This is a genomic window from Kitasatospora sp. RG8 (assembly GCF_017813315.1).
Taxonomy (GTDB): domain Bacteria; phylum Actinomycetota; class Actinomycetes; order Streptomycetales; family Streptomycetaceae; genus Kitasatospora.
Window position 1 is genome coordinate 57,672 of the sequence record NZ_JAGIYX010000023.1, and the last position, 56,329, is coordinate 114,000.

Below are 56,329 nucleotides of genomic sequence, written 5' to 3' on the forward strand. Positions count from 1 at the left end.
CGGCGAACGGCTGCGGGTTGGTGGTGTGGTCCACGGTGCTTCTCCTGTCGGTGGGTTGGCGCGGGGTCAGTGGATGGTGGCGAGGAAGTGGACGACGCCGGCCAGGGCGTCGTTGACGGGCTTGGCGAGGCCGGCGCCGGCGACGGTGAAGCCGGACAGCCACACGAGGAGGGCGGAGCCGGCGGAGACGCGCTGGGCGCGGACGAGGACGACGGTGATGACGGCGAACAGCAGCGCGGAGGAGATGTTGACGATCACGGCGGTGGGTCCTTCCGGGCGCCCCGGGGTGAGTGCCGGGGCGCGATCGTGTGGAGTGCCAGAGGGTTCAAGATCAGGTGCCAGCGGGGGTGACAGAGGGGTGACAGTCGCCGACTGTCACCCCTTGCGCGCATGCGTTACCTGGGGAAATCGGCCTCGGGTGACAGTCACCGACTGGCGCCTGTCACCTGACAGTTCGGGTTCAGGCGGCGGCGTGGTGGAGCGGGATGATCTCGTAGCGGCCGGCGGTGTCGGTCTCGCGCAGACGGCCGGTGAGGACCATTTCGGCGACCTGCTTGGAGACCCACTGGCGGGAGCGGTTGAACCGGTCGCAGTGCTCCATGAAGTCGACCGGGCCGATCTCCCGGCGGCCGGTGCTCTCGAACTCGGCCAGGATCTGCGCCATCGCTCCCCGGGCCTCGTTCTGGCTGAGCCTGGTGCGCGGCGGGACATCGGGCGGGGCGATCTCGACCACCCTGGTGACCGGCGGCAGTTCGGCGTCGGGGTCGATCCATCCGTCCTCGTCACCGTCGTCGGCGGTGAGGTCGTAGTCCACGGCGGTGTTCTCCTCGTAGATCCCGCCGTCCGCGCGGTCGGCGTGGTCCGGGTTGGCGGGCAGGGTGGGGAGGGGGTGGCGGGTGCGCTGGGTGAAGGCGGGGCCGACCGCGTTCGCGGCGGCCTTGGCGGTGACCGGGTCGCAGGCGGCCCGGATGCCGGCGAACTCGACGACCGCCCACTCGATGGCGTCGACGGGGGTGAGGTAGGCGCGGCCGGGGGTGGCCCAGAACGTCTCGGGGATGCCGTTGGCGACCAGGTAGCAGTAGCCGGGCTTCTTGTCCTTCCATGCCTGCGGGGAGGCCCCGGCGTCCATGGCCTCGTCCGGCAGCGCGAACTGCGCGTCCCGGTCGTCGCGTAGCCCGAACACCCAGGAGGAGCCGAGCGAGGCGCGGGTGTCGGTGCTCATCTGCGTGCTGGATGCGCGCTGGAGGGAGACGGCCAGGGAGATTCCGGCGGAGCGGGCTTCCTGGGCGATGCCGGTGAACACGTCGTCGTCGGTCTCGCGGATCGTCTTGGCGGCTTCCTCGAACCAGGCGATGAGGTAGGGCATGCCGGGGGCGCCGTCGGCCTGCGTCTTCGCGCAGGCGGGTTCCCACTGCTTGTAGCCGTACTTCGCCAGCCAGGACGTCCGGGCGGGGATGACCGCGCGCAGGGCGGTAATCATGGCTTTGGTGTTGTCCACGGTGAGGGCGGCCCAGTCGAGGGCGGGCAGCAGTGGGCCGAGGGTCTGCTCTGCCTTGGCCGGGTCGGATGCCCAGATGATGACGTCGCGGCGGGTGATGGCTTCGGTCAGGGCGGTGATGGTGCCTTCGGACTTGCCCGCGCCGGTCATCCCCATGCCGAGTAGATGCATGGCGTTGCGTCCGGCCTCGGGGTCGCCGGGGAAGAACATCGCCAGGCAGGCGCCGTCCTCGTAGATCCCGACGTGGACGGGGTCGGCGATGGAGCCGCCGGGGTGCGAGGGGCCCGGGTAGGGGGCGCCGGCCTTGAGCAGGTCGTGGGGGACGACGGTGAGCGTGGCCCGGGACGCGTCGTCGGCGTCCGGGACCATCCGGACCGCGTTCTTCGCCACCTTCAGCGCGCCGGCGAGCCGGGGCAGGGCCTTGGAGACGTCGTCCGCGGTCAGTTCCCCGCCCGGGAGCTGGAGGTCGAAGCTGGCCTTGTTCGGCTGGACGGTCGCCGAGGTGACGAGGGTCTTGGCCAGGCCGACCTTTTCCAGCAGGCCCTTGTCGGCGCTCGCGCCGGCGCCGTCGGGGTTGACCCGCAGCAGTTGGCGGATGTTCCACGTGGCCGCGAGCGCGGGTGCCCCTATCAGGTAGAGGCTGGGTAGCGGCCCGGCGATCGGCCCGGCGAGGGCCGCGGCGGTGAACCACGACGTCCCCGCGGCGACGGTGATGGCGGAGTGCAGGCGTCGCTGCTGGCTGGTGGGCTTGCCCGCCCACCAGGTGGCGGTGGTGAGGCCGAGCGAGGCGAGGGTGAGGCCGACCGCGCCGGCCGCGGAGTCGTTCCACATCAGGTTCGCCGGGAGCGAGAGGATGCCGGTGCCGGCGGCGACGATCCACGGCGGCAGGTAGGGCTTCATGCGGTGGAGCAGGTACTCGCCGACCCCGCCGGAGTGCTGGTTGGGGTCGAGCAGGAGCTGTGCGCTCTGGCCGTCGAGCTGCACGGCCGCGGTCTGGTGGCGGGGCACGGGCTGCCTCCCTGGGGAGCCGGGGTGTGGGAGATCGAGGAGGGCCCCGGCCCGGGTGAGCGTGAAGAAGCCACCCGGCTGCGGGAGCTGGGTGGCTTCTTCACGCCCTCGCCCTGGCCGGGGAGGGGGCTGTTAGCCGCCGAAGTCGAAGCGGCGGCGGGGCTGGCGGGGCTTGGCGACGCGGGAGATCTCCGGGTCGTACTCGCGCTGGAACGCGGCGTAGGTGCGGGCGACCTCGGCGGCGCAGTCCTTCGCGTCGTCGGCGGCCTTCTTCAGGTGCCGGGCCACCCGGCGGGCGCGGGCCTGCGCGCCGAACGGGCGCCCGTCGGCGTCGGGGACCTCCTTGAGCACGGCCTGGAGGATCTCGTGGGCCATGGCGAGGTCGAACGAGAGCTGGGAGAACACGGCCCGGCCGCGCTCGCAGAACTCCCGCACGTCGGCGTTGGTGAAGAACTCCGGGTCGCCCAGCGGCGAGTAGCCCCGGCCCGCGCCAGGTCCGGCGCTGGTGCCGCCGGTGGGCTGGCCGATCCCGCCCGGCCCCCGTCCCGGGCCGGCCCCGCGGCCGCCGCGGGGGGCATCGGCCCCGGCCCCGCCGGCGGCGCCGCGGTTGTAGGTGAAGTGGTAGCTGTTGCCGCCGGCCGCGCCGCCGCCGGTGGGGCGGGACGTGCGGGGGCCGGAGGGTCCGGCTCCCGCGCCGGGGCCGCCGCCGGGGGTGGAGCGGCGGGGCGGCGGGAACGGGCTGCCCGGACCGGGCGTCTTCGGAGGGGTGCTCATCTGGGCTTCTCCTTCGGGGAGTTCAGTCCTGCACGATCGGAGCGGTGAGCGGGGTGGTCGCCAGCGCCCGGCGGTGGCGCGACCAGAGGATCTGGGCGGTGGCGGTGCCGGCCAGCCACAGCAGCGTCAGGACGACGCCGGCGGGGCCGAACCAGACGGCGGCCGCCGACCAGCCGAGGCCGGCCGAGACGGCGGCGGTGTGGCGGCTGAGGGAGCGGGCGCGGCGGCGCACGGCCGAGCGCGGGTGTCGGCGCTTCACCAGCACCCACCCGGCCGGCAGCAGCACGGCCGGGACGGCGAACGAGAGCGCGGCGGCGGGCGCGGTGGCGGACAGCAGCCCCGTCGCGCCGAACAGGCCGATCCCGGCCCAGACCGGCGCCCAGGTGATGCGGCGGCGCCACAGCGCCCGCCCGGTGGCCAGCGCGAGCCGGCCGCTCAGGGACTGCTGCCGGGGCACGACCAGGACCACCGGGGCGGTGCCCCGGCCGAGGTCAACCACATGGGCGGCGGGTGCTCCCCGGCGCCCACGGCCACGCTGTGCCGGTATCTGAACCTTGGTGGTGCGGATGCGAGCCATGTCGAGCCTCCGAGTCAGATGTCGTCGCAGCGGATCTCGTAGCAGTCGGTGCAGATCGGGATGATCCACTCCTCGTTGTTGACGTCCTGCGCGAACGGGTCCGCGCAGGTCTCGACGTCCGGCTTGCTCTCGCCGCAGAAGTAGCAGAAGTCCATGAAAGGTCCTTCCTGGTCAGGCCGCGTCGGCCTGCGGGTGGTAGCCGGAAGCGAGCAACTCGGCCGCGTCGGAACGGCGCTGGGAGGCGGTAGCGAGGGACACGTCGAGCGTCGCGGCGATGGCCTGGAGGGTGACGGCCTCGGGGGCGCCGTCGCCGTCGGCGAGGATCATGCGGGCGACCCGGCGGGTGGCGCGGGCGGCCGGGGTCAGCTTCGCTGCGTCCTCCGCTTCAACCGCGCGCAGCTCCGTTTCAGCGGCACGGGCCCGTGCTTCAAGCGCGCGGAGCAGGGAGGCCCCGGAGGCTTCCTCGTCCTCGATCCGGGCGCGCTCGGCGGTGGCCGCAGCGCGATCGGCTTCGGCGGCGCGGCGGCGCGTTTCAGCGGCGCCTTCCTCGGTTTCAGCCGCGCGCTTGGCCGTTTCGGCGGCGCGTAGACGGGCGGCCTGGGTGGCCTCTTCGTCCTCGGCCCGGGAGCGCTCGGCGGTGGCGGCGAGGCGCTCCGTTTCGGCGGTGCGGAGCCGCGTTTCAGCGGCAGCGCGTTCCATTTCAGCGGCGGCCTGGTCGGTTTCGGCGGCGTGCTGGCGGGCGTCGGCGGCCTGCTGCTCGGCGGCTGCGGCCTTCAGGTCGTCCTCGGCCTGGTCGAGCCGTTCGGCGACCTCGGCATCCCGGCCGGCGGCCAGGGTTCGGGCGTGGGCGTGGGCCTTGGCGGTCGCGGTCTCGGCGCCGACGTCGTACCCGGCGGCCTCCACCCGGCCCGCCGTGCGGAGCGCGGAGATCCGGGCGTCGGCGGCGCGGGCCTCGGCGCGGGCCGTGACCTCGGCCTCGAACGTCGCCTTGCGCTCGGCCCGCAGCCGGGTCCGTTCCTCGGCCTCAAGGGGCAGGGCGAGGGCCTCGTCCACGCTCAGCCCGAAGCGCTCCATGGTGAGCGGAAGCCGCTGGTCAGCGGGGGCCTTGTGCCAGTCGCCGCCGTGCTCGCGCTCCAGCATCAGCCGGTAGACGAGCCGCTCGCGCTCCAGCTCGACCGCCCTCGGGTAGGAGGGGATGCCGTTCAGGCGCATTCGTCGGTACATCCGCCAGGACGGCAGCGGGGCGAGCAGCCAGCGGTGCAGCGGCACCCCGTCCGACTGGTGGCCGGCCTCGATCCGGGTGATCCGGATGACCAGGCGCCGCCCGGCCTCGACCGCCGCGACGAACATCACCGGGATGACCGCGTGCATCGCCGTCCCGGTCGCGTCCTTGAGCAGCGGCCCGGCCGAGGCGGCGTTGAAGTAGATCGTGGCGGCGGTGAAACCGTGGGCCAGCAGCCGGAGCACCGGCCACGGGGTGCCCCGGCGGATCAGGTGCAGGTCCATGGCGAGCAGAGCCACGATGCCGGCGTCGACACCGACCGGGAACGCGTAGCTGAAGTCCCCGAAGCTGTGCCTGAAACCGAGGTCCCGCAGCGCGGCGTAGGAGCCGGAGAAGCCGATCCCGGCGAGCACCGCACCGCCGACCGCGGCCAGGATTGTCAGCCCCAGCATCAGCCTCTCCGGGGCCCCGGCCCGCGGGGTTGAAGCAGGCGGCCGCGCGGTCGAAGCGGCAGCGGCCGGGGTCGAAACGGCCGCCGGTTCGGCCATGGTGGTCACGCGGCCACCCGCTCGACGCTCGCGGTCCGGCGGATGACCGCCGGGCGCCGCAGCGGCACCGGCGCCGTGCTCAGCAGCCGCTCGGCGTAGGTGGCCAGCACCGGGTCCTCCCGGCGCAGGTCCGCCAGGACGTCGGCCGCGGCGTCCACTCGGGCGGCGTGCTCGGCCGCGCTCTCACCGGGCACACCGGTGAACAGCCGGGTGAACTCCGAGTCCACGCCGAGCGCCAGCTCGGCGAACTCGTCCTCGTCCAGGGCCGTCTGGCCTGCAACAATCGACCTCACGGGTCTACCTCTTCCTTGTTGACGGGTGGGCCCCGCGGGGACGGCTCCTCTTCCGGCCAAGGAATTGGGGGAGCCGTCCACCGCGCAGGGCGCCAGGTGGGTTGAACTACGGGTTAGTGCTCCGGGGCCAGCTCGCCGTTGCCGTAGCGACGGGAGCCGTCGGCACACCGGATGATGTGGCGCGGGCCGTTGCGGAACGGGCTCCACTGCTCGACCAGGCGGCGCTCGTCGTCGCCGACCAGGTCCATCGCGCTCGCGGGGCTCGCTGCCAGCAGTGCGTCGACCAGCGCCTCGACACGGCCGTTGCGGGTCCGGTCGAGAACGCGGTCGCCCTTGTTCTCGACGGCCCCCCGGGTGAACTCCCGTGCCGTGGCGGCCAGGTCCTCCCGCGTCGGTGCGGAGCACTTGGCTTTGGGGGCGCGCCTGTCGGCCGGCGGCTCCGCGGCGGTGTCGAGGGTGGCACCTTGGCACGGGTTGCAGAGATTGCTGGTGTTGGCCCGGTTCAGCCTCGTTCCGCAGCGGGAGCAGGTGACGGGTTCCGCCTGGGCGTGGGACGTCGTCTCGGCCTCGGCCAGGGCGCCGGCGCCGGCCGTCAGGACCGTCCGCCAGTCCTGCTCGCTGATCTCACCGGTCCACTGCGGCGCCCGCGTTCCGGTCAGTCGGCCAATCCGGCACGCGACCGCCCGGCGACTGCGCTCGGCCCCCCGGGCCTCCGCCACCCACTTGCCCGACGGCACCCGACGGGAACCACCGGTCAGCGACGCCACACGACGGGCGTAGGAACGGCCAGTCACGAGCGGGGCGGCGGCAGTGTAGTGAGTGGCGAGCATGGCGGAGCCTCCTGAACTGTCAGGTGGAGCGCAGGCGGGATCGGCACGTTGACGTGCGGGAATAGCGCGACTTGAGAGCTTTGTTCGCTCTGTCGCACAGCTCAACTGTGAGGCAGAGAAGACAGAGTTGGCAAGTCCATCGGCCGGACGACATGCGGAAGCATTGGTTCCGGCCGGAGGGTGCGGCACTATGAGGCAGAGACGCAGAGGGATGTGGGGAGTTAATGGTCGAGTGGACTGGAGAGAAGTCCGCCTATCGGCAGGTGGCGGACGACCTTTGCGTGCGCATCGCTGCCGGCGAGTTCGCCTCAAACGGGCGGATCCCGTCGCTGGCGGCGCTCCAGACGCAGTACGAAGTGACTCCGACAGTCGCCCGGGCGGCTGTGGCGCGCCTGAAGGAGGCCGGCCTGGTCGTGAGCCACCAGGGCAAGGCGACATCCTTGGCCTCGGACGCGGTGGCCAAGGCCGCGGCGCGGGCCGGGGAGGCCGGGCAGTTGCGGCAGGAGCTGGCGGAGGTTCGGGATGAACTCCGCGCGCTGGCTGCACGAGTGGCGGAGCTTGAGGCCAGGTGATGGCCAGGCGGGGGGATCAGGGGATCGCGAGTCTGCCGCGGTCCCCTCTCTGCATATCGGGGTGGTTGGCTCCCCATTGCTACCTCCTCGGCGGTGCGGACTGATCTCAGTTCACACCTGCCGCCAAGGAATCGGTATCACGGACCTTTACCGGGATTCAGTCGCGGATCTTTACACGAGTAGTATCACGACTTCTATCGCGATTTTCAGGTGACTCAACGGGCCGCTACACTCGCGGCACGAGCAGTTTCCTAGGAGGGGAATATGGCTCGGCAGCGCCCAGATTGGAATCCGGCAGTTCTGAAAGAGGTCAGGGAGTCCCACGGCCTGACCCTTGAGGAAGTCGGCGAGAAGCTTCGGGAAATCGGCGAGCGGCACAAGTTCAGCCTTGCGGCCAACTTTCAGACGGTCTGGGCGCACGAGAAGGGAACGTCGTTCCCGCGCCCTGACTATCGCCGGGCCTACTGCATTCTCTACCGCCTGAATGAGGCGGAGCTGGGTTTTCGCCGGGCTCTCCCCGGAGAGGTCGCTACGGTGCCCAACCAGCGTTCAGCAGAGACCGCCCCCGACCTGGCTGAGACCATTCGTGAAGCCCTAGGCAGCCTGCGCGAAGGGGCGGCCGGAGTCGATGCCGAGACGTTCCGCAGCCGCATCGTGGAAGAGTGGAAGCGTCGGGCGGGCGGTGATGATGCGGGGCCGACCGTGCTTCTGGTCGGCGGATATGCCGGATCCGGAAAGTCCGAGTACGCCAAATTCATTGGACGCCTCACTGGATGGCCGATCCTCGACAAGGATTCACTGACGCGGCCGCTGGTCGACCAACTTCTGTTGGCCCTCGGCGGTGAGGTGAATGATCGGAGTTCCGACCTCTACCGCGAGAAGGTGAGGCCGCTCGAATACCGCTGCCTCATGGAGGCAGCTTGGGACAACCTCAACTGCGGGACGTCCGTGATTCTCGACGCGCCGTTCCTGGCAGAGTTCTCGCAGGCGGACTGGATGCAGCGGTTCTACAACCGGTGCAAGGCGAAGCGGGTCGCCGTGGCAGCTATCTGGGTCGAATGCGACCCCGAGTCGATGCGGGAGTACATCGAGTTCCGTGGCGCGGCTCGGGACATGTGGAAGATGGAGGCGTGGGAGGACTATCTGGCCACGGTTGATCTGAAGCTCAGGCCGGCCGGTCCCCACTTCGTCGTGGACAACCGCCTCGGCGCGGCCGTCGCCGCTGCCGACCAGGCCCGCGACGCGCTGAGCGGGGGCGGGCTGTGACGGCCCGCGGCCTCATCCTCTACGGGCCGCCCGCAGCCGGGAAGGACACGGTGACGCGGGCGCTCCAGGAGCTCGGTGACTACCGGCTGTTCTCCCGGCTCAAGGTCGGAGCTGGTAAGTCCGAGGGGTACCGGATGGGCACCTCTCAGCAGCTTGCCGACTTGGAGGCGGCAGGTGACGTCATCTACCAGAACAGCCGGTACGGCAACACGTATGTGATCGATCGTCCCGGAATGGACGTCGCGTTCGAGGCCGGGACGCCGATCGTGCACCTGGGCCAGATCGACGGCATTGCTGCCCTGGTTGCCGGCTATCCGGCGGACTGGGCTGTGGTGCTCCTCTGGTGTGGGCGGGAGGTGACCGCGGCCCGCTCGGCCGGCCGGGAGGACATCGACACCGAGGCCCGGGTGCGAGCCTGGGATGCCACTCATGCGGACGTCGAGTCACACCCGGACCAGGCGTGGGATCTGTCGGTGGACACCAGCACCGTTGAACCCGCCGCGGCGGCCCGGCTCATCGACGCGCTTCTATCGGCGGGTGGCCAGCGCCGTTAGAAAACCCCGGTCCTACGGGCGGGTGAGACGGTCAAGAGCCTCGCCGGGCGTCAGCCCGGCGAGGTCCTTGCTGTCATCCCACCGCGCCAGGGTCTGAGCTGCCGCTCGCAGCAGCTCATCCGGCAGGCCGGCGGCGGAAAGCATGTCGGCAGCCTCTTCCATCTCCGGACCCCAGCGCCACGCTCGCGCCGCGGTCTTGGCGATGTATCCCGTCTCCACCAGGTAGCTGCCTTGCCGCTTGCCAGCCACGTCGAGCAGTGCGTCGTCCACGCCGTGGGCCCGCGCCGCACCGAAAGCCACGGCGGCCAGCACACGGGACGCCTTCTGGTAGGAGCTGTACGCCAACTTCAAGGCCGATGCCTGGCCAACCTCGGTGCCCAGCACGGGCGTCTCCACCGGGCTGCCAGCGAACAGGTCTTCCAACAGCGAGACCGCGTCCGCGGGCCCAGACAGATAGAGCCGGGTCCGCTTGCCACCGACCGGCGGTGATCCGATCACGGCACCGTCGACCACCGCGCGGGCGTATCCGTCCAGCAGGGCGGCGATGCGCTGCGTCCGCTCTGGGCTGATCGCGTTGGCCTCCACGTAGACGCCCGCGTACCGGCGCTCGGCGACGGCAACGGCCAGGTTCTCGGCGGCGGCTGGCGGGCAGAGGCTGAGCACGATATGGGCCTGCTCCAGCAGCTCGTCCAGCCCAGCGACGGGTTCCAACCCGGCCTGCTCGGCCCGTGCTGCGGTGGCCGCACTGCGGTCTGCTGGACAGCAGAGCACCCGCGCTGCGTTCGCTCGGGCGCAAGCTGCCACCGCGGCGCCCATGCTTCCGGGGTGGAGGATGCCGACGGTCGGCCTGATGGTCATCGTGCACTCTCCGGGAGGCCGAGCAGGAAGTCCGCCGAATCGACGGCGGTCTGTGCGACGTGGTCCGGGGTCAGGCCAGGGTTGGTCCAGGCATTGCCCGCGGAGATCCAGATGGTCCGAAGACCAGCCGTGCTGGCCCCGGCAATGTCCGTCACGGGGTCGTCCCCGACCATCCAGGCGTCTCCCGGCAACTCGTGCCCGCAGAGCGCGGCGGCCATTCGGAACGCCTCGGGATCCGGCTTGCGGGCGCCGACCTCCTCAGAGATGCAGACCGCGTCCACGTGATCGAGGAGTCCAGCGGAGGCGAGCTTGGCCCGCTGAATATCGGCCGCCCCGTTCGTCAACACACCCACTGCCCAGCCAGCAGTCCGCAGCAGGTCGAGCCGTGTCAGTGTCTCAGTGGTGCAGGTAACCCTGGCTGCCAGCCCAGTGACGTAGGCATCCCATAGCGCCGCTGGCAACTCCGCGAGGCCGAGGTTGCGCTGCAGAGACTCGAACGTCTCCGGCACCGCCCGTTCCCGAAGCAAGCCAGTCATATGGAGAACGGTCTCGGCTGGCAGTTGTCGCGCTGTGCAGAACTCAGCAACCCAGTCCGCCACGGCGCCATGCCGATCGATCAGGGTGTTGTCGAGGTCCAAGAGGACGAGCCTGCTCATGACGGCGACCCTACCGGCGAGCGGGCTGGCCAATCTCTCATGACTCAGTTCAAGCCTCAGTCCGGCCCGCCCGTTGTGGTCCACCAGGTCAGCTGCTTGGGCCAGGGGCTTCCGACTCCCGGTAGCCGTCAAACGGTTCTATACGGGTTCAAGGGCGCACGCGGCGCGCCAGCGCGCGGCCCTGCCGCTCGCCGCCGCTCCTGTCTTGCGCCCTGCGGCGGCGGCCGGCCGCGCCGGGCGGGAGGACATGGGTACAGGTCACTACTGGCCGTGGCTGGTAACGGGCGGCTTCACGGTTTTACCCACCTGCCAGGCCCGGGACCCGCGTCGAGCAAGACTGGGGGGCCACTCGGCCAAATTGCGGTCAGGCCCAAAAGCCCTGACCGAGTCGCAACAGCTTACGGCCCCCCGATCATGCTCGACCCCAGACCAGACGGGACACCGGCCAAAGCCGCTCCACCGCCCGCGTGATTGCCCTGAACCCCGTGCGCGTCGGCAGCCCTGCGAGTACAGTGATCACGCCCGTTTAGCCGATCAATTGCAGAGGGGTCATCATGGCCGAGGCGAGCTCTATCAAGGTCGAGGATTCCGACTTGATTGAATTGATCGACGAGGAGGGGCAGATCAGCGAGTATGATATCGTCTCAGCCCCGAACGATTTCAACACCCTTACGATCAACAGCTTTATTGACGAGGGCGCCATTCAGACGCCGGGATTTCAGCGCAATTATGTATGGGACGTCAAGAGGGCTTCCAAGCTGATCGAGTCTCTCATTTTGGGCCTTCCGGTACCCCAGGTCTTCCTTTACGAGGAGAGCCGGAACAAGTTCTTGATCATTGACGGTCAGCAGCGCCTGCTGACCGTGTACTTCTTTATGAAGGAGCGATTCCCCCGGAAGGAGAAGCGGGGAGAGCTTCGGAAAATCATTAACACCAAGGGTGGGCTCACGGAAGAGATCCTCGCGGATGATGATTTCTTCGTTCCCTTCAAGCTGCAGCTGGCAAAGCTTCCGAGTGGGGCGGCAAACAAGTTCGCCCGACTTACTTACAGTACGCTTGGAGAGTACAAGAACAAGTTCAACCTTCAGCCGATCCGGAACGTTATCGTGAAGCAGGTGGCTCCGCGCGATGACGACTCCGCTGTTTTTGAGATGTTCAATCGACTGAACACCGGCGGCGTCAATCTCAATACCCAGGAAATTCGCGCCTGCCTGTATCATTCCGATTTCTTCGAGGGGCTCTTCTTCCTGAATGAGCGGAAGGATTGGCGGGAAATCCTTGGCTCCGCGGATCCGGACTACCGGATGCGCGATATTGAAATAATCCTCAGGGCTCTATCCCTTCGAAGCGCCGGTGACAACTATGCCGGTTCCATGACTAGTTTCATCAATTCGTTCTGCAAGCGAGCCCAGTCTTTCTCCGCCGATGATGTTGCGGCTCACGCAGCTGAGTGGGACTGGTTCCTTGGGGTGGCCGCAAGCTGGGATGATTCGACCTTCTGGCCGGGCGGTGCGAAGTTTAGTGCACTCCTCTTCGAGGCGACCTACTGTGCCGCTATCAGGCTCCGCGCTGAAGGGCAAAGCTTCGAGGGTGTAGACAGCGCGAGGATTGCCGAATTCGGCCGAAGCGCGGACTTCTCCAAGTGGTCTCAGGAGGGCTCGACCAAGACGGTCAACGTGAAGGGTCGCCTCAACGAGACCTATGAGTTCATCAAGGGCCTCATCGTGGAGAGCGGCAGGTGAGCGGGCAGCCTAAGCCGGTTGAGCTGCTATATCGCGACCAGCGGCAGATCCTGGACGCCCTCCAGCTTTCAGAGCCGTCATTTCATGCCTCGTTGCAAGCCATGCTCCCGAAGGTTCTCATGCTGGCCGCCGCGAGTGAATTCGAGCACTACGTCTGCGGGTACATCAGGGACTATGTGGCGGAGGTTTCAACTGGAAATCGAGTCGGATTTCTGGTTGAGCGCAAGGCCATCAGCCGCCAGTATCACACGTTCTTCGACTGGCCCAAGCGCAAGGCTGGACCCTTCTGGGCGCTTTTTGGCCCAGAGTTCAAGAAGGCTGTAGAGCTGGAGATATCGGAGAAGGATGGGCTTGGGGACGGACTTGCCGCCTTCCTTGAAGTTGGCGCCATCCGAAACGAGCTTATTCACAATAATTATGCCGATGTCACCATCAATACAACCCTGGACGAGGTGCATTCCCTCTATGAGAGAGGGTGGTCATTTGTCGGCCATTTGCCTCAGTTGCTGCGAATATCGATACCTGACGAAGATGACCTCGATTAGAGGATTTATCGCCCCGGCTGCAATGTCGTGCTGCTGGCCTCGTGGCCATGGCGGGCCGCTATAAGTGAAACGCTGAGCAGCGCAACCCCGCATCGGCCTCCAGGGTAAGTGCCTGGTGCTTTGACCGGGAAGGTTCGCCGGGTTGCCGGTTCCAGCGGTTGGATGTGCGGTGACGTTCATTCCGACCGCTGGGGGTGTGGTGGCAGAGCCTGTCCGTGTGCGCAGACTGACAGACCAGGAGGGGCAGAAGCTGCAGCAGATCGTGCGCCGGGGCAGCACCAGTTCGGTGCGGTACCGGCGCGCGATGATGCTGCTGGCCTCGGCTGGCGGGAACCGGGTCCCGGTGATCGCCCAGCTGGTGCAGGCCGACGAGGACACCGTCCGCGACGTGATCCACCGGTTCAACGAGATCGGCCTGGCCTGCCTGGACCCTCGGTGGGCGGGAGGCCGTCCCCGCCTGCTTAGTCCTGACGACGCGGACTTCGCCGTCCAGACGGCCACCACAAGACCGACCAAGCTCGGGCAGCCCTTCACCCGCCGGTCCATCCGCAAACTCGCCGCCTACCTGCGGAAAGTCCACGGCCGCGTCATCCGGATCGGCCGCGAGGCGTTACGGTCCCTGCTCTCCCGCCACGGCATCACCTTCCAGCGCACCAAGACCTGGAAGGAATCGGCCGACCCAGAGCGCGATGCCAAGCTCGGCCGCATCAAGCACGTCTTGGACCGCTTCCCTGACCGCGTCTTCGCCTTCGACGAGTCCGGGCCCCTCGGCATCCGCCCCACCGCAGGCTCTGGCTGGGCCCGCGCCGGTCACCCCGAGCGGCAGCCCGCGACCTACCACCGCACCCACGGCGTCCGGTACTTCCACGGCTGCTACTCCATCGGCGACGACACCCTCTGGGGCATCAACCGCCGCAAGAAGGGCGCCATGAACACGCTGGCGGCCCTCAGGTCCATCCGCGCGGCCCGCCCGGACGGCGCCCCGATCTACGTCATCCTAGAGAGCTGACCGCGTTCAAAGCGGGCGCCTCGACGTGGACCAGCGGGACGAGGGGGCTCAGGTGATCGCGCGCCATCAGGCCTGAGCGGTCTCGACAACCTTGAACGCCATCGCGAGCGCCGCTGCCGGCTCCGCGGGTGACCTTGGTGCGAAGTTGGCTACCGCCAGCTCCACCGCCACTACGAAGGCAAGGCTCACGACTTCGGCGCCTTCGCAAGCGATGCAACAGCTCCCATTCTCGCTTGGTCCTCGTTAAGTGAGATGTCCTCTTGATCAGTGGACGCCATTTGAAAGATGTACGAGTGATGGGGTTCGCGCCAGGGCGCGCTGCGGACCGCGTATCGCATGCATACGCTGAGACCAGGGGCTCCGTGAGCTGGTAGGGAATCTTGCGATGACCGACACGCCGCTAAGGCCGATTGGGTCGCTCCCCGTGGGTTACTGTATGTGCCCGTCTAGGGAAGACCTGCGAGCGCCAGAACTGAAACTTCTCGATCATGTGGCAGCTGAGGAACCCTTGGACCTCGCTCATTCAGCTGACGTGGATCGATCAGCTATGCATACCTGGGGCACTGACCGGACAATTCGGGCCACGATACTGCGCGGCCTGATTGCGGCGGGGCATTGGCCCGCTGGGCCGAAAGGAGTGAGACTCCGAGGCGTCCGCATAAGCGGACGACTCGATCTCGAATCTGCCACCTTGTTATGCCCGCTAGTATGCGAAGACTGCTATTTTGACTGCCCCGAACCTATCGCGCTCGACTATGCTACGGCCACTTCCCTCAGCTTGCTCCGATGTGAACTAGCAGGCATTAAGGCGGACATGCTTGTCGTCGCCCACGAACTCGATTTAACTGACACCTTCTTCACATCTGGCGCCGTACGGCTGCTTGGTGCAGACATCGCTGGCCAGCTGTCCCTGCGCGGGGCAAAGCTCAACGGCGCCAACCGCGACGGCGAAGCTCTGGTCGCTGACGGGATGAAGGTCGGCAATCACGCTTTCCTGGATGAGGGATTCGAGGCTGGTGGCGTGGTGCGGCTGAACGGTGCAAACATCGGCGGCCAGCTGTACCTGAGCGGGGCAAAGCTTAACGGCACCGACAGTAGTGGCAATGCTCTGTTTGCGAATGGGGTGAAGGTCGGCGAAGATGCGTTTCTGGGCGATGGCTTCGAAGCAAGGGGAGCAGTGCGGCTGTTTGGTGCAGACATCGCTGGCCAGCTGTACCTGAGCGGGGCAATGCTTAACGGCACCGACGGTAGTGGCAACGCTCTGGTCGCCGACTTTGTGAAGGTCGGCACAGTTGTCCTGGAATATCCCTTCGAGGCGAGTGGGACGGTGCGGCTGCTAGGTGCGCAGATTGCCGGTCAGCTAACCCTGAAAGGGGCGAAGCTCAATGGAACTGACGAAATGGGAAATGCCTTTGCCGCCGATCAGATGAAGGCAGGCGATACCGTTTTCCTGGATGAGGGCTTCGAGGCAGTCGGCGTGGTGCGGCTGATAGGTGCGAACATTGGTGGCGGCTTGCACCTGACCGGGGCAAGGCTCAACGGCACCGTTGATTCCTTGGTAGCCGACAGTGTGAAGATCGGCGGGCACGCGTTTCTAGATGAAGGATTTACGGCGGAAGGAAAGATAGATCTCCATGACGCGCAAATTAAGGGATCTCTGAGCTTCGCCGACGCCCAGCTTTCCGGCACACCAGCCCTATTGGCAACAGGAATGTCGGTCTTGGGTGAGTTGCATTGGCGGCCAAGGCAGCCGGTAGACGGGCTGGTCAATCTGGAGCGGGCGTTGGTGCGCCGGCTGGTCGATGACTGGAGCCGGCCAGCCGCCTATTGGCCGCCGAAAGGGAATATCCGGTTGGTGGGATTGACATATGACGGCTTTGGTGGTGACGCCCCAGCAACCTGGAAGCAGCGCCTTGATTGGATTCGTTGCAGCCACATCGCACCGTCCGGTGGGAGCCCAGCGCGCTTCTCTTCTCAACCGTATGAACAGTTGGCGCGGGTTTACTCACAGGCTGGGCAGGACACAGAGGCGCGCGAAGTCGCCATTGCTCGACGTGAGGACCTGCGCAAGTACGGCCACTTGAGTCGCCCCCGCTGGTTCGGCAACTGGCTACTCGGGAAGACCATTGCCCACGGCTACAAGCCACTGAGAGCCGTCGTGATGCTGCTTGCGGTTTATCTCATAACGCTGACGGCGTTGCTGTTTGCTCAGCATCATGGCGCTATCGCGCCAGCCAAGGACACCCAGAAACTCAACCCGTCCCCCGCGGCACTGGGATACGATTGCAAGGCGTACCCGTGTTTCTACCCGGCTGGTTATGCCGTCGATGTTGTCGTTCCTCTTATCAACGTCCACCAGGCAGAGAACTGGCGGCCTAACGGATGGGGTTGGGCCGCTGGCATCTGGGGCGCTACCGGAGCGGGCTGGGCCTTGTCCACCCTTGCTGTCGTCGGCTACACAGGGCTGGTGCGTAAAGTGGAGAAATGAGATGTGTTGATCGGGACTGCCAATCGGCAGGTGGCTTACTTTCCTTACGGCTGGTTTCTGCCCAAGATAACAACGGACGGCGGTGTCGACATCCGCATCGTGACGGTGTGCTACACCAACCGGGACACCAAGCACGCAGACATCGGCAAAGGGATTAGGGACAGCCTCGCACTGCAGGGAGTCCACTGCACTCTCACGGTGGCCAGGTCGGCGGACGAGGTGGTCGCCGCGCTGGCGGTCCCGACCGACGTTCTCGTGATGCTGGGCCACAGCGGGTGGCACGACAACCGGTGGGACCACGCTGCTGGGTGTCGAACGCCGTCGCCTGGCCGGCGTCATCAAAGCCGGGACGGTGATCTTCGCGACCTGCTCGCTACTCGAGGAACCCGGCTTGGCCGAGCTGGTGGTGCGCCCGACACCGGTGGTCGCGTGCAAGACACGGGCCGAGTTCGACCGCACCACGGTCATCGTTCCCGCCTTGCTGGCGGAACTCTCCCGTGGCGGCTGCTCCAACTCCTGGACGGACACCACCCTCCCGCACGCGCTGGAGATCGCACGCCAGAGCGTCCGGAAGGTCGCTCCCCGGGCCTGGTGGCACCTGTGGGAGTCCCGCCAGCTACAGCCTCGGGCCGGCTGCGGCCTCCAGACCACCTGACGGTGCGGGCATGGACGCCCGGCGGCGTCCAACCACCGGGAGCCGCTCCGCAATCCAGCCCGCTAACGGCGCCACTGCTGTGCGACCCCGCCTGGCTCACCGGCCACCGGCCGGGGCCCCGGCCGACCCAGGTAGGTGAGCAGTTTGCGGATGGACCAGTGGGTGAAGGGCTGCCCGAGCTTGGCCGGGCGGGTGGTGGCCGTCTGGACGACGAAGTCCTCGTCGTCAGTGCTGAGCAGGCGGGGACGGCCTCCCGCCCATCGAGGGTCCAGGCAGGCCAGGCCGATCTCGTTGAACCGGTGGATCAGGTCCCGGACGGTGTCCTCGTCGGCCTGGACGAGCTGGGCGACCACTGGCACCCGGTTGCCGTCGGCCGAGGCCAGCAGCATCATCGCCCGTCGGTAGCGCACCGTGTTGGTGCTGCCCCGGCGCACGATCCGTTGTAACTGCTGGCCCTCCTGATCGGTCAGTCTCCTGACCTTGACCGGCTCCGCCACCGTGCCCCCACTCCGTTGGATGTCCGCCACATCCAACTGGTTCCGGCCCCGCCACCGCCAACCCGGTGATCGTTCCCGGTCACAGCACCAGCTGCGCTGCGACGGTCCCGGACGAAAGTCTTCCCTTGAGTCGCTCAGGTGGCTATGGCTGGAGGCTGACATCGATGGCTGACATCAACGGGCTGGGACTCTGACGCACGGAGCAGGACCCGAAGTGCCTGATCGGTGGCCGTGGGTTGGCGTGGCCTGGTCGGCTAAGGCGGTTCTGCGGCAGCGGATGCGCCTGGGGGTCAAGGGGTCGCAGGTTCAAATCCTGTCGTCCCGACTGGAGTTCAACTCCAAAGTCGCAGGTCAGAAGCCCTGATTCACTTCGGTGAGTCAGGGCTTCTGCTGTTGCTTCTGGACGGCGTGTCACATTTTGTCACACGCCAGCCTCACTTGCTCGGGTGGCAAGGGACATCTCCGCGGCCAGAGCTGGGCCGCAGGATCAGGCACACTGGCAGCCGTTCGGCTCGGCAAGATCAACAAAGGCCTTCTCGCGAGGAGGTCCATCGGTGGGCGTTGTGGGGCATAGCCCTAGCAGGCTCGTTCACGACCTGCTGTAACTCGTAAGAGCGGGCATCAAAAGCGCGAAGCGCGCCGTTGTGGTTATCGGTAGCCTGCTACGAGGTAGACCTCGACCACGGAGTGCCGGATCTCTAGGTATGCCTGCGACAGACGCTGGGCCAGTGTCGACCTGGTAGCCCATGGTGATCGCACCATCAGGGTGGAGAGCAAGGCTTACGTGCTCATGGTCGGCGTCCTTCTGCAGGAAGACAACGCCCTCTTCTTCGACCGTGGGCGGCATGCCACCAAACGGCTCGATGCGGGCTCCGTTGGTCGTGATGCGGGAGACGCCGGCCTCGGGGAAGGTGTCCAGGCTGAGGAAGGTCTTGTCGCGCTCCACCTGGAAGTGCTGACCCTTGCCAAAGGCGGGATCGGTCACCGCAGTGGCATCGGCATGGAGGGCTTTAGCGATGGCTGCCCCATCAAAGGTTTCTTGTCGCTCGTGTTCTGGCATATGAGAGCGGATTATACGAGCTGGGGCCGGCAGAAGATGTAAGGCAGGTTACAAAGCGTCAGTGCTGGTGGAGCGTGTCGATGACTATATGCCCCTGCACATACCCCCAGACCGTTGCCACCCAAAGAGCCGCCAAGGAAACCATCAGAAGAGCTGTCTTCGCCCGTTTGACGCGCATACCAAGCGTCGAGGTCTCCCGTGCCAGAAGCAACGAGGCTGCAATGGTAACTGGAAGTAGAATGGCGACAACATCGGCGCCATTTAACCGAGCGTTAGGGTTGTAGTCGCCCCAGGCGAAGTTTATGATTAGCGCGAACGCGGCCAGGGTCGCTAAGGTCACTCCCCAGGTCACCGCGGAGCGTGTAAGCGCCTGCCTGAGGCGGATCTCAATCCAAATTCGTTCTGCACGGGGTTTTGTGTCGTAGCGAGAGTAGTACTCGTAGTTCTTGCGTTCATCGTCAGGCGAGCCTTTAATCATCGAGGTCGATAGATGCTGCCATATATCATTTCTGGCATAGCACCTTCGAGCAACTAGTTGCACGTGCGGGTCGGGAATGCGGACCTGGAGATGGTTTGATTTAGCATCAGCAAACGAGATTCCATAGTGCGCCCTGGGAAAGAATTGCTGCCTCAACCAAACATAGGGGTTTCGGGAATTACTGCGCGGTGACTCGAAACGAATGGCTCGCTTTTCGTGGGCTATGATCTGGAATGGCTTATCCAAGGGAATGGTGTACCGTGCCATGGATTCCCAGCGCCGCCCATATGACGCATACGTTGAAACCAGCTTGTGCGCCGGAGAGTCGAAAGATATTGCCGCGCCCTGGGCGGCTTGGAGGAAGTCCTTGAGCTTGCGGAGAAGCTGCGTGATCTTATCGTCGGGCAGCTCACTTTCACGGCAAAACTTTGGAATCGCGAGAAGGGGATTCTCTGCGGCGCTAACGCGGGTCGGAAGGACGTGGCGCGGTATTATCTCTTCGGCTATTATGTCTGCAATGCTCCTCCAGTCTCTATAGTCGGACACCGCAACGCCGTAGCTAGGTCCGCGCCTGCGCCCAATGTATTCACGAACAGGGTACTCCAGGCGCAGGATCCTCTTGATGTAGAGGATTGGCCTTCTGAATGGTCGATAGTACTCTCTTCGGAACTGCTCCCATGTCCCCGAGGAGAAACTAAAGATACAGGATAGGAATGCGAGAAGTTCATCGCGTAGCTCTCCGTCTATCAGGTGATAGAGGTTGGCCTGGCGGGCCAAGTGGGCTATGTAGGCGGCTTGGAAATCGCCGTTCTTGTCGCGGGGAATTCGACTGACTGGACTATCTCCAATTGTAATCTGAAAGTCAAATAGGGAGTCCTTGGGGAAGCTGACCAGCGGGAGGAGCAGGTCTGCTGAATTGCCCTCTGGTGGAATCCTTAGGCTTGCAAGATATTCTTCGATCTCAGCTGCAATCGGATGCTGCTTTCCGTCTTCCTCCTTTGATCGCAATTACTGACTCGAAAATTCGAACATCAACCACCCGCTCTCGCTCGGACCAGAGTGCGTCTGTGATTTCGATCTGTTCTACCGAGCGTTCGCGCCACAATTGGAGATTTTCGAGCAGTGTGAAAGCTAGCTTGGTCCTTGGGTCATTGTGATCAACGGAGAAGGCTGGCGATGGTAATGGGCGTTCCCTTACGGCGGATTCCAGCGGTTCAGCTTCCCTGCTCCAGTGGGCCGCAATCCATCGAGTAACCTTATTGTTGATCATTGCCAATCCTTGAAATTGCCAGTTGACACCGCGTTTGATGCGGGTATATAAACTAATGGTGAAAGAAGGGGGGTTGTTTGAAAGATGGAAAAGGGGTGGTCTCAAATCCGACGGTGCGGCTGCGCCGGTGGAGGCGAAGGTGTTCGTGATTCTAATAGTGGATCAAAGCAACCTTCGCCGAGAGTCTGCGACTGGCTCTAATTCGGCGTCTGCGACTTCAGGGGATGGCATCCCCTCGGGTAGCTCCCTGAGTCCGAAAGAGATAAGAAGGAATCGAAGGCGTGCCCGAAGGTCACCAGGGAGCCTAGCTGGATACTAATGATCTCCCCAGTATCGATAATCGTCACGTCACTTAACTCCTCCATCCTGGCGCTGATCGAAACGCGTTCCCTACTCGACCCTGCATTGGTTGCATCCCGATCGCATCCCAAGCCCTACCCTTGCTCACAATAGATAGGCTCAGCTTGGGGCGCGGGTTCTGCCTAAGGCTCGACCTCTTGCCTGGCCTGCGCTTCACTGCGTGCTCGCAATCCGAATCACGTCCAAGATCCGACACGTGACCTTGGTGCCAGCTGGGATGCTCTTCGTACCGTGGGCGTCCTCATCGTTGTTGTTCTGGCTCTGGCCAGGGGCAAGCTTTTGGGCGCCGCCGTAGCTCATATCGAGGCGCTCACCTTGCGCATTCACAAACTCCACGCTGACGCTGTAGTCGGACACCTCGCTTGAGTGGTTGGTGATCTTCAGATCTGCCACCCCGACGAACTTCCCGCTGTGGTAGTTGAGGCGGTATGGGTCATCGGTGAGGGCGCACCCAACAAGCTGCACATCATCAGCCGGCGGGTTGAACGCGGTAGAACTCGGCGCGGGCGTCGTCGCGGTCTGGCTGAGCAGCGAGGGCGTGGCCGTCACGGTCACCGTCGCTGTGGGAAGTGGTGAGGCCTGGGCGGACTGACCAGTGTTGGCCGAGCCAACCTCCCCACCCGAGCCGCAGGCAACTAAGTGGTCGGCGTCGCAATTCCTTCGGGGGTTGGTCAGGTTGTGAGGGCTGTGGAGGATTCTTCTGGGTGATCGGCGGCATGTCGGTCGAGCCTGGCCAGTAAATCGTTCAGGTCGGAGGTGGTGAACTTCCACTGGAACGGCTGTGCCGTGGCGTTGTAGCGGTCTTCGAATGCTCGGAGCCGGTCCGAGACCTGCTTCAGGTCGGTGAAGTCGCTGGGTGAGACGACCTTGCGTTGGACGACGGAGAAGAAGATCTCCACCTGGTTCAACCAGGAGGCGTGGACGGGGGTGTGGACGAGCACGGCGGTCGGGTGGGCCGATGCCAGCCGGTCGGCGGCTTTTCGGCCGCGGTGGGAGGAGCCGTTGTCCACGACCCAGAACACGCGCTTCGCGCTAGCGTACGGCTCCTGGCTCATGACCTGGTTGACCAGGGCCATGAAGGGGGAGATGCCAGTGGTTGGCTCGCAGCGGCCGAAGACCTTCGCGTGGTGGACGTCGTAGGCGGCGAGATAGGCCAGGGCCCCGCCGCGGCCGTAGGTGTGGTTCACCCGCATCGTCCTGGCCTGCCCGGGGGCCAGGGTGGGGTGACAGCGGCAGCGGGCCTGGACTGAGGTTTTCTCGTCGGCACTGATCACGTACTCGTCCGCACTGAGCGCCTCGCCCTGCCAGGTGCGGGCGTACAGGTCAAGGAGGCGCTCGGCCTTGGGGCGGAAGGCGGGGTCGGTGATGAAGATCCAGGACTGGTACTGCCAGGGCTTGAGCGCGTCCTGCTTGAGAAAGCGCCGCACGGTGGAGGCGGAGATTGTGCCGACGATGGCCCGGGCGACCGCCTTGCGCGCCAGTTCCGGGGCCGACCAGCGTGCGAGCGGTGTGCCGCTCTCGGCGGGCAACTGGCAGGCGAGGGCCTTGACCTGGGCAGCCTGCAGCGGCGTGAAGGAGGCGGGACGGCCGGACCGCTTGAGGTCGCCGAGGGCGGGCAGCCGAGATGCGGCGAAGCGGCCGCGCCACGTACGGACGGTGTCCAGGTGCAGCCCGGTCTCACGGGCGATGCGGGCGTTGGACCGGCCCCGGGCCGCGTGCAGCACGACGTGGGCGCGCTGCCGGATCCGGTGCTCGGTCCTGTGGCCGTAGGCCATTTTCTTCAACCGCTCCCGCTCGGAGGCGGTCAGGGTTATCGGGCAGGCCGAGGGAACGGGCAAGGCAGGCAGGCCGATCGCGAGAAGTGGATGACGGTAGGTCGACGGCACGCGCCCTTCCTGCGCGGTGCCGCCCTGTACCGCGTCTTTGGTCAGTTGGTGGCCGTCAGTGCCTCGCGTGCGGTGGTGAGGATCTTCTCGGAGAGCGGGGAGCCCTTGGTGGCGCGGGACAGGATGAGTGCGCCGAGCATGGTGCAGAGCCGGGTGATGCCGTCCTGGTCCTCGGTGGCGAGCCAGTCGGCGAAGTCGCCGACTCCCTGGGTGTAGACGCGGCGGGCCTCGCCGTCTGCGCCGTCGCGGGCCATGTCGCCGGCGAGTGCGGCGGCGGGGCAGCCGTCCGCGGCGCTGTCGCGGTGCTCGGTGGAGAGGTAGGTGTCGATCAGCGCCCGCTGGGCGGCGTCGCGCTGTCCGGCGTACTGGTCGAGGCCGTCCTTGTGGTGGCGGGCGAGTTCGGCGAAGGCGTGGGCGGTGGCTTCGTCGACGAGTGCCTCCTTGGAGGTGAACTGCTTGTAGAAGCCGCCGTGGGTCAGGCCGGAGGCCTTCATGAGGTCGGCGACGCTGACGTGGGTGCCCTGTTCCCGAAAGAGCCGGGAGGCGGTCTCCACGACCCGTCGGCGGTTGTCCCGTGCCTGTGCCTGCGATACGCGGCCCATCGGTCACCCTCTCAGTTGGATGTCGAGTCGAATCTATTCTAGACTCCATTTTAGATGTTGGATGAAATCTATAGTGGGCGGTCAGCTGCCGCCCACTACGTCGGGAGTGCTCATGGAACTGAAGAACGCGGTCGCGGTGGTCACTGGCGCCAACCGGGGGCTCGGGCGGCATCTTGCCGCCCAGCTCGTGGAGCGCGGGGCCAAGGTGTACGCGGCGGCCCGCCGCCCCGAGACGGTGGACCTTCCGGGCGTCGTCCCGCTGCGGCTGGACGTTACCGACGCGGAGTCGATCCGGGCGGCGGCCCGCATCGCCGCCGACGCGACGCTGCTGGTCAACAACGCGGGCATCTCGACCGGAACGCCGCTGATCGCGGGCAGCCCGGACGCGGTGCGCTTGGAAATGGAGGTGAACTTCTTCGGCCCTCTCGCCGTGACGCGGGCTTTCGCCCCGGTCATCGAGTCCAACGGCGGCGGCGGCGTGCTCAACGTGCTGTCGGTCCTGTCCTGGCTGCACCCGGCCGGCCTCGGCGCATACGCTGCGGCGAAGGCGGCGGCATGGGCGCTGACCGGCGCGGTCCGAGAGGAACTGGCGCCCCGCGGCATCACGGTGACGGCGCTGCACGTCGGGTACATGGACACCGACATGGCCGCCGGCGTTCCCGCCGACCAGAAGGCAAACCCCGCCGAGGTCGCCACCCAGGCCCTGTCCGCCGTGGAGGCGGGCCTGCCCGAGGTCCTCGCCGACGAGACCACCCGGTACGTCAAGCAGAGCCTGGCCACGTCGCCGAACGCGGCGTGAGAAGCACTCCGCCGCATCGGCGTGGGGCGCCGTGAACCAGCAGTGACTAGCAGAAAGTGGCTCGTACCGGGGCAGGCCCGGAAGCGAGCGGAGATCGCGTTCGGGTACGGACGGGACACGGAGACGGAGAGATGAAGACCTACCTGATCGAGAAGTACGGCGACCAGTCGGCGGTGCACGCCGCCGAGCTGCCCGATCCGCAGCCGGGTCCCGAGGATGTCCTGGTCGAGATCCACGCGGCGAGCGTCAACCCGCTGGACTTCAAGATCCGCGACGGCGCCTTCAAGAGGATCCTGCCGTACCGCCTTCCGCTCGTCCTGGGCAACGACCTCGCCGGAGTGGTGGTCCGGGTCGGCTCGTCGGTCACCCGCTTCGCGGTGGGCGACGAGGTCTACGCCCGGCCCGACAAGGATCGCATCGGCACCTTCGCCGAACTCATCGCCGTCCACCAGGACGACCTGGCCCCCAAACCCGCCGTCCTCACCATGGCGCAGGCCGCCTCCCTCCCGCTGGTCGCCCTCACCTCCTGGCAGGCGCTGGTAGAGAAGGCGCAGGTCCGGGCGGGCCAGAAAGTCCTGATCCACGCGGGCTCCGGCGGAGTGGGCACCATCGCCCTCCAGCTGGCCAGGCACCTGGGCCCACATGTGGCCACCACCGCGAGCGCGGCCAACGCCGGCCTGGTCAAGGAACTCGGCGCGGACGTGGTCATCGACTACCGCGCCCAGGACTTCGAGCAGCTCCTGGACGGCTACGACGTCGTCCTGGACACCCTCGGCGGCGAGACCCTGGAGAAGTCGCTGCGGGTCCTTAAGCCTGGCGGGAAGGTCATCAGCATCGCCGGGCCGCCCGACGCGGACTTCGCCCGCGAGCTCGGCGCAAACCCGCTCCTGCGGCAGGCGATGAACGCGCTGAGCTTCAGGACCCGGCGCCGTGCCAAGCGCCACGGCGTCACCTACTCGTTCCTGTTCATGAAGGCCGACGGCGGCCAGCTGCGCGAACTCACCCGGCTCGTCGACGCCGGGCAGATCCACCCCGTCGTCGACCGGGTCTTCCCCTTCGACCGGACCCGCGACGCCATGGAGTACGCCGAGAAGGGCCGCGCGAAGGCCGGCAAAGTCGTCATCGCGATGGAGTGAGGTCTGCCGGCCGGTCCCCGCCTCCACCTGACCGGCCGGCCTCGGCAGACGAGTGGATCCCCCCTCCCCGCCACCACAGGAATCGACCAGAGGTGCACCGCGCGCCCCTCCCACTCATCCGGCCGTCGGCCCCGCGCCCGCAGTCGGAAGACCGGGAAGCCGTCCTGCGCACACCCGCGAGGACGAAGCGGCCGGAGCGAGGCCGCGGTAGATCCGAGACCGAAGGGCACACCCATGAACGACACACATGAAGGTAGCGGCGGCACGGTGATGTCCTACCGGGACGCACCGACCCGCACCGTCACCGCCGACCAAGTGACCTTCGCCTACCGCGACCTCGGCCCCCGGTCCGGCATCCCGGTGATCTTCCTCACCCATCTTGCCGCGGTACTCGACAACTGGGATCCCCGTGTCGTCGACGGCATCGCCGCCAGGCACCGGGTGATCACGTTCGACAACAGGGGCGTCGGCGCGTCCACCGGTTCGACACCCAAGACCATCGAGAAAATGGCCGACGACGCCGTCACCTTCATCCGGGCACTCGAGCTCGACCAGGTGGACATCCTCGGCTTCTCGATGGGCGGGATGGTCGCCCAGGTGATCGCACAGAACGAACCGCAACTCGTTCGCAGGCTGATCCTCGCGGGCACAGGACCCGCCGGTGGCAAGGGTATTAAGAACGTGACCCGGATCTCCCACCTCGACACCCTCCGAGCACTGCTCACCCTCCAAGATCCGAAGCAGTACCTCTTCTTCACCCGTACCGCGAACGGACGCCGGGCCGGCAAGGAGTTCCTGGCCCGGCTGAAGGAGCGAACGCAACACCGGGACAAGGCGATCTCCCCCATCTCCTATCTCTCCCAGCTCAAGGCCATCCACCGATGGGGCCTGCAGGCGCCGGCCGACATGTCCCGCATCCACCAGCCGGTCCTGGTGGCCAACGGCGAGAGCGACCGGATGGTGCCGAGCGAGAACACCCTCGACCTCGCCGCACGACTGCCCCGGGGCGAACTCGTCCCCCTCTACCCGGACGCCGGACACGGCGGGATCTTCCAGTTCCACGACGCGTTCGTGGTGAGCGCCCTCGCATTCCTCGAGGCACGCCCCGACGCCTGACCGCCGATGCCACACCCCCGCAGTCCCACGCTGAGCGCACCCGCGACGAGGCGAGCCAGCCTCCGATCAGACACCCTCCCGCCCACCTGCAGTGCCACCACCCCCGAGAACTCCCTCGGTACCACATGTCGGCCACCCACCACGAGAACGCCGATGCCCAGTCTCGAAGTCAACCCCCGAAGGACTTACGACGCAGACCACTAAGCCAGCAAGAAGCAGTGCAGCAAGTGCGCTGACACCAAGAACCTCACGTGGCGTAGCCATGTATCCGACCTCCCGACCAACGCGTCCTCTCCTCGACCCTGCATCGTTCGTGGGCCGAGTGCATCCTGAACCAGACCTCGCCGTAGAGGGTCGCTAGGCTCAGCGCTGGGGTGCGGGAGCTCCTCATGGATTCGACCCCTTGCCGGCTCCCGCGTCCCTTGGTTGTACGCGTCCCTGTGGGGCTGTGTAGGTCCAGTAGGCGGGCGCTTCGCGGCTTATTGGTCATGGCCTCATCAGGGAGTGAGCGACGCTCTGCGGCCTCCTGGTGCCCTTTGAGGCGGCCTGTCGGGCAGCTCGCCCTGTCACACATTAGTCACAGACCCAGTCGGGTCGACCGGAGGCAAGCGCGCTGACCTGGACGTTTGCAGGACCACATGGACTGGATGGACGTAGAAATCCTTGATGCGGCCGCTGGGGGTCAAGGGGTCGCAGGTTCAAATCCTGTCGTCCCGACTGTGAAGTCGCAGGTCAGAGGCCGTTTCCACCGGATGGTGGGAGCGGCCTTTTCTGTTGGTGATCGTTGGGTGGTCGTAAGCCGGGGCATGGCACGGTTCCGTTCCCTGACGTTCTTTCATGCCGCTTTCGGATACTGGTCTCTGTGGGGCGGCCAGCGCTGTTCGGGCGGGCTGGTGGTCGGTTTGCCGCCAAGTGCGCTGCCGGTTGGGGATTTTCGTCCCGCGGTATCGGCGGGGTGGGGCAGGCTGGTGTCATGAGCTACGCGGTCACCGTGGACACCTGCCGGCGCGAAGGCACCCCTGAACTCGACCCGCTGCAGCGGGCGGGCGTCATCCATCTCCTGCGCGAGGGACTCGACGCGGTCGAAGCCATCGAGGGGAAGGAGGGCGGGATCGTCGAGATCACCGATCACTTCATCGGCGTCCACCCCGAAGGCGCGCTGTTGAAGGTCTTCGTTGACGCGCCCTCCCTGGAGGATGCCGAGGCCGCCATCGAAGCCGTGATCGGCGAGATCCTGGAACACACCGAGACGCTCGCCGGCGGGTCCATCCAGAGGTGCGAGGTCGAGCTGCACCTCGACTCTGCCAAGGAGAGCCTGGAAGCGGCCGACGGTCCCGACGCGCCCGCATCCGATCCGGCCGTCCGTGCTGCCACGCACCACAAGACCTCGCCAGACGCAGCTCGCAGCCCGCACTGAGTGACGAGGACCGAGAGAGGATGCGGGCGACCATGCGCGCGCTCGCGCCTCAACTCGCCGGCGTTGGCCTCGCGACCTTCGGGCACCTGACCGCGGAGGACATGGAGGACATGGAGGACGAGGAGGACGAGGAGGAGTCCGACGAAGAGTTCCATGTGGCGCGTGAGGACGCCGAGCTCGCAGCCGGCGCGATCTTCTACTCCATCGACATCCTGCTGGATGAGCTCTTCGAGGACATCGACAGCCTCGGCGACAACCCCAATGTCGCCCAGTGCGAGGGGGGCCTGCTCCAACTCGAAGGGCTGCCACTCCAGTTCGCTCACCTCTATACGCCGCTCTTCGCGCGCAAGCTGCTGGTCACCGCCGTGGACCTGACCGGCCGTCTGTGCCGAGGGGGATTCTCGCAACTCAGCAGCGTCGCGGAGGAACTGCTGCTTCGGCTTCTCCTGGAGACCACCGAGGCGACCCTCGATATCCACGGTCTGCTGGCTGGCGGAGTTCAGGAGACGCTGGGCTCCTTCCGCGAGAACGTGTACGAGGACCCGGACCACGAATGGCTCTACGAGCCTGCCCTCGATGGGATCGGCCAGGACCCCGCTGCCGCGCTCCTCGGTGCCGCTCCGATGAGCGCGGACGACTGGTTCGCACCCTTCAACGGCAGCCGTCCGGTCCACCCTTCCGCTGCTGGATCCGCCACTGAGGAGGAGTAGGCGCTGGTGGACCGCATGGCTGCCCGAACTCCGGCACCCGGCTGGTCATCGATCACTGACTGAGCGGCCGTCGTCGGCCATGCGCATGCCTGCGGTGGCCAGTGCGAGGATCGCTGCCGCACCGGAAACCCCTGCCAGGAAGGCGAACATCACCGGGGTGCCACCGATACGCGGAGCGAGGGCAGCGGTAGCCCAGGTTCCCGCTCCAGTCCTGCGCGCGGCATTGGAAGGGCCGTGGAAGCCTGGATTCCGAGCCCGACGGCCGGTTCGATCCGAAGGTCGGACGGTTCCCTCGGCCAGGGAGGCCCCGATGGCCAGTACCCACAACCAGCCCCCGGCCGGCAGCGCCGTCCCGGGCTCCTCACGGCATCCGCTACGGTCCGGCTGGATTGTCTTCGCCGCAGTCCTGATGATCTTCAGCGGAGTCATGGCGATCATCGAGGGGGGCGCCGCCATTGCCAAGGACGACTTGCTCGTCCGGACGACGAACTACATTTTCCTGCTCAGCGTGACCGGCTGGGGCTGGATTCATCTCATCCTCGGCATCGTCATCCTTCTCGCCGGCATCGCGCTGTTCAGCGGCGCGGTCTGGGCGCGCGGGCCTCGGCGTCGTGCTCGCCGGGCTGAGCCTGATCGCTATCGACGTCTTCGTCATCTGGGCCCAGTGCTCGGGAGCGCTCCGGGACGGCAGCGGCGCCTGAGAGCTGAGGGCCCGCCGTTGGGGCGGGCCGGGCGCGGGTGCCTCCTCCGTACCGTGAGCAGTGCCACGCGGAGATTGAGTTCGCCGACACCGGCATCACCGACCTGGTGGGGGAGGCGTACCTGACCCCCGCCGCGAGCGGCTTCATCGGGCCCTCCCGGGCTGCCGTCACCATCCGCACGGCCGGTAGCAACGCCATGGCGGGTCTGCGCTCCGCCGCTGACTCCGCCGGCTTCCGTGCCGGACCCGTCGAGCCGTTCGTGCGGAGCTGGAGGGCTGGATCGGCGTGGCAAATCCTCCTGATCGCAGGGCTGATCTTCGTCTTTTGGTCCCACTCAGACGGCATGGTCGTCTTCTGGTTCGCCGCCGTCATCCTCGCCGCCTTCGCCGTCCGCGAATTCCTCGCGCTCATTGCCCCACACCCTCCGCATGCCGCCAGCCCGGCGGGCCCCGGATCCCCGACCAGCCCGAGCGGTCCAGGCGCAACCCCGGCGTCCTGACGCCCGTGGACCGGGCCGGATTGATGGTGGGCATCGCGGCCTCGTCGAGGCCGGTCATCACGACCACACGGTCGTACATCTCTTTCTCGTCCAGCGGGCCGAGTAGACGCACCGCCCGGGTGATCTGCCCCGCTCACAGCTCCTCGACCACGAACGGACGGCGCCGGTAGCCGGCGGCGAGGCGCACCAGGTGCGGCTCACAGCACGCGTGCAGCAGCCGCTCGCCGTCGAAGCGCGGATCGGTGTCCACCGGGGAGGAGTCCGGCACCCGCAGCACCACCAGTTCCCGCGCTGGGGCCAGCAGCCCGCACTCGTCGCACAGCTCCGGCGCGTCGTCGCCGGAATCGATTCTCGCGGTGCCGTCGGCGCGGGCCATGTCTCCGGTGTACGCCCCCCGCCGCGACCCGCGCGAGCCGAAGCCGTCGAGAGGCAGTGCGGCCGCCCCGTCCCACCCGGCGGGCAGTGCCGGGCAGGCCCGGTTCCGCGGCGGTCACAGTGAAGCCCAGCCACCCGGGGGAGGGAGGCGGGTTGGGACCGGGACCGGATCAGCGTGGACACCGGTCTGCGACCTCGACCGTACGACAGGCCCACTCGACTGGACCGCAGCCACACGCCATCGGCGCGCCGGGGCCGCCGGCGTCGGCAGCAGGGCCTGGCGCGGCCGCAGGTCATCGAACGACGGGAGCAGCGCTGTGTAGCGCTCGCCCGCCGCCTTGACGACGGTGTCGACGTCATCCGGGTGGCCCGGAAATCCGCCGATCCGGGCGGTTGGTGGCCCAGCCTTCGAGCCGGGCCCGGTCGGCTCCGGGCCGGGACTCCCGGGCAGGAGATCCGAGCCGGGTACCCGAGAAACGCCTCCCTGCGGCGGCCGGAGTACCGTGGGTGGGGTCGGGGCGGTCGCGCCGCGCGCGCTGCTCGCAGGCATTCTGCCGAAGGACTCGACCGGGGGCCCGGTGCCTCCAGGAGGGGTGCCGCCCGTGGCCGTTCGTGTTCCGGCCGCCCACTGCGCCGTCGTGTCTCACGGCACGAGGTGTCATGTACGCGGCCGATGACTCCCAGCAGAGCCCGGTTGGAGCCGTCGGGAGGGTGACGGTGCCGATCCCGGCGGACGGGCCGGGCGAGGTGTTGGTCGGCCTGCGCGGCGGGTCGGAGGTGTTCGCGGCCTGGTCCGCCGGGCCGATCGCGGTCAACACCCGGGTGGTCGTGATCGACACGATCTCCGCCCGGTCGGTGCTCGTCGAGCCGTTGCCGCCCTGAGTCCGGCGGCCCCGCGGCCCTCGTCGAGCTGTTGCAGGTCAGGTGGTTCGTCATGTTGTTCTGGCACGTGCCCGCGCCCAACGAGGCCATGCTCATCTCCGGTTCCAAGCGGCAGTCGCAGGACACCCAGTTCCGGATCGTCACGGGCCACGGGAGCTTCGTCGTTCCCGTCAAGCAGAAGGCCCGCATGCTGTCCCTGGCCCTGCAGGAGGCGGAGATCGCCGAGGACTGCGTCACCCAGCAGGGCATCCGGCTCACCGTCCGCGCGGTCTGTGTCTTCAAGGTCGGCGACGACGCCGTGTCGATCGCCAACGCGGCCCGGCGCTTCCTGTCCGAGCAGAACCAGATGCAGGAACTGGTCGGACGGATATTCGCAGGCCACCTGCGCTCCATCATCGGTGGGCTGACCGTGGAACAGATCATCAGGGAACGTAGCCGGGTCGCCCAGGAAGTCATGGCGGGCAGTCACGGCGAGATGGAGAAGCTCGGCATCGTGGTGGACGCCCTGCAGATCCAGGAGATCGAGGACGCCACCGGCTACATCAACAACCTCGCCGCGCCGCACGCGGCGGCGGTGGCCAGTCAGGCCCGGATCGCCCAGGCCAAGGCTGACCAGGAGGCGAGCGAACGGGAGCAGCAGGCCGCCGCGCTCAAGGCCGAGTACGAGCGGGACACCGCGATCAAGCGGGCCGGCTTCCTCGCGGAGACCGAGCAGTCCAGGGCGCGCGCCGCCCAGGCCGGGCCGCTCGCCGAGGCACGGGCCACCCAGGAGGTCACCGAGGAACAGACCGCCCTCGCGCAGCGCAATGCGGCGCTCACGGCGCAGCGGCTGGAGGCGGAGGTGCGGCGCCCCGCCGACGCCGAGGCCTACCGGAAGCGGACGCTGGCCGAGGCGGACCGCGACCGGGTGAAGTTCGAGGCCGACGCCGGCGCCTACACCGAACGGACCCTGGCCCAGGCCCAGGCGGACGCCAACGCCGCCCGCGCGGCGTCACTGCGGGACGGCAACCAGGAGCTGATCGCGGCCAACAGGATCGTGGAGGCCCTCCCCGCACTCGCCGACGCGGCGGCCCGGGGCATGGCGGGCGCCGATCTGACCGTCCTGAACGGCACCGACGGGGTAAACCAGATCGCGGCCGGCATCGCCAGCCAGGGGCTGGCCATCCTACGGTCCCTCCAGCACTCCGCGGCGCCCACAGCGACTTCGACGGCTTCGACGACCGGCGCATCGGTCGCAGACCCGAACGTCAACGGCCGCCCCACGCCCCGCCTCCCCGACCGGAGCTGACCCGGACACTCCGCCGAGAGAGTCGTCGAGGACAGCTCGCAGTGAGCCGGCAAGGCTGGGCACGGTCAGCGCGGCCGCCCCGATGCCCGCCCCGATGACGGTCTGTTCGCCGACGCGGTGAGGAGGTCCACGATGAGGCGCCCGAGCATGCGTGTGGATATAGGCCGGGCGACGCCGGGCGTCCGGCTTTCGCGCGGCGGGCAGAACGGGGGCGCCACCGAGCGGTGGCGCCCCCGTTCGCCTGCGGTCGGGACACAGACCGAAGCAGTGACGGTGGGTCCGGGCGGGAAGACGGCTGCGTCGTCCATGATGATGCCGGCCTGGTGGACCTGCGGGACGATCACCCCGGCCTGCGCGGGGGCGGACAGGAGGAGCGCGGCGCCGAGTTGCTGCTGCGCGCGGCCGCTCTGGCGTACTACGCCCACGACCGCGACCGGATAAGGCAGTTGGCCGAAGCGGCACTGCGGCAGGGCTTCGACCCGCGGGCCGCACTGCTGCTCGGCACCGCCCTCGGCGAGCTCGGCCGCGCCGACGAGGCGGTGGCCGTACTGGCCCCGGCCATGGATGAGGTGGCCGACACGGACCTGGAAGCCACCGCGATGGTCCTCGCATGGAACTGCTTCTACGGCTCGCAGGGGCTTGCCGCGGCTCAGGAATGGCTGGCCCGGGCAGCGGCCAAGGGAGGACCCGGCTCCGCTGTTCGCTGGGCGCGCACGATAGTTACGCGTGCCGATGCTGGCCTGGCAGGATCGGCTCGTGATGAAAACCTCGGTGACTATGCGCGGCTTCCCCGGCCCCATGCGCCTGGGGCAGCGGCCATAGCGACCACGGGCTTGTCGTCGGCCGCACGCTGGGCGCTACACGGCGGCGACCTGACGTGCCGACCGGCTGCGCCGCGGTGCGGAGCAGGTGGGAGCGGCCGGGAGGTCGGGGCAGTGCCCGGATCGTGTGGGCCGGCGGTGACGATCAGGTCGTCGCCGAGGGCGGTGACGGTGAAGCCCGCATCGCCGAGGACCTCCGACAGGGCCAGCATGAGCGCGGTCCGGATGCCGCGGAACTCGGTGCGCCCGGCGGCGTGGTCGGGATGCGGGCAGGCGTGGAGGGTGGGTCCGATCAGGTCCTCACCCGGTCGCCATCCCAGTACGAGGCCGGTCCTCGGACGCAGTCGGACGGAGAGTCCGGCTGCCTGCGGCGGTGCCGGCTCGAACCCTCGGCGGGAGAGCACTTCGCAGACGGACTCAAACAGATGTTTGTCATCCACGCGCGGAGTTCATCGCCCTACCCACCCCGTGGTCGGCCATCGGTGACGATGTGTCACGTACTGTTCAAGTTTGTCGCCGGTGCGGCCCGGGACGGGATCGGGGGTGCCTGTTCGACCTGGTTGGGTGCGCGCTCCTGGACGGCGGACCGGCGCGATGACCCAGGGGCGCGCGGCGGTGTCTCCGCGCCATGCGCGGTGCGGCGCGCTCGGCCGAGAACGCGTGAGTCCTGGGTCAGAGTTTGAACATGGCGGCGTAGGGCTGGGTGATGCGTTCCCGCCGCGATCCGAAGTCGACGAGTACCGCGATGTCGCTGTCGCCTTCCACGCCGATGGCCCGGCCGAGGCCGTACTGGTCGTGAGTGACGCGGTCGCCGACGGCGAAGTGCTTGCGCGGTGCTTCGATCCGGGCCTTGAAGGGGCTGGTGGGCAGGACGCGGCGGACTGCTGCAGATTTCGTCATTCCCTGCAGTATGCACCGGAAATCGCGAGAGCAGGTCCTTCCGGCGCATTCAATTTCGGAGTTCGACTGGCGCCGGCGGGCGGGGCGCTTCGCTGTTCGCGGCCAGGGCAGGCGCTCCGCGCCCGAGTCGGCCGCCCTCTCCATCCCTGGAGTCGGCGGCGCCGACAGGGCGGGAGGCATGCTCAACGAGGCTGCTCTCCATGTGTGTTGATGGTCGCGGTGCCTCGCGATCGGCGGCTCTGGGGAAGGGGTCTCGCGGAACCGGGGGTGAAATATCCGCCCGTGGCGGGCTGGGGCCTGCTAGAGTCGTTTTAGTTGCAGTAGTGGTTCCCATGAACTTTGTGTGCGCCTGCTGATGTATCGCAGGCGCCTTTTTGTTTCCCGGCTCTTCCCCGGGTGGGTGCTCATCGCGGCGACTCGAAACGCGCGCTGTGCGGGTTTCGGACAGCCCCTTGAAGGAGATTTCTTTATGGCTAATGGCACTGTGAAGTGGTTCAACGCGGAAAAGGGCTTCGGCTTCATCGAGCAGGAGGGTGGCGGTCCTGACGTGTTCGCCCACTACTCGAACATCAACGCCAACGGCTTCCGTGAGCTGCTCGAGGGCCAGAAGGTCGAGTTCGACGTCACGCAGGGTCAGAAGGGCCCGCAGGCCGAGAACATTCGTCCGCTGTAGTTTCTGCCACGGCACCCGCCTGGTAGCGAGGGGCCCGCACCGCGTACATGATGCCCGGTGCGGGCCCCTCGTCATTGCTCCACCACGCATTCCCCGGCCGTTCAGGCCCCCTGGCTCCGCCACCGGCGGCCATCCCCACGCGAGACGCCCAGCGCCGCGTCCGGATCGGCGCCCTGCCGTGACACCCCACGGTTCGAGGATCTTCGCTCCCGCCCTCCGCGGTGAGCGTCGACCTGAGGTGACGTGCCGCACGGTTTCACCGTCCACGCCCCGCTCCCCATACTTTCGGCCCGTTCCCTGGCGATCTCCTGCTGGCGCCCCGCGCTGCGGAGTCGCCTCGCGACGTGCCGTCCCAGGAAGGTTTCGCATGAACCGTTCCAGTCGCTCCCCGTACCAGAACACCAACTCCCGCTCCTCGGCCTCCGCCCGCTCCTACGGATCCCGCTCCGGCGGCAGCTCCTTCTACGGCGACCGGCCCGCCGGCGGCCGGAGCTTCCGTCAGGGCTCGTCCGCTCAGGGCGAGTTCGCGATGCCGGTGAGCACCACCCCGGCGCTGCCGGCCGTCGAGGCGTTCGGCGAGATGGACATGCCGAAGGCGCTGCTGTCGGTGCTGACCCGCCAGGGCGTCACCACGCCGTTCCCGATCCAGGCCGCCACGCTGCCGAACTCGCTGGCCGGCCGTGACGTCCTGGGGCGTGGCCGTACGGGCTCCGGCAAGACCATCGCGTTCGGTCTCGCCGTGTTGGCCCGCACCGCCGGGCAGAAGGCCGAGCCGCGCCGGCCGCTGGCCCTGGTGCTGGTTCCCACCCGTGAGCTCGCGCAGCAGGTCACCGATGCCCTCACCCCGTTCGCCCACGCGGTTCGGCTGCGGATGGCGACGGTGGTGGGCGGAATGTCGATCGGACGCCAGGCGCAGGCGCTGAACCGGGGGGCGGAGGTCGTGGTGGCCACCCCGGGCCGGCTCAAGGACCTGATCCAGCGGGGCGACTGCCAGCTGGACGGGGTCGGCATCACGGTGCTCGACGAGGCCGACCAGATGGCCGACATGGGCTTCCTGCCGCAGGTCACCGAACTCCTCGCCCAGGTCGCCGAGGGCTGCCAGACGATGCTGTTCTCCGCGACCCTGGACCGCAACGTCGACCGCCTGGTGCGGCGCTTCCTGAAGGATCCGGTCACGCACTCGGTTGACCCGTCGGCGGGTGCGGTCAGCACCATGGAGCACCACGTGCTGCACGTGCAGAACTTCGACAAGAACGCCACGATCGCCCACATCGCCTCCCGTGACGGCGGGGTGATCATGTTCATCGACACCAAGCACGGCGCGGACCGCCTGGTGGAGGACCTCCTCGCGAACGGGGTGAAGGCCGCGGCCCTGCACGGCGGCAAGTCCCAGCCCCAGCGCACCCGCACCCTGGAGCAGTTCCGCAACGGCCAGGTCACCGCGCTGATCGCGACCAACGTCGCCGCTCGCGGCATCCACGTCGACGGGCTCGACCTGGTCGTCAACCTGGACCCGCCCAGCGACCACAAGGACTACCTGCACCGCGGCGGGCGCACCGCCCGCGCGGGGGAGTCCGGCACCGTCGTCACGCTGGTGCTGCCCAACCAGCGCCGCGAGATGGCCCGCATGATGACCACGGCCGCCATCACCCCCGTCACCACCCGGGTCAGCGCCGGCGACGAGGAACTGGCCCGCATCACCGGCGCCCGCGTGCCCACCGGCATCCCCACCGTGATCGCGGCCCTCGTCGTCGAACGCCCCCGCCGCAGCGCGTCCACGAGCCGCGGCCGCCGCAGCCGCCCCGCCTACGCGGGAGCCGACGCCCGCGCAACCGCCACGGGCCGCGACAATCAGGGCTCCTCCGGCCGCCGCCGCCGGGCACCCCGCCGCGTCGCCCTCGCCGCCTAGCGCGTACGTGGGGGCCTGGACTGCCGCCGCAGTCCGGGCCCCCACCACCCACCAAGCGCAGAGCAGTCTCGGCCCGCTCCGGCACACCCGCCGGCCGTCCCACCGCCAGTGCCCTGACTACCGCCGGCCCCGGCGGTGGATACGCGAAGGAGTCTGCCCATGACCATCACCCTCGAAGGCCCCGCGGCCACCGCCACGGTCGGCGACCTCATGAAATGTCCGGAGCTGCAGATCAGCGACGACGTCATGGTCGACATGGCGATGGACATCCTGCAGAGCTCCGGCGCCGACCACCTCCTGGTCCGCGACGACGACGGCCGCTGCGCGGGGCTGCTGACCCGCCTGCACCTGGCGCCGTTCCAGACCCGCTCCCGGTCCACCGAGCGCACCCCGGTGCGCGACATCGTCCTCGACCGGGCCCCGTTCGCCACCGCCGACATGCCCGCCGCCACTGCGGCCGCCGCCATGCGTTCCCGCGGCCTGGCCGTGTGGCCGGTGGTGGACCACGACGGCCACGCCATCGGCCTACTCAGCTTCTAGGCCCGGCGCGTCGGCGCCGACGCGCCGGCCATCGCGGTATCCGCCCGCAGCGCGCTTCGCCCCTACCAGCGGATGCGCCGGGCCGGTGCGGCCTCACGCGAACCTGGAATCCCCCTGCGCGGAAGCGGTCTGCGTGGTCCGCGCCGTGAGGCAGGGTGTCGGGCAGCCGGGCCGGTGGAGAAGGGTCGGCCGGCGAACCGGAACCGAGGGGCTCGTGTCCCGGGCGGCCTGCGGGAGCACCTGCTGCTCACCGCGGGCCGGTTTCGTCGGCCTGGATGGCTGGGTCAGGTGTCGGCGGAGGGTTCCTGGCCGTGTTGGGAGCGGCGGAGCTGCTCGTTGATGCGCAGGGCTTCCTCGAGTTGGTCTTCGAGGATGATGATGCGGCAGGCGGCGTCGATGGCGGTGCCCTGGTCGACGAGGTCGCGGGCGCGCATCGCGATCCGAAGCTGGTAGCGGGAGTAGCGGCGGTGACCGCCGTCGGAGCGCAGGGGGGTGATGAGGCCCTGCTCGCCGAGCGAGCGCAGGAAGCCGGGGGTGGTGCCGGTCATCTCGGCGGCGCGGCCCATGGTGTAGGCGGGGTAGTCGTCATCGTCGAACGAGCTGACGGCGTCGGGGGTGTGGGGTCGGATGGTTGCCGTGGTCACTGCACCTCTTCTGGTTGTTGTGTCCGGGGACGCGCTGAGGGGCCCCGGGGCCGTTGCGGCTCCCGGGGCCCCGAAGGGTTTTACACCATCTGTCGGCCTGTGGCCGACTTCCTCATGTCCGCCTCGCCCCGGGGGAGGGGGCGTGCGGGGATCGCGTATGCGTGACCGGAAACCACCGTCCTTGCCTTGGGGTCTTCGGAATCCGCCCGGGTGATGCCTCACGGGCCGGGCGATCCTGATGGCGCTCTGTCCCCTCCGTTCATCCTCTGTACTGACCGATTACTGCGAACTGCGGGTACTTCCACTACCGGGTACTGCGACCTGCTCGGAACTGCGGTGCTGCTGGTACTGCGAACTGCGTGATAGTGCCAACTACCCGGTGCTGCTGTGGCGGTCCTGGTGGTCCGCCGGTTCCGGCAGCCAGCCCCGTCGCCCGTCCTGCTCAACCGCTCGGCTTGGAACCCCACTGCCGGACTCCCAGCACGCGCGCCCGCAGTCTTGGACGCCTTCACTGGGATACCGCGTACTGCGACTGCCGGTACTGCGCAACTCAACTTCACCTGCTGGTAATGCACTTACCGAACTGCGGTACCGCTCGGTGGTGGCCCCTGATACCTGCGGGCCGCCCGGCCCGGTCGCCAGTCCCGTCGCCGTCCTGCACCTGCTGTGGCTCCGGAACTCCGCTACCGCGCCGTCTTTTGCGTCACCTTCTTCACGCCCACCTGCCCGGCGCGTCTTTTGAACTGCGGTACTGCTGGGCGGCGGCCCCTGATACCTGCGGGCCGCCCGGCCCGGCCACCGGTCCTGTCGCCTTACTGCACCATCCCTGGCTTCAGGGCCCTGCAACCGTGCCGACCTGCGAACTTCTTTCCTGCTGCCCGCCAGTTCGTGTCTGGCGGGTACCGCTTGACCTCGTCTACGAGAGAAACACTAACCACGGTGTGCGGCAATGTCTACTCCGACGGGCATAGATTTTGCGCTGTCGGTCGGGGAGGTATTCTTCGCCCCGCGCAGGGCGGGGCGGCCGGTCGCCGCAGCCGCGCCAGGACGGAGGACGCCGCGTCCGGCGGCCACGACGACGAACGAACGGGAGGCGAGCGGTGGAAGGGCAGCAGGCCACGCGGCAGGTGCGCACCCCCGACCCCGATACCCAGGTGTCGCTGGCGGCGGCCATCGCCGAAGCTGTCCGCGACCGCGACGAGCGGGTCCTGCGCCGGCTTCTGGCCCGCTTCGCCGAGCAGGCCGCCCTCACCGACCTGCCCGCCCTGCGCGACGCCATCGACACCACCGGGCAGCACGGCGACCGCCCGCCGGGAACCCGTTAGGCCGAGCCGGCCCGCCGCGCTCCCGGATCAGAAGGCGCGGGCGGCGGCGTCGCAGGTCAGGCAGACGTACCCGGCCCAGCGCGGCGGATGCCAGCCCTGTCCGGGCCGCTGCGGGCTCCACCGGTCGACCACCATGGACGAGGTGTCCATTCCGCACGCGGTCAGCGCCCCCGGGCCGCCGGTGGCCTTCGGCTCCGATGGTGCGGCGTGTACCCGCCGCACCGACATGGCATCGACCTGGTCGTCCCGATCCCCAGGACGAGGGTGTCCAGCGGCTCGACCGGTTCCAGCAGAACCACGATGCCCATGGGTCAACCGTGCGCGCGCCCGGCCGCGAACGCGACCGCACCGGGGCGCGGGGTGGTCGGCGGTGGACCACGCCGGCCACCCCGCGCGCGGCTCGCCGCGCCGAGGTGGCGTTCATCGGTGTCACTGAGGGGCGCCCCGGGGCGGCGCACCAAGGCCCGGTGTGCGGAGGAAGGGGGTCCCGGTCGCGCCCCGGGGTCAGGCGGTGATGGCCTCGCGTTCGGGCCGGGCGCTGGGGGTCAAGGGGTCGCAGGTTCAAATCCTGTCGTCCCGACAGCGATGTCGGAGCCCCGCTGACTGGACGGAAGTCCAGGCCAGCGGGGCTTTTGCCGTTTCCGAGGCAGGGTCAGCGTGCAAGTCGCAGGTGGCGGCCGGGGGAGTCCGGCGGGACCACTTCGGGACCAGGCGCCTGGCGGGGTCTGCTGAGGTGCGCGCTCAGTGCCTCGCCGGCCAGCTCGATCGAGCGCCGGTCGGGGGTTCAGGTACCAGTGTGTGGTCGTGAGCGATCCGTGCCCGGCGGTCTTCCGCAGGACGTGCAGCGGCGCCCCGGCATCGGTCATCCACGTTGGCCCGGTGTGCCGCAGGTCGTGGCGGCGCAGGTGCTCGTAGTCGAGTGCGACCACCACCTCGTCCCAAGTGCGTCGTGTCCCGCAGGACCGCGGTGGTGATCGGCCCGCCATGGGGTCCGGTGAACACAGCTTCCGGATCTCCGGGATCAGCGGCACCGTCTGACGCCGTTTGCCCTTGGTCCCTTGTCCATCAGGCCGTCGGGTGTCGCCGTGGTCTGCCGGCACAGGTCCCACGTCCACCGCTTCCGGTCGTCGCCTCCAGCCGCACCACCTGAACCGATAGATTGCCCGAAGGCCACGAGGTCGTACCGCTTCGCGGAAAGACCGCAGACAGGGAGACAACGGCGTTGCGCACGAAGACAGTTGCCATCTTCTCCCTCGGCGGGACGATCGCGATGACCATCGATCCGGCGACCGGCGGAGTCGTACCGGCCCTGTCCGCCCAGGAACTCCTCGACGCCGTCCCCGCCCTGCAGGGCCTGGACGTCGACCTGCAGGTCCACGACTTCCGGCGCCTGCCCGGCGCCTCCCTCGGCTTCGAGGACCTCACCGCACTGTCTGAGGCCATCGCCGGCGCCTTCGAGGCCGGCTGCGACGGAGCTGTGGTCACCCAGGGCACCGACACGATCGAGGAGACCGCCTACCTCCTCGACCTCCTGCACGCAGGCGATCAGCCGATCGTCGTCACCGGGGCCATGCGCAACCCCACCCAGCCGGGTGCGGACGGCCCGGCGAACATCCACGCCGCCGTCATCGCCGCCGTAACCTCGGAACTGCACGGCGCCGGCACCGTGGTCGTCCTCGGCGACGAGATCCATGCGGCCCGCACCGTCCGCAAGTCCCACAGCACCAGCCCCGCCGCGTTCACCTCCCCGGCCACCGGCCCCCTGGGGCGGCTCTACGAGGGCCGGGTTCGCCTCCACGGCCCGCTCGCCGCCCGCACCACGTTCCCCGGGCCGCTCACCGGGCCGACACCGCGCGTCGGCCTGTACACGGCGACGCTCGGCGACGACGGCACCCTGCTCGCCGTCATGGCCGAAGCCTGCGACGGACTCGTGGTCGCCGCGTTCGGCGTCGGCCACGTCCCCCGGAACTTCGTGGCCACCCTGGAGGCGACCGCATCCCGGATCCCCGTCATTCTCGCCAGTCGCATCGGCAACGGGCCTGTCCTGGAGGCCACTTACAGCTTCCCCGGCTCGGAGAAGGATCTGCTCGGGCGCGGACTCATCCGAGGTGGCCACCTCGACGCCTACAAGGCCCGGCTCCTCCTGCACGTCCTTCTCGCCCAGGGGCGCAAGGCCGATGAGATCGCCGCGGCCTTCAGAACCGTGGCTCGCTGATCACGGGATCCGCAACAGCCCCGGCCCCGGTGAAGACCTGCTCGTGCGTGCCAGTGAACTGACCCTCGGTTGGAGATGCGAATTTCCCGATCGATAGCCCTGCGAATGACTCAGGGTCTGACGGGCCATTGATCGATGCGGCGGATCAAGGGCGCAACGGGGGATCGCAGGGTGCACGGGGAAGGGGAGTTTCGTGCTGAGGCCGGCTACGAGCCGGTGGATCTGCGGGACCGGTGCGGGACCACGCATGGGGGTGTACGACGTGGGTGCGAGTGGACGTTCCTACGTGCGCCCGTCCGGTCCTGACCTGCGGGGCTTTTGCCGTTTTCGAGGGTGGGTCAGCGTGCGAGCCGCAGGTGGCGGCCGGGGGAGTCCGGTGCGGGGTGGGGCCGGGTGGCGTCGTCCGGAGGGGGCTGGGGTCGGAGTGGGGTGAGGAGCATGAGGACCTCGTCGCGGTTGTCGTCGGGGGTCGGGCGGAGGGCTCCGGGCCAGCGGCCGGTCTCGCGCCGGTCGAGTCTGTCAGCGCGGTGCGTGCAGGTGGGGTGGGTAGTGGGTCCGGTCGGTTGTGCGCTGTCGTGCCAACTCGTGGGCGCAGGGCGCAAACGCGGGTGGCCGGGGCGGTCGTAGCTTCTGGGTGTGCCGAGCCGCCGAGCCGGCGGTGCGCTACCGATTGCTCCGAAGGGACCCTCATGTTCGACATCACCAAGGTGCAGGCCGCTCCGAGTGCGGACCTGCTCACGCCCGACAACGCGGTCATGCTGTTCGTCGACCACCAGCCGCAGATGTTCTTCGGCACCGGCAGCGGCGACCGTGCCGCGATCATCAACAGCACCGTGGGTCTCGCCAAGGCGGCCCGGGCCTTCGACGTGCCGGCCGTCCTGACCACGGTCGCCGCCGAGTCGTTCTCCGGGCCCCTGCTGCCGCAGCTCGCCGAGGTGTTCCCTGGGCACGAGATCGTCGACCGCACCAGCATGAACGCCTGGGAGGACGAGGCGCTCGTGGCGGCGGTCAAGGCGACCGGGCGCCGGAAGATCATCCTGTCGGGTCTGTGGACCGAGGTCTGCCTGGTGCTGCCCGCGCTCTCGGCGCTGGAGCAGGGGTACGAGGTGTACGTCGTGTCCGACGCCTCCGGCGGCGTCAGCCCGGCCGCCCACGAGCACGCGCTGCAGCGGATGGTGGCCGCCGGTGCGGTTCCGGTGACCTGGGTGCAGGTCCTCCTGGAGCTGCAGCGCGACTGGGCGCGGCAGGAGACGTACGGCGCCGTCATGGAGATCGTCAAGGCCCACGCGGGCGCGTACGGCCTGGGGGTCGTGTACGCGCAGAGCGTCATCGGCGCGCACGCGGCCGGCTGATCTCCGTGGACACCGGCCTTCTGATCCTGCGTCTGCTGGTGGGACTGCTCGTCGCCGGCCACGGCGTGCAGAAGATCAGCACGCACCTGGGCGGCAAGGGGCTCGAGGGCGGCACCGAGGAGTTCCGCGCCGACGGCTTCCGCGGCGGAGCCCTCACCGCCCTGGCGGCGGGCGGTGGCCAGATCGGCTCGGGTCTGCTGCTCGCCGCCGGCCTCCTGACCCCGCTCGCCGCGACCGGGGCCGTCGGGGTGATGACGGTCGCCCTCACCGTGAAGTGGCGCCACGGCCTGTGGGTGCAGAACGACGGGTACGAGTACCCGCTCGTCCTCATCGGCACCGCCGTCGCCCTGGCCGCCACCGGGCCCGGCGGCTGGTCCCTCGATGCGGCCCTGGGCCTCACGCCCTACCCGTTGTGGTGGGCGGCCGTCGCCCTCGTGGCCGGCCTCGGCAGCGGGCTGCTGACCCGGCTCGTCCTGCACCGGCAGGCGCCGTCAGCGCCGTAGGCCCCGCCGTCAGCCCAGCGGGCCTCGTCAGCCCCGTAGGCCCCGCCGTCCCCGCAGGACTCGCCGTTCCCGCCGTCCCCGCGGGCCCCGCCGTCCCCGGCGGGCGCTGACCGGGGGCCGCAGAGACCGGGTCCGGCCGCCCGCGCACCCCCGACCGGGCGGCCGGACCCTCCATGCCTTCCCGACCAGGAGTACTCGATGGAAACCGCGAACACCGCGTCCGGTACCGGACCCAGCACCGGACCCGGCACCGGCCCCGGCAACGGAACCAGCACCACGCACACGCCTACGCACCAGCGCGGCGGCCAGCCGCTGCTGCACCAGAAGGGCGCCGAGACCCAGGCGTTCGGCACGCTCAAGCAGCTGCCGATCGGCCTCGGCCACGACACCCGCATGTACGCCTGCCAGCGGCTGAACCGCGTCCTCGCCGATACGCAGATCCTCTACTCCCTCTACAAGAAGCACCACTGGCTCATGCGCGGGGCGACCTTCTACTCGCTCCACCTCATGCTGGACAAGCACGCGGAGGCCCAACTGGCCATCGTGGACGCGCTGGCCGAGCGGGTCCAGAGCCTCGGCGGCGTCGCCGTCGGAGACCCGCGCCACGTCGCGGAGCTGACGTCCGTTCCCCGGCCGCCGGACGGCGTCGAGGAGGTCCCCGTCATGCTGTCGCGGCTCCTCGACGCGCACGAGCGGATCCTGATCGACGCCCGGGACGCCGCCGCCAGGCTCTCCGCGGAGGGTGACGAGGGCAGCGCCGACCTGCTGGTCTCCGAGGTCGTCCGCACCGGCGAGGCGCAGGTGTGGTTCCTGGCCGAGCACCTGGTGGACACCCCGCTGGTCGTCGCCGACACCGGCACCGCGCGCGAGGTTCTCGCATGACCGGGCCGTCGACGAGCATGCCGGTGGCGGGCCTCGTCCCCGCCCCGCGGGAACACGCGCAGGCCGACCTCCTCGTCCGCAACGCGAAGGTGTTCACCGGTGACGCCGCCCGCCCCGGGGCCCGGGCCGTCGCGATCCGCGACGGCCGGGTCGTGGCGCTGGGCGACGACCACGACCTCGCCCACCTCGTCGGGCCGTCGACCAGGGTCGTCGACGCCCTCGGCCGCCGGGTGGTCCCCGGCCTGAACGACTCCCATCTGCACGTCATCCGGGGCGGCCTGAACTACGTCCTGGAACTGCGCTGGGACGGGGTGCGCAGCCTGCGCCACGCCCTGGCGATGCTGCGGGAGCAGGCCGGCCGCACCCCCAAGGGGCAGTGGATCCGGGTCGTCGGCGGCTGGACCGCCGAACAGTTCGCCGAGCGCAGGATGCCGACCGTCGCGGAGCTGAACGCCGCCGCCCCCGACACCCCGGTCTTCGTCCTGCACCTGTACCAGTCGGCCCTGATGAACAGGGCCGCGGTGCGGGCCGCCGGGTTCACCCGCGACACCCCCGATCCCCGCGGCGGACAGATCGTCCGGGGCAGGGACGGCGAACCCAACGGGGTCCTCCTGGCGGCGCCGGGCGCCCTCATCCTGTACTCGACCCTGGCCAAGGCGCCGGCCCTCGACGAGGCCGACAAGCGGACGTCGACGCGGCACTTCCTGCGTGAACTGAACCGTTTCGGCCTGACGTCCGCGGTCGACGCGGCCGGCGGGTTCCAGAACTTCCCCGACAACTACGCCACCGTCGTCGATCTCGCCAGGTCGGGGGAGCTGTCCCTGCGGATCGCCTACCACCTCTTCCCGCAGACGGCCGGACAGGAGCTCGCCGATCTGAAGCGCTGGACCGAGATGGTGAAGCCGGGGGACGGGGACGAGTGGCTCCGGCTGAACGGCGCGGGCGAGAACCTGACCTGGGCCGCCGCCGACTTCGAGAACTTCTCCGAGCCCCGTCCCGAGCTCGCCGCGGGGTACGAGGCCGAGTTCGAGAAGGCCGTCCGGCTCCTGTTGGAGAACGGGTGGGGCTTCCGGCTCCACGCGACCTACGACGAGACGATCCGCCGCGACCTGGCCGTCTTCGAGAAGCTCGCGGCCGAAGGGCTCTTCCCCGGCGACAACCGCTGGCTCTTCGACCACGCGGAGACCGTCTCGGCCGACAGCCTGGACCGGATCGCGGCCCTCGGCGGCGCCCTGTCCGTCCAGAACCGCATGTCCTTCCAGGGCACCGCGTTCCGCGACCGCTACGGTGCCGAGGCCGCCGCCCACACCCCGCCGGTCCGCGCCATGCTCGACCGGGGCCTGACCGTCGCGGCCGGAACCGACGCCACCCGCGTCTCCTCGTACAACCCCTGGGTCGCGCTGCACTGGCTGGTGACCGGGCGCACCGTCGGCGGCACCGCGCTCTACCCGGCCGGGAACCTGATCGACAGGGAGACCGCCCTGGACCTCTACACCCGGGGCGGAGCGCGGCTCACCGGCGAACAGGACGTCAAGGGAACCCTGCGGGAGGGCTGTTACGGCGACCTCGCGATCCTGTCCGACGACTACTTCACCGTGCCCGAGGCCGCCATTCCCGACATCGAGTCGGTGCTCACCGTCGTCGGCGGCCGGATCGTCTACGCGAGTGCGGAGTACGAGGGACTCGACGAGGCCGTCCCGCCGGTGAGCCCGGGGTGGAGCCCGGTGGCCCACTTCGGCGGCTACCAGAGCGGTGCCCGCCAGGCGTCGCTCGTGGCCGAGGCCGCCGCCGAGTCCGAGCAGCACCGCCGGTGGCGCGTCGCCCGGGGCTCCGACCCGGGGACGCCGCCGTCGTTCCTCGACCCCTGCTTCGACCACTGATCCGAGCCCTGGTCCCGGGCACTGACCCCCGGGCCCGGCGTCCGAGCCCCGACCCCGAGCCCTGACCCCGGGCACTGAGCCCGAGCACCGAGCCCGACCACTGAACGAGAGAGCCGCACGATGACCACAGCCTCCCCCGCCGCAGGCGGCGACGACGCAGCACCGGACGGCGGGCCGGACGCGACCCCGGCACGCCGTTTCGAACCGGACCTGCGGTCGATGACCCGGATCAACCTGCGTCCCATCGCCTCACCCATGCCGCTGGGCTTCTTCACGGTGGCGATCGCCTCCGTGATGACGGGCTGTCTGCAGCTCGGGCTCCTCGGGCCCGAGGCCCGGGGCGCCGTCGCCCTGTGCGTGCTGCCCGCCTTCGCCCTGCAACTCCTGGTGAGCGTCCTGGCCTTCGGCGCCCGTGACGTGATCGCGGCGACGCTCATGGGCGTGTTCGCCGGCAGCTGGCTGGCCTACGCGCTCGTCATGTTCAGCGGCGCGGCCGACGGCCTCCGGGTGCTGGGCGTGTTCAACCTGGCGTTCCTCTGCTTCGGGGCGCTGATGACCGCCGTGACCCGGCCCAAGCGCGCGCTCTGGTTCGTGCTGGCGGTCTCGCTGCCCCGCTGGGCGGCCACCGGCCTCTCGGGGCTCACGGGCGCCGAGTGGCTGACGCGCACGTCCGGGGCCCTCGGCCTCGTGGTGGCGCTCGTCGCGATGTACGCGGCGTTCGCCCTGATGCTGGAAGACATGCGCAGCGAGGAGGTCCTGCCCATCGGCCGCAGCGGCCCCGCCCACACCGCCGTGCACGGCGACCTGGCCGTCCAGCTCCGCAACCTGGAGCGCCAGGCGGGCGTGCGCCGCACGCTCTGACCGCCCGGTGAGCCGCGCACGTCCGCCGGCCGGGCCGCGCACCGTCCGGGCCGCGGACCGCGCCGTCCGGTCCGGCCCGCGCACCGACACTGTCCTGCCCGCGCAGGTCGGCCGACCGGGCCCCGCGGCTCCGCCTCCCTCACCCCCCCAGTCACGCACCGAGGAGTCTCACCGATGCCCCGATCCACCCGCCCCACCGTCGTCCTGGTCCACGGCGCCTTCGCCGACGCCTCCAGCTACGCCCGCGTCATCCCCGAACTGATCGCCGCCGGCCTTGAGGTGGTGGCTCCGGCGGTGCCCAACCGCGGCCTGGTCGACGACGCGGCGTACATCGCCTCGGTGATCCGCGCCATCGACGGCCCCGTGATCCTGGTGGGCCACTCCTACGGCGGCGCCGTCATCACCCTCGCCGGCGCCGAGGACAACGTCCGGGCGCTGGTCTACCTCGCCGGATACGCGTTGGAGGAGGGCGAGAGCCTGGGCGAGCTGCAGGGACGCTTCCCCGACTCCGGCCTCGCCGAGGCGCTCGTCTTCACCCCGTTCCCCGTGGCCGACTCCGCCGGGACCGCCGCCGCCACCGGGACCGCCGCCGCCACCGGGACCGACGTCTCGGTGGCGGTCGACCGGTTCCCCGCCCTGTTCGCGGCGGACGTCGACCCCGGGCTCGCCGCGGTGCTCGCCGTCTCCCAGCGTCCGCTGGCCGCGCGGGCCTTCACGGAGGCGGCGCCGGTCGCGGCGTGGCGGAGCAAGCCCTCCTGGGGTCTGGTGGCCACCGACGACCGGACCATCAACCCCGACGTGGAGCGCTTCGGCTACCGGCGGGCCGGCATGACGACCGTCGAGGTCGACTCCTCGCACCTGGTCATGCTCGCCCGGCCCGAGGCCGTGGCGGAGTTGATCCAGGAGGCGGTCCGGTCCACCGCCCGCTGACACAAAACCCCAGATCGAACGATTGGTCGATGACGTTCGAGCGCTGATAGCTTCTGGTCGCCCCAGGATCGCCCCCGAGATCGCTCCGGGGGCGATCGGAGGAAGTACACCCATGAGCTTCGGTGCGAGGTTCGCACTCGTCGTCACCGCCCTCGCCCTGGTGGCCACCGCCTGCGGCGCCCCGCAGGACGGCGGTGCCGAGTCCCGCGCCACCGTCGACTGCGGACCGTACGCCGGGTACGGCAGGCACCCCGGCACCCGGGTCACCGTCTACGGGTCGAACCGGGACCGGGAGGCCGACCTGTTCGAGGAGACCTGGGCGGACTTCGCGGACTGCACGGGGATCGACGTCTCGTACGAGGGCGACGGGGAGTTCGAGGCGCAGATCCAGCTCCGGGTCGCCGGCGGGAGCGCGCCCGACGTGGCGTTCTTCCCCCAGCCGGGGCTCCTGGAGCGCTTCGCGCGCGCGGGCAGCCTCAAGCCCCTGAGCGCCGCGGTGGCGTCCCTGGCCGAGCAGGGCTGGTCGGCGGACTGGAACGGTTACACGACCGTCGACGGCACCCTGTACGGCACCCCGCTGGTCGCGAACGTGAAGTCGCTCGTCTGGTACTCGCCGACGTTCTTCCGGGACCGGGGACTGGGCGTTCCCCGCACGTGGTCCGAGCTGATGGACGTGACGGAGAAGGTCGCGGCCTCGGGCGTCAAGCCGTGGTGCGCGGGCATCGAGTCCGGCGAGGCGACCGGCTGGCCCGTGACGGACTGGATCGAGGACGTCCTGCTGCGCCGGCAGGGCAAGGACGTCTACGACCAGTGGGTCTCCCACGCGATCCCGTTCAACGACCCTCGGGTGATCGAGGCCATGGACACCGTGGGATCCATCCTCAGGAACGACCGCTACGCCAACGGCGGCTTCGGGCCGGCCCGGTCGATGGCCTCGATCTCCTACCAGGAGGCCGGTCGGCCGGTCCTGTCCGGCGCGTGCGCGATGCACCGCCAGGCCTCGTTCTACGCCGAGCAGTGGCCGGCGGGCACCAGGATCGGACCGGACGGGGACGTCTTCGTCTTCGTCCTGCCGGGGACGGACACCGCCCGGCAACCCGTCCTGGGCGGCGGGGTGTTCGCCGCGGCGTTCTCCGACCGCCCCGAGGTCCGGGCCTTCCAGCAGTACCTGGCGACCGCGGACTTCGCCAACGCGCGCATGAAGAAGGGCCCGTTCGTCTCGGCGAACAAGGGCGTGGACCCGGCGAACGCCGCCACCCCGGTCGACCGGCTCGCGATCCAGCTGCTCCAGGACCCGAACACCCGGTTCAGCTTCGACGGTTCGGACCTGATGCCCGCCTCGGTCGGCGCGGGGACGTTCTGGAAGGGGGCCGTCGACTGGATCGGCGGCGCGGGCACCCAGCAGGTCGCCGACTCGATCGAACGGTCCTGGCCGGTCCGTTGATGCCGTTCGACGTCGCCGCCCAGCGGCCCAAACTGCTGTTCCTGCTCCAGGGCGTCGCCGGTTTCGCGGCGGTGGTCCTCCTCATCCTGCTGGCGCTGCACCGGGGGCCGGCGCGCAGGCGGGGCGCGGCCTTCCTGCTGCTGGCCCCCGCACTCCTGCTGCTGACGGCCGGTCTCCTCCTGCCCGGTCTGCAGACCCTGGCGCTGTCGTTCACCGACAGCACGGGAGCCGCGTGGGCCGGACTCGACAACTACGTGTGGATGTTCACCGACCCCGGGGCGCTGACCGCACTGCGCAACACCCTGGTCTGGGTGGTGCTGGTGCCCCTGCTGGTGACCGTGGTCGGCCTGCTCTACGCGGCGGCCGTCGCGCATTCGCGGTTCAGGGCGCTCGCGCTGTCCGTCGTCCTCATGCCGATGGCGGTCTCGTTCGTCGGCGCCGGCCTCGTCTGGAGGTTCGTCTACGCCTACCGCCCCGCGGAGGCGGAGCAGATCGGACTGCTGAACCGGCTCGTCGTCGCGTTCGGCGGCGAGCCGAGGCAGTGGCTCGTGGACTCCCCGTGGAACGTCCTGTTCCTCGTCGTGGTGGCGGTGTGGACGCAGACCGGCTTCGCGGCCGTCCTGCTGACGGGCGCGATCAGGGCCGTTCCCCGCGAGCTGGTCGAGGCGGCCCGGCTGGACGGCGCGTCACCCCGGCAGGTCTTCCGGCGGATCACGGTGCCGTCGATCAGACCCACGCTGCTCGTCGTGGTCCTCGCCGAGGTGGTCGGCACCTTCAAGGCGTTCGACATCGTCAAGACGATGACCGCCGGCCAGTTCGGCACGGAGGTCGTCGCCCACGCGATGTACGACCAGGCCTTCCGCTACGGGGAGACGGGCCGCGGTGCGGCCCTCGCCGTGCTCCTCTTCGTCCTCGTCGCCCCCGTCGTCGCCTACCAGGTCCGGGCGCAGCGGAGCGCGCGGTGACCGGTGTCCGGGAGCGTCTGGCCTCCCGCGCCTTCTCGCTGACCGCCGTGGTGGTCGCGGTCCTCTGGACGACGCCGACGCTCGGTCTGCTCTTCTCCTCGTTCCGCCCCGAGGACGAGATCAAGACGACGGGCTGGTGGACCGTGTTCGGCGCGCCGCACCTCACGCTCGACAACTACGGCGAGGTGGTCTCCGGCGGCGGCAACGCGTCGGGGCGGCTCGCCGAGTACTTCGTCAACTCGGTCGTCATCACCGTTCCCTCGGTGCTGTTCCCCCTCGTCCTGGCGTTCCTCGCCGCGTACGCCCTGGCCTGGATCGACTTCAGGGGGCGCGACGCGCTCGTGGTCGGCGTCTTCGCGCTCCAGATCGTGCCCCTCCAGATGGCACTCGTGCCGCTGCTGAGGCTCTTCTCCCGGGGGTGGCTGTTCCTGCCCGCCTGGAACGCCACCGGACCGGCGCGGTTCGGCCACGTCTGGTTCGCCCACACGGCCTTCGCGCTGCCGTTCGCGGTGTTCCTCCTGCACAACTTCCTGGCCGGGCTGCCCCGGGAGCTGATCGAGGCCGCGCGGGTCGACGGCGCCTCGCACGGGACGCTCCTGCTCCGGATCGTGCTGCCGCTCGCCCGCCCGGCCCTGGTCACGTTCGCGGTCATCCAGTTCGTCTGGGTGTGGAACGACCTGCTGGTGGCCCTGGCGCTGTCGGGCGGAACGGCCGAGACGGCGCCGATGACGGTCAGACTGGCGGCGATGGCGGGGACGCGCGGCAACGAGTGGCAGCGGCTCACGGCAGGGGCGTTCGTGTCGGCCCTCGTCCCGGTGGCCGTCTTCCTCTCCCTCCAGCGGCACTTCGCCCGGGGCCTGCTCGCCGGATCGGTGAAGGGATGAGCCCGGGGACCGGCCGGTGCGGGGGCCGCGAGGAGCGGCCCGTGAACGGCGGGCCGAGCCGGCCCGGGCTGCGGGGGCGCGAGCCCGAGCTGGAGCGGCTGCGCGCCCTGGTCGAGGGGGTGCGCGACGGTGACGGCGGCGCGATCGCGCTGCTCCTGGGCGAGCCGGGGATCGGGAAGACCGTGCTGCTGGAGGAGACCGTCTCGATCGCACGGGCCCACGGGTTCCTCGTCAGCCAGGGACGGGCCGAGGAGCTGCACGACCTGGCACCGCTTACCTCGCTGGCCTCGGGGCTCCTGGACGGCGACCCGCCGCTGCTGTCCACCGCGGACTTCGCGCACCTCGCGGGCCATCACGACCAGCGCATCTGGCTCGTCGAAAGGCTGGCCCAGCTGATCGAGGAGCGGTCGGCGGGCACGCCCGCACTGATAGCGATCGACGACGTCCAGTGGGCCGATCCGCTGAGCCGGTTCGCACTGAACGTCATGCCGGCCCGGCTGCGCACCTCCCCGGTCCTGTGGCTGCTCGCGGGCAGGGAGGACCCGGGCCTGTCCGGGGACGGGCCGCGGACGACGAGCCTCCCCCTGCGGCCGCTGTCCGACGGGGCCCTCGCCGAGCTGGCACGCGACGTGCTGGGCGGGGACGTGCCGCAGAGGGTCACGGAGCTCCTCGACGGGTCGGGCGGCAACCCGTTCCTCGCGGCCGAGATGCTGACGGGGATCGCGGCGTCGGGCGTGGACGGGCCGCAGCCGTCGGAGCCGCCGCAGCGGCTGGTCCTCGGCGTGCGCAGCAGACTGGCCGCGCTCCGGCCGGACACCCTCCACTTCCTGAGGATCGGCTCGGTCCTCGGGCGCACGTTCACGCTCGCCGACGCCGCGGCCCTGTGCGGCCGGCCCGCCTCCGGTCTCATCGGCGAACTGGACGAGGCGATCGCCGCCGGGCTCCTCGACGACGACGGCGAACGCCTCCGGTTCCGCCACGACCTGCTCCGCCAGGCGGTGTACGCCGACCTCGCCCCCTCGGCGCGCCGCGCGCTGCACCGGGAGGCCGCGAGCCGGCTCGTCGCGACCGGCCGGACCTCCGTCGACGCGGTCCCGCACCTGCTGAAGAGCGCCGGACCCGGCGACGACGAGGCGATCGCCCTGCTCGGCAGGGCCGCCGCCGACGTGAGCGCCGTCATGCCCGACCTCGCCGCCGACCTGGCCGTGCGCGCCCTCGAACTCGTGCCGCCCCACGCGCCCGCGGCGTTCAGCGTGGGGGAGAGGGCCGTCACCGCGCTGACCCGCGCCGGGCGGTACACCCGGGCGCGGGAGACCGGCGACGCGCTGCTGGCCCGCCAGCCGCCGCTGGACGTCTTCGCCCGGCTGCAGTCCGTCCTCGGCGACACCCTGTGGCACCTGGACGACGTCGACGATCTGACCCGCCGCTCCACGGCGGCGCTGGCGGTCGTCACCGACCCGGCGGTCCGCGCCCGGCTGACCGCGCGCCAGGCGCTGGCCCGGTCCCGCGGACGCGACCTCGGGGCGGCTCGCCGGACCGGGGAACGGGCGCTCGCCGAGGCGGAGCGGGCCGGGGACCGGGAGGCCCGCGTCCTCGCGCTGTGGGGCCTCGGCGAGATCGCCCTCAACGAGGGCGACTGCGCCGCCGCCGTCGGACACCACACGGCGCTGAACGCGTTCGACGCGGCCTTCCTACCCGAGGAGGTCGTCGCACGGGTCCACCTGGACGACTTCGACTCCGCACGGCGGCTGCTGCGGACGGCGGGCGACGGACACCTGCGCCCCGCGATGCTGACGTGGGCCCAGGGGAGCCTGAACCTGGGTCTCGGGCGGCTCGACGACGCGGAGGCCGACCTCGTCACCGCCGAACGGCTGGAGGCGGACATCCAGGTGCCCGGCAACCTGGTCAACATCCGGGTCAGCCGGGGCCTGCTGGCGGTGCTGCGCGGCGACCGCGAGGCGGCCGGGGAACACCTGGACGTCGTCAGGGCGGCCATGGCCGACCGGCCGAACACGGGGAACCACGCCGCGCACCAGTACCTGGAGGCCGTGGTCGCCGATGCCGACGGCGACCACGCGGCAGCGGCCGAACGGGTCCGGTCCGCCCAGCGGGACCACCCCTTCGTCCGGTGGAGGCTGCTGCGCACCCGTCTCGTCGACGCCGTGCGGATCGCCCTGCGCGCCGGGGACCGCTCCCTGGCCGGGGACCTCGTCGCCCAGGCGGCCGGGTACGCCTCCCGCAACCCCTCCGTGCCGACCGCGCAGGGGACCGCCGCCCACGCGGCCGCGCTGCTGAACGCCGACCACGGACTCCTGGAGCGGTCGGTCCGGATCCTCCGCACCGGACCCCGCCCACTGCACCTCGCGGCGGCCTCCGCCGACCTCGGGCGCGCACTGCTGGCCGCGGGCGACGCCGCCGCGGTACCTGCCCTGACCACGGCGTACGAGGCCTACGCGCAGGCGGGGGCGAGCGTCGAGGCCGACCTGGTCCGGGCCGGCCTGGACCGGGCGGCGGCCCGCTCCGGGCAGCGCTCCGCGCGGCGTACCGGGCCTTCCGGGCCGCGCCCCGGCCACGGCTGGGAGGCGCTCACGGCCTCGGAACGCAAGGTCGCCCGGCTGATCGCCGCAGGCCACACCAACCGGTCGGCCGCGGCCGCCCTCGTCGTCTCCCCGCACACGGTCAACACCCATCTGGCGTCGGTCTTCCGCAAGCTCTCGGTCCACTCACGGGTGCACCTGGCCCGGCTGGTGCTGGCGGAGGCCGGCACCGGGGACGCCCCCGCCGGCTGAGCGGGACCGGCCCGGCGCGGGTGACTCCGCGCCCCGGCCGGGCGCGGTGCGCCCCCCGGCCAGGTGCGGTGCACCGCACGACAACAACCGGTGCCGTACCGGGCCTAGCGTGACGGCTTGCCGCGCCGATCCCGACGCGCGGACCAGCCGAACCGAATCGAGGAAACACCCCATGCCGTACATCACCGTGGGCCAGGAGAACTCCACCGCCATCGACCTCTACTACGAGGACCACGGCACCGGCCGGCCGGTAGTCCTCATCCACGGCTTCCCGCTCGACGGCCACTCCTGGGAGCGCCAGAGCGCCGCGCTGCTCGACGCCGGCTACCGCGTCATCACCTACGACCGCCGCGGCTTCGGCCGGTCCTCGCAGCCGACGACCGGCTACGACTACGACACCTTCGCGGCCGACCTGAACACCGTGATGGAGACCCTCGACCTCTCCGACGCCGTCCTGGTCGGCTTCTCCATGGGCACCGGCGAGGTCGCCCGCTACGTCTCCGCGTACGGCTCCGCCCGCGTCGCCAAGGTCGCCTTCCTCGCCTCGCTGGAGCCCTGCCTGCTCAAGACCGAGGACAACCCGGAGGGCGTCGCCCCGAAGGAGTTCTTCGACGGCGTGGTCGCCTCCGTGAAGGCCGACCGCTACGCCTACTACACGGCCTTCTTCGCCGACTTCTTCAACCTCGACGAGAACCTGGGCACCCGGATCAGCGAGGAGGCGGTCCGCAACAGCTGGAACACCGCGGCGGGCGGCGGTTCCTTCGCCGCGTCGGCCGCGCCGTCGACCTGGTACACCGACTTCCGGGCCGACATCCCCCGCATCGACGTGCCGGCCCTGATCCTGCACGGCACGGCCGACCGCATCCTGCCCGCCGAGGGCACCGCCCGCCCCTTCCACAAGGCCCTTCCGTCCGCCGACTACGTCGAGATCGAGGGCGCCCCGCACGGCCTGCTCTGGACCCACGCCGAGGAGGTCAACAGCGCGCTCCTCGCCTTCCTGGCGAAGTGACGCCACACCGCGGAGCCGCCGGGTGACGCCGGAACGCCCGGCGCCTCCCGGGCCCGGCGCCACCGGGCGCGGGCACCCGCCGGGCCCGGGGGAGCGCGGACGCCCCGCGCACGGCGGCCCGCGGACCGGCGCCCCGGCCGGGCCGGAGCCGCCGTGCTCCATACTGATCCGCCGTACCGCACGCGGACCGACCCTCGTCCCGTGCGGCCCCGGCCGGCGGAATGAGTGTGAACCGATTGAGTACATGGCCCGTGCCCGAGGACCCGGACGGTGTGCGGCCGCCGGTCCGCGGCAGGGAGACCGAACTGGCGTTCGTCGAGGCGCGGCTCGACGCGCTCGCCCGGGGCGAGGGCGGGATCGTCCGCGTCGAAGGCCCGGCCGGCATCGGCAGGTCCAGGATCCTCGCGGAGGCGTCGGCCTCCGCGAGGCGGCGCGGGACGAGGGTCTTCCAGGGGGCGGCGGACCCCGACGAACAGTTCGTGCCGCTGGGCCCGCTGCTGGAGGGGCTGCTCGGCGGGGCGGAGCCGCTGCCGGGCGCCGCCCGCCTCCGGGACCTCGCCACGGCACCCGGCCAGCGGTTCTGGCTGCTCCAGGAACTGGGGGACCGCCTGCAGGAGGCGGCTCGCCACGGGCCCCTGCTCATCGTCCTCGACGACCTCCAGTGGTGCGACGACCTGACGCTCCTCACCCTCCACACCCTCGCGGCCAGGCTCTCGTCGCACGCGATCCTGTGGCTGGTGGCCGTGAACGGCGGCAGCGTGCCGCCGGGCGTGCGCACGACCCTGGACAGGATCCGGCACGCCGGGGCGCACGAGCTGGTCCTGGGGGCGCTCGGGGGCGAGGCGGTCGCGCACATCACCCGGGACGTCCTGGGCGCCGTTCCGGACCCGGACGTCCTGCGCGTCGCCCGCCGCGCCGACGGGGTGCCGCTGTTGCTGGTCGAGCTGCTCGGTGCGCTGCGGGAGGAGGAGGCGGTGACGATCGAGAACGGCACGGCCGGCCTGTCGGCCCGGCCCCTTCCCCCGCACCGGCTGCCCTCCGTCGGGCGCCGCCTCGGCCGGCTCTCCGACGCGGCCCGCGAGTTGGTCCAGACGGCGGCCGCCGTGGACGGCCCGGTCACGGTCGCCCGGCTCGCCGAACTGCTCGGGCGACCGTCGGCGGCACTCATCACCGCGGTGCGGGAGTCCCTCGACTCCGGTCTGCTCGCCGAAACGGGCGATCGCCTCGAATTCCGCCACGACCTGATCCGCGAGGCGGTGGAGGCTGGCCTCCCCGACTCCCTGCGCCAGGCCCTGCGTCGTCAGGCCGCCGGGCCTGCGCCGGAGAACGCGAAGCCCCCGGCCGGACCCCCCGCCTCGCCGGCCGGCGAGGCGGGGAAGGCGGGGGAGGACGACCGGGCGGAGGCCGCCCGGCTGCGCACCGCCGCGGCGGACCTCGCGGCCACCGCCCCGGGACCGGCGGCGGAACTCGCCCTCAGGGCCCTGGAACTCACCGCGGCGGACGCCCCCGGACGGCCGCGGGTCGTCGCCGAGACGATCCCGTTGCTCTGGCAGACGGGGCAGGCGGCCCGGGCACGCGGGCTGGGCGCCTCCGCCCTGACGGCCGGCGGCCTCGGGCCCGAGGGCGAGGCGC

At 69.7% G+C, this 56,329-nt stretch carries 54 protein-coding genes and 3 pseudogenes (2 of these 57 only partly in view); 33 read left to right on the forward strand and 24 right to left on the reverse strand.

The genetic code is table 11. The features are described from left to right. The 9 genes from J5Y04_RS28540 to J5Y04_RS28580 form a co-directional block, all read right to left on the reverse strand. Positions 1-34 carry the 5' end (the start) of a hypothetical protein gene (locus J5Y04_RS28540; RefSeq protein WP_209415279.1) on the reverse strand. The gene continues 398 nt to the left of window position 1, outside the view, so 34 of the gene's 432 nt are visible here — the first part of the coding sequence; it begins with the start codon at positions 32-34; the stop codon falls past the left edge of the window. Between the two features lie 32 nt (positions 35-66). Continuing rightward, complete coding sequence (locus J5Y04_RS28545; RefSeq protein WP_209415280.1) at positions 67-258, reverse strand: hypothetical protein; 192 nt, start codon at positions 256-258, stop codon at positions 67-69. A 202-nt stretch (positions 259-460) separates the two neighbouring features. Continuing rightward, positions 461-2,506: a plasmid transfer protein TraB gene (gene traB / locus J5Y04_RS28550; protein ID WP_307853343.1), complete on the reverse strand. Its 2,046-nt coding sequence runs from the start codon at positions 2,504-2,506 to the stop codon at positions 461-463. Between the two features lie 132 nt (positions 2,507-2,638). Continuing rightward, positions 2,639-3,280 carry a plasmid transfer protein TraA gene (gene traA, locus J5Y04_RS28555; protein ID WP_209415281.1) on the reverse strand — a complete coding sequence of 214 codons (642 nt, stop codon included), beginning with the start codon at positions 3,278-3,280 and terminating at the stop codon, positions 2,639-2,641. A 22-nt stretch (positions 3,281-3,302) separates the two neighbouring features. Then, positions 3,303-3,857, reverse strand: a complete 555-nt coding sequence (locus J5Y04_RS28560) for a hypothetical protein (RefSeq protein WP_209415282.1) — start codon at positions 3,855-3,857, stop codon at positions 3,303-3,305. A gap of 14 nt (positions 3,858-3,871) precedes the next feature. After that, the gene (locus J5Y04_RS28565) at positions 3,872-4,012 is read right to left on the reverse strand and encodes a hypothetical protein (protein WP_209415283.1); all 141 of its coding nucleotides are present in this window, start codon (positions 4,010-4,012) and stop codon (positions 3,872-3,874) included. A 16-nt stretch (positions 4,013-4,028) separates the two neighbouring features. Next, positions 4,029-5,531: a DUF2637 domain-containing protein gene (locus tag J5Y04_RS28570; RefSeq protein WP_209415284.1), complete on the reverse strand. Its 1,503-nt coding sequence runs from the start codon at positions 5,529-5,531 to the stop codon at positions 4,029-4,031. A 101-nt stretch (positions 5,532-5,632) separates the two neighbouring features. Continuing rightward, positions 5,633-5,920, reverse strand: coding sequence for a hypothetical protein (locus J5Y04_RS28575; protein ID WP_209415285.1), 288 nt, complete (start codon positions 5,918-5,920; stop codon positions 5,633-5,635). Between the two features lie 113 nt (positions 5,921-6,033). Beyond that, on the reverse strand, positions 6,034-6,750 hold the full coding sequence (locus J5Y04_RS28580; RefSeq protein WP_209415286.1) for a hypothetical protein: 717 nt from the start codon (positions 6,748-6,750) through the stop codon (positions 6,034-6,036). Between the two features lie 224 nt (positions 6,751-6,974). Between J5Y04_RS28580 and J5Y04_RS43290 the strand changes: the two genes are divergently transcribed. The 3 genes from J5Y04_RS43290 to J5Y04_RS28595 all read left to right on the forward strand — a co-directional run bounded on the left by J5Y04_RS43290 (position 6,975) and on the right by J5Y04_RS28595 (position 9,142). After that, positions 6,975-7,322 (forward strand): GntR family transcriptional regulator, encoded by a 348-nt coding sequence (locus J5Y04_RS43290; RefSeq protein WP_209415287.1) that lies wholly within the window; start codon positions 6,975-6,977, stop codon positions 7,320-7,322. A 264-nt stretch (positions 7,323-7,586) separates the two neighbouring features. After that, entirely contained in the window at positions 7,587-8,588 is a 1,002-nt protein-coding gene (locus tag J5Y04_RS28590) for an AAA family ATPase (protein WP_209415288.1), read from the forward strand. 134 nt (positions 8,589-8,722) lie between these two features. Further along, complete coding sequence (locus J5Y04_RS28595) at positions 8,723-9,142, forward strand: guanylate kinase (RefSeq protein WP_307853344.1); 420 nt, start codon at positions 8,723-8,725, stop codon at positions 9,140-9,142. 12 nt (positions 9,143-9,154) lie between these two features. Here the strand turns inward: J5Y04_RS28595 and J5Y04_RS28600 are convergent, their stop codons facing one another. After that, positions 9,155-10,000: an NAD(P)-dependent oxidoreductase gene (locus J5Y04_RS28600; RefSeq protein ID WP_209415290.1), complete on the reverse strand. Its 846-nt coding sequence runs from the start codon at positions 9,998-10,000 to the stop codon at positions 9,155-9,157. Then, positions 9,997-10,656: an HAD family hydrolase gene (locus tag J5Y04_RS28605; RefSeq protein WP_209415291.1), complete on the reverse strand. Its 660-nt coding sequence runs from the start codon at positions 10,654-10,656 to the stop codon at positions 9,997-9,999. Before J5Y04_RS28605 ends, J5Y04_RS28600 begins: the two co-directional genes overlap by 4 nt. A 554-nt stretch (positions 10,657-11,210) precedes the next feature. Between J5Y04_RS28605 and J5Y04_RS28610 the strand changes: the two genes are divergently transcribed. The 5 genes and pseudogenes from J5Y04_RS28610 (at position 11,211) to J5Y04_RS28630 (ending at position 17,095) form a co-directional block, all read left to right on the forward strand. Further along, positions 11,211-12,398 carry a DUF262 domain-containing protein gene (locus tag J5Y04_RS28610; protein ID WP_209415292.1) on the forward strand — a complete coding sequence of 396 codons (1,188 nt, stop codon included), beginning with the start codon at positions 11,211-11,213 and terminating at the stop codon, positions 12,396-12,398. After that, positions 12,395-12,943 (forward strand): HEPN domain-containing protein, encoded by a 549-nt coding sequence (locus tag J5Y04_RS28615; protein WP_209415293.1) that lies wholly within the window; start codon positions 12,395-12,397, stop codon positions 12,941-12,943. The genes J5Y04_RS28610 and J5Y04_RS28615 overlap by 4 nt, the downstream gene beginning before the upstream one ends. A gap of 199 nt (positions 12,944-13,142) precedes the next feature. After that, positions 13,143-13,949, forward strand: a pseudogene (locus J5Y04_RS28620) (helix-turn-helix domain-containing protein); the annotation flags it as partial. Positions 13,950-14,766: 817 nt separating this feature from the next. Then, entirely contained in the window at positions 14,767-16,440 is a 1,674-nt protein-coding gene (locus J5Y04_RS28625; protein ID WP_209415294.1) for a hypothetical protein, read from the forward strand. Positions 16,441-16,831: 391 nt separating this feature from the next. Beyond that, positions 16,832-17,095 carry a hypothetical protein gene (locus J5Y04_RS28630; protein WP_209415295.1) on the forward strand — a complete coding sequence of 88 codons (264 nt, stop codon included), beginning with the start codon at positions 16,832-16,834 and terminating at the stop codon, positions 17,093-17,095. 128 nt (positions 17,096-17,223) lie between these two features. Here J5Y04_RS28630 and J5Y04_RS43295 read toward each other — a convergent pair. The 6 genes and pseudogenes from J5Y04_RS43295 to J5Y04_RS28660 form a co-directional block, all read right to left on the reverse strand. After that, positions 17,224-17,592 (reverse strand): annotated as a pseudogene (locus J5Y04_RS43295) (transposase); the annotation flags it as partial. 589 nt (positions 17,593-18,181) lie between these two features. Further along, positions 18,182-18,652 carry a hypothetical protein gene (locus J5Y04_RS28640; protein ID WP_209415296.1) on the reverse strand — a complete coding sequence of 157 codons (471 nt, stop codon included), beginning with the start codon at positions 18,650-18,652 and terminating at the stop codon, positions 18,182-18,184. 58 nt (positions 18,653-18,710) lie between these two features. Beyond that, on the reverse strand, positions 18,711-20,138 hold the full coding sequence (locus tag J5Y04_RS28645) for a hypothetical protein (protein ID WP_209415297.1): 1,428 nt from the start codon (positions 20,136-20,138) through the stop codon (positions 18,711-18,713). A gap of 775 nt (positions 20,139-20,913) precedes the next feature. Then, positions 20,914-21,315 carry a hypothetical protein gene (locus tag J5Y04_RS28650; RefSeq protein ID WP_209415298.1) on the reverse strand — a complete coding sequence of 134 codons (402 nt, stop codon included), beginning with the start codon at positions 21,313-21,315 and terminating at the stop codon, positions 20,914-20,916. A 116-nt stretch (positions 21,316-21,431) separates the two neighbouring features. Continuing rightward, complete coding sequence (locus tag J5Y04_RS28655) at positions 21,432-22,646, reverse strand: IS630 family transposase (protein ID WP_307853345.1); 1,215 nt, start codon at positions 22,644-22,646, stop codon at positions 21,432-21,434. 41 nt (positions 22,647-22,687) lie between these two features. Continuing rightward, positions 22,688-23,248, reverse strand: a complete 561-nt coding sequence (locus J5Y04_RS28660; RefSeq protein ID WP_209415299.1) for a TetR/AcrR family transcriptional regulator — start codon at positions 23,246-23,248, stop codon at positions 22,688-22,690. 112 nt (positions 23,249-23,360) lie between these two features. On the opposite strand from J5Y04_RS28660, the gene J5Y04_RS28665 reads away from it, so the two are divergent. From J5Y04_RS28665 to J5Y04_RS42230, 6 genes and pseudogenes are all read left to right on the forward strand, one after another. Next, a complete protein-coding gene (locus J5Y04_RS28665; protein WP_033824401.1) occupies positions 23,361-24,047 on the forward strand; it encodes an SDR family oxidoreductase in 687 nt (228 codons plus the stop codon). Positions 24,048-24,178: 131 nt separating this feature from the next. Beyond that, positions 24,179-25,183 (forward strand): NADP-dependent oxidoreductase, encoded by a 1,005-nt coding sequence (locus J5Y04_RS28670; RefSeq protein WP_209415300.1) that lies wholly within the window; start codon positions 24,179-24,181, stop codon positions 25,181-25,183. Positions 25,184-25,417: 234 nt separating this feature from the next. Next, a complete protein-coding gene (locus tag J5Y04_RS28675; protein WP_209415301.1) occupies positions 25,418-26,299 on the forward strand; it encodes an alpha/beta fold hydrolase in 882 nt (293 codons plus the stop codon). Positions 26,300-27,272: 973 nt separating this feature from the next. After that, positions 27,273-27,716 carry a hypothetical protein gene (locus J5Y04_RS28680; protein WP_209415302.1) on the forward strand — a complete coding sequence of 148 codons (444 nt, stop codon included), beginning with the start codon at positions 27,273-27,275 and terminating at the stop codon, positions 27,714-27,716. Positions 27,717-27,748: 32 nt separating this feature from the next. Beyond that, positions 27,749-28,426, forward strand: a complete 678-nt coding sequence (locus J5Y04_RS28685) for a hypothetical protein (protein WP_209415303.1) — start codon at positions 27,749-27,751, stop codon at positions 28,424-28,426. A gap of 310 nt (positions 28,427-28,736) precedes the next feature. Continuing rightward, positions 28,737-29,127: pseudogene (locus J5Y04_RS42230) on the forward strand (hypothetical protein). 407 nt (positions 29,128-29,534) lie between these two features. Here J5Y04_RS42230 and J5Y04_RS28695 read toward each other — a convergent pair. Both J5Y04_RS28695 and J5Y04_RS28700 read right to left on the reverse strand, forming a co-directional pair. Then, positions 29,535-29,738, reverse strand: a complete 204-nt coding sequence (locus J5Y04_RS28695) for a hypothetical protein (RefSeq protein ID WP_209415305.1) — start codon at positions 29,736-29,738, stop codon at positions 29,535-29,537. Between the two features lie 21 nt (positions 29,739-29,759). Continuing rightward, positions 29,760-30,002 carry a hypothetical protein gene (locus J5Y04_RS28700; RefSeq protein ID WP_209415306.1) on the reverse strand — a complete coding sequence of 81 codons (243 nt, stop codon included), beginning with the start codon at positions 30,000-30,002 and terminating at the stop codon, positions 29,760-29,762. Positions 30,003-30,661: 659 nt separating this feature from the next. Between J5Y04_RS28700 and J5Y04_RS28705 the strand changes: the two genes are divergently transcribed. Both J5Y04_RS28705 and J5Y04_RS28710 read left to right on the forward strand, forming a co-directional pair. After that, positions 30,662-30,883, forward strand: coding sequence for a hypothetical protein (locus tag J5Y04_RS28705; RefSeq protein ID WP_209415307.1), 222 nt, complete (start codon positions 30,662-30,664; stop codon positions 30,881-30,883). A gap of 52 nt (positions 30,884-30,935) precedes the next feature. Further along, positions 30,936-32,171 (forward strand): SPFH domain-containing protein, encoded by a 1,236-nt coding sequence (locus J5Y04_RS28710; RefSeq protein WP_209415308.1) that lies wholly within the window; start codon positions 30,936-30,938, stop codon positions 32,169-32,171. Positions 32,172-32,236: 65 nt separating this feature from the next. On the opposite strand, the gene J5Y04_RS28715 is transcribed toward J5Y04_RS28710, so the two are convergent. Together J5Y04_RS28715 and J5Y04_RS28720 are read right to left on the reverse strand one after the other, a co-directional pair. Further along, complete coding sequence (locus J5Y04_RS28715; RefSeq protein ID WP_209415309.1) at positions 32,237-32,971, reverse strand: hypothetical protein; 735 nt, start codon at positions 32,969-32,971, stop codon at positions 32,237-32,239. 693 nt (positions 32,972-33,664) lie between these two features. Next, entirely contained in the window at positions 33,665-33,892 is a 228-nt protein-coding gene (locus J5Y04_RS28720; protein WP_209415310.1) for a hypothetical protein, read from the reverse strand. 469 nt (positions 33,893-34,361) lie between these two features. Here J5Y04_RS28720 and J5Y04_RS28725 point away from each other — a divergent pair, with 469 nt between their 5' ends. From J5Y04_RS28725 to J5Y04_RS28735, 3 genes are all read left to right on the forward strand, one after another. Next, positions 34,362-34,565 carry a cold-shock protein gene (locus tag J5Y04_RS28725; RefSeq protein WP_030918248.1) on the forward strand — a complete coding sequence of 68 codons (204 nt, stop codon included), beginning with the start codon at positions 34,362-34,364 and terminating at the stop codon, positions 34,563-34,565. A gap of 367 nt (positions 34,566-34,932) precedes the next feature. Continuing rightward, a complete protein-coding gene (locus tag J5Y04_RS28730; RefSeq protein WP_209415311.1) occupies positions 34,933-36,474 on the forward strand; it encodes a DEAD/DEAH box helicase in 1,542 nt (513 codons plus the stop codon). 159 nt (positions 36,475-36,633) lie between these two features. Next, positions 36,634-37,014, forward strand: a complete 381-nt coding sequence (locus tag J5Y04_RS28735; protein ID WP_209415312.1) for a CBS domain-containing protein — start codon at positions 36,634-36,636, stop codon at positions 37,012-37,014. A gap of 284 nt (positions 37,015-37,298) precedes the next feature. On the opposite strand, the gene J5Y04_RS28740 is transcribed toward J5Y04_RS28735, so the two are convergent. Further along, positions 37,299-37,580 (reverse strand): MerR family transcriptional regulator, encoded by a 282-nt coding sequence (locus J5Y04_RS28740; RefSeq protein ID WP_209415364.1) that lies wholly within the window; start codon positions 37,578-37,580, stop codon positions 37,299-37,301. Positions 37,581-38,758: 1,178 nt separating this feature from the next. Between J5Y04_RS28740 and J5Y04_RS28745 the strand changes: the two genes are divergently transcribed. Next, complete coding sequence (locus J5Y04_RS28745; protein WP_209415313.1) at positions 38,759-38,983, forward strand: hypothetical protein; 225 nt, start codon at positions 38,759-38,761, stop codon at positions 38,981-38,983. A gap of 27 nt (positions 38,984-39,010) precedes the next feature. Here J5Y04_RS28745 and J5Y04_RS43005 read toward each other — a convergent pair whose 3' ends face one another. Next, the gene (locus J5Y04_RS43005) at positions 39,011-39,133 is read right to left on the reverse strand and encodes a hypothetical protein (RefSeq protein WP_256463568.1); all 123 of its coding nucleotides are present in this window, start codon (positions 39,131-39,133) and stop codon (positions 39,011-39,013) included. A gap of 395 nt (positions 39,134-39,528) precedes the next feature. Continuing rightward, complete coding sequence (locus tag J5Y04_RS28750; protein WP_245205633.1) at positions 39,529-39,969, reverse strand: tyrosine-type recombinase/integrase; 441 nt, start codon at positions 39,967-39,969, stop codon at positions 39,529-39,531. A gap of 236 nt (positions 39,970-40,205) precedes the next feature. Between J5Y04_RS28750 and J5Y04_RS28755 the strand changes: the two genes are divergently transcribed. The 13 genes from J5Y04_RS28755 to J5Y04_RS28815 form a co-directional block, all read left to right on the forward strand. Continuing rightward, positions 40,206-41,198: an asparaginase gene (locus tag J5Y04_RS28755; protein ID WP_305852875.1), complete on the forward strand. Its 993-nt coding sequence runs from the start codon at positions 40,206-40,208 to the stop codon at positions 41,196-41,198. Between the two features lie 689 nt (positions 41,199-41,887). Next, positions 41,888-42,550: a hydrolase gene (locus J5Y04_RS28760; protein WP_148648093.1), complete on the forward strand. Its 663-nt coding sequence runs from the start codon at positions 41,888-41,890 to the stop codon at positions 42,548-42,550. Positions 42,551-42,555: 5 nt separating this feature from the next. Beyond that, entirely contained in the window at positions 42,556-43,053 is a 498-nt protein-coding gene (locus J5Y04_RS28765) for a DoxX family protein (RefSeq protein WP_209415314.1), read from the forward strand. Between the two features lie 198 nt (positions 43,054-43,251). After that, positions 43,252-43,935, forward strand: a complete 684-nt coding sequence (locus J5Y04_RS28770; RefSeq protein ID WP_245205609.1) for a Dps family protein — start codon at positions 43,252-43,254, stop codon at positions 43,933-43,935. Beyond that, a complete protein-coding gene (locus J5Y04_RS28775; RefSeq protein WP_209415315.1) occupies positions 43,932-45,815 on the forward strand; it encodes an amidohydrolase in 1,884 nt (627 codons plus the stop codon). Before J5Y04_RS28770 ends, J5Y04_RS28775 begins: the two co-directional genes overlap by 4 nt. Before the next feature lie 120 nt (positions 45,816-45,935). Further along, positions 45,936-46,676 (forward strand): GPR1/FUN34/YaaH family transporter, encoded by a 741-nt coding sequence (locus J5Y04_RS28780; RefSeq protein ID WP_209415316.1) that lies wholly within the window; start codon positions 45,936-45,938, stop codon positions 46,674-46,676. A gap of 174 nt (positions 46,677-46,850) precedes the next feature. Next, positions 46,851-47,606, forward strand: coding sequence for an alpha/beta fold hydrolase (locus tag J5Y04_RS28785; protein WP_209415317.1), 756 nt, complete (start codon positions 46,851-46,853; stop codon positions 47,604-47,606). Between the two features lie 112 nt (positions 47,607-47,718). Beyond that, the gene (locus J5Y04_RS28790; RefSeq protein ID WP_209415318.1) at positions 47,719-49,050 is read left to right on the forward strand and encodes an ABC transporter substrate-binding protein; all 1,332 of its coding nucleotides are present in this window, start codon (positions 47,719-47,721) and stop codon (positions 49,048-49,050) included. Next, the gene (locus tag J5Y04_RS28795; protein WP_209415319.1) at positions 49,050-50,015 is read left to right on the forward strand and encodes a carbohydrate ABC transporter permease; all 966 of its coding nucleotides are present in this window, start codon (positions 49,050-49,052) and stop codon (positions 50,013-50,015) included. Before J5Y04_RS28790 ends, J5Y04_RS28795 begins: the two co-directional genes overlap by 1 nt. Beyond that, positions 50,012-50,899, forward strand: coding sequence for a carbohydrate ABC transporter permease (locus J5Y04_RS28800; protein WP_209415320.1), 888 nt, complete (start codon positions 50,012-50,014; stop codon positions 50,897-50,899). Before J5Y04_RS28795 ends, J5Y04_RS28800 begins: the two co-directional genes overlap by 4 nt. Before the next feature lie 41 nt (positions 50,900-50,940). Continuing rightward, positions 50,941-53,688, forward strand: a complete 2,748-nt coding sequence (locus J5Y04_RS28805) for an AAA family ATPase (protein WP_307853347.1) — start codon at positions 50,941-50,943, stop codon at positions 53,686-53,688. A 172-nt stretch (positions 53,689-53,860) separates the two neighbouring features. Further along, on the forward strand, positions 53,861-54,697 hold the full coding sequence (locus tag J5Y04_RS28810; protein ID WP_209415322.1) for an alpha/beta fold hydrolase: 837 nt from the start codon (positions 53,861-53,863) through the stop codon (positions 54,695-54,697). Positions 54,698-54,924: 227 nt separating this feature from the next. Next, positions 54,925-56,329: the 5' portion of an AAA family ATPase gene (locus J5Y04_RS28815; RefSeq protein WP_307853348.1), read on the forward strand. Its footprint extends 1,448 nt past the window's final position; the window shows 1,405 of its 2,853 coding nt (coding positions 1-1,405); it begins with the start codon at positions 54,925-54,927; its stop codon lies off the right edge, out of view.

Coding starts and splice junctions, on each gene's coding strand:
- J5Y04_RS28580 (WP_209415286.1), bottom strand. CDS start 6,750: ATGCTCGCCACTCACTACACTGCCGCCGCCCCGCTCGTGACTGGCCGT.
- J5Y04_RS28705 (WP_209415307.1), top strand. CDS start 30,662: ATGTACGCGGCCGATGACTCCCAGCAGAGCCCGGTTGGAGCCGTCGGG.
- J5Y04_RS28565 (WP_209415283.1), bottom strand. CDS start 4,012: ATGGACTTCTGCTACTTCTGCGGCGAGAGCAAGCCGGACGTCGAGACC.
- J5Y04_RS28625 (WP_209415294.1), top strand. CDS start 14,767: ATGCTTGTCGTCGCCCACGAACTCGATTTAACTGACACCTTCTTCACA.
- J5Y04_RS28710 (WP_209415308.1), top strand. CDS start 30,936: ATGTTGTTCTGGCACGTGCCCGCGCCCAACGAGGCCATGCTCATCTCC.
- J5Y04_RS28795 (WP_209415319.1), top strand. CDS start 49,050: ATGCCGTTCGACGTCGCCGCCCAGCGGCCCAAACTGCTGTTCCTGCTC.
- J5Y04_RS28790 (WP_209415318.1), top strand. CDS start 47,719: ATGAGCTTCGGTGCGAGGTTCGCACTCGTCGTCACCGCCCTCGCCCTG.
- J5Y04_RS28780 (WP_209415316.1), top strand. CDS start 45,936: ATGACCACAGCCTCCCCCGCCGCAGGCGGCGACGACGCAGCACCGGAC.
- J5Y04_RS28605 (WP_209415291.1), bottom strand. CDS start 10,656: ATGAGCAGGCTCGTCCTCTTGGACCTCGACAACACCCTGATCGATCGG.
- traA (WP_209415281.1), bottom strand. CDS start 3,280: ATGAGCACCCCTCCGAAGACGCCCGGTCCGGGCAGCCCGTTCCCGCCG.
- J5Y04_RS28750 (WP_245205633.1), bottom strand. CDS start 39,969: ATGGCGGGCCGATCACCACCGCGGTCCTGCGGGACACGACGCACTTGG.
- J5Y04_RS28560 (WP_209415282.1), bottom strand. CDS start 3,857: ATGGCTCGCATCCGCACCACCAAGGTTCAGATACCGGCACAGCGTGGC.
- J5Y04_RS43005 (WP_256463568.1), bottom strand. CDS start 39,133: ATGGACACCTCGTCCATGGTGGTCGACCGGTGGAGCCCGCAGCGGCCC.
- J5Y04_RS43290 (WP_209415287.1), top strand. CDS start 6,975: ATGGTCGAGTGGACTGGAGAGAAGTCCGCCTATCGGCAGGTGGCGGAC.
- J5Y04_RS28740 (WP_209415364.1), bottom strand. CDS start 37,580: ATGGGCCGCGCCGCCGAGATGACCGGCACCACCCCCGGCTTCCTGCGC.
- J5Y04_RS28665 (WP_033824401.1), top strand. CDS start 23,361: ATGGAACTGAAGAACGCGGTCGCGGTGGTCACTGGCGCCAACCGGGGG.
- J5Y04_RS28675 (WP_209415301.1), top strand. CDS start 25,418: ATGAACGACACACATGAAGGTAGCGGCGGCACGGTGATGTCCTACCGG.
- J5Y04_RS28715 (WP_209415309.1), bottom strand. CDS start 32,971: ATGGGGCCGGGGAAGCCGCGCATAGTCACCGAGGTTTTCATCACGAGC.
- J5Y04_RS28785 (WP_209415317.1), top strand. CDS start 46,851: ATGCCCCGATCCACCCGCCCCACCGTCGTCCTGGTCCACGGCGCCTTC.
- J5Y04_RS28730 (WP_209415311.1), top strand. CDS start 34,933: ATGAACCGTTCCAGTCGCTCCCCGTACCAGAACACCAACTCCCGCTCC.
- J5Y04_RS28640 (WP_209415296.1), bottom strand. CDS start 18,652: ATGCCAGAACACGAGCGACAAGAAACCTTTGATGGGGCAGCCATCGCT.
- J5Y04_RS28570 (WP_209415284.1), bottom strand. CDS start 5,531: ATGCTGGGGCTGACAATCCTGGCCGCGGTCGGCGGTGCGGTGCTCGCC.
- J5Y04_RS28760 (WP_148648093.1), top strand. CDS start 41,888: ATGTTCGACATCACCAAGGTGCAGGCCGCTCCGAGTGCGGACCTGCTC.
- J5Y04_RS28600 (WP_209415290.1), bottom strand. CDS start 10,000: ATGACCATCAGGCCGACCGTCGGCATCCTCCACCCCGGAAGCATGGGC.
- J5Y04_RS28595 (WP_307853344.1), top strand. CDS start 8,723: ATGGGCACCTCTCAGCAGCTTGCCGACTTGGAGGCGGCAGGTGACGTC.
- J5Y04_RS28735 (WP_209415312.1), top strand. CDS start 36,634: ATGACCATCACCCTCGAAGGCCCCGCGGCCACCGCCACGGTCGGCGAC.
- J5Y04_RS28700 (WP_209415306.1), bottom strand. CDS start 30,002: ATGGCCCGCGCCGACGGCACCGCGAGAATCGATTCCGGCGACGACGCG.
- J5Y04_RS28725 (WP_030918248.1), top strand. CDS start 34,362: ATGGCTAATGGCACTGTGAAGTGGTTCAACGCGGAAAAGGGCTTCGGC.
- J5Y04_RS28720 (WP_209415310.1), bottom strand. CDS start 33,892: ATGACGAAATCTGCAGCAGTCCGCCGCGTCCTGCCCACCAGCCCCTTC.
- J5Y04_RS28680 (WP_209415302.1), top strand. CDS start 27,273: ATGAGCTACGCGGTCACCGTGGACACCTGCCGGCGCGAAGGCACCCCT.
- J5Y04_RS28660 (WP_209415299.1), bottom strand. CDS start 23,248: ATGGGCCGCGTATCGCAGGCACAGGCACGGGACAACCGCCGACGGGTC.
- J5Y04_RS28610 (WP_209415292.1), top strand. CDS start 11,211: ATGGCCGAGGCGAGCTCTATCAAGGTCGAGGATTCCGACTTGATTGAA.
- J5Y04_RS28770 (WP_245205609.1), top strand. CDS start 43,252: ATGGAAACCGCGAACACCGCGTCCGGTACCGGACCCAGCACCGGACCC.
- J5Y04_RS28685 (WP_209415303.1), top strand. CDS start 27,749: ATGCGCGCGCTCGCGCCTCAACTCGCCGGCGTTGGCCTCGCGACCTTC.
- J5Y04_RS28775 (WP_209415315.1), top strand. CDS start 43,932: ATGACCGGGCCGTCGACGAGCATGCCGGTGGCGGGCCTCGTCCCCGCC.
- J5Y04_RS28810 (WP_209415322.1), top strand. CDS start 53,861: ATGCCGTACATCACCGTGGGCCAGGAGAACTCCACCGCCATCGACCTC.
- J5Y04_RS28590 (WP_209415288.1), top strand. CDS start 7,587: ATGGCTCGGCAGCGCCCAGATTGGAATCCGGCAGTTCTGAAAGAGGTC.
- J5Y04_RS28670 (WP_209415300.1), top strand. CDS start 24,179: ATGAAGACCTACCTGATCGAGAAGTACGGCGACCAGTCGGCGGTGCAC.